Annotated in this window: 31 protein-coding genes and 2 pseudogenes; 17 read left to right on the forward strand and 16 right to left on the reverse strand. The window is 71.0% G+C overall.

Going from position 1 to position 45655, the window contains the following annotated elements; translation table 11 throughout:
• The 5 genes and pseudogenes from G3I40_RS29515 to G3I40_RS29535 all read left to right on the forward strand — a co-directional run.
• Positions 1-542 (forward strand): annotated as a pseudogene (locus tag G3I40_RS29515) (glutamyl-tRNA reductase); the annotation flags it as partial.
• Positions 539-1501: a hydroxymethylbilane synthase gene (gene hemC, locus G3I40_RS29520; protein WP_164305628.1), complete on the forward strand. Its 963-nt coding sequence runs from the start codon at positions 539-541 to the stop codon at positions 1499-1501. The pseudogene G3I40_RS29515 and the gene hemC, both read left to right, overlap by 4 nt.
• Complete coding sequence (locus tag G3I40_RS29525) at positions 1498-3174, forward strand: uroporphyrinogen-III synthase (protein WP_164305630.1); 1677 nt, start codon at positions 1498-1500, stop codon at positions 3172-3174. Before hemC ends, G3I40_RS29525 begins: the two co-directional genes overlap by 4 nt.
• A gap of 108 nt (positions 3175-3282) precedes the next feature.
• Entirely contained in the window at positions 3283-4272 is a 990-nt protein-coding gene (hemB, locus tag G3I40_RS29530; RefSeq protein ID WP_164305632.1) for a porphobilinogen synthase, read from the forward strand.
• Positions 4273-4306: 34 nt separating this feature from the next.
• Entirely contained in the window at positions 4307-5482 is a 1176-nt protein-coding gene (locus G3I40_RS29535; RefSeq protein WP_164305680.1) for a winged helix DNA-binding domain-containing protein, read from the forward strand.
• A gap of 3 nt (positions 5483-5485) precedes the next feature.
• Here G3I40_RS29535 and G3I40_RS29540 read toward each other — a convergent pair whose 3' ends face one another.
• From G3I40_RS29540 to G3I40_RS29555, 4 genes are all read right to left on the reverse strand, one after another.
• Positions 5486-6145, reverse strand: coding sequence for a DUF4232 domain-containing protein (locus G3I40_RS29540; protein ID WP_164305634.1), 660 nt, complete (start codon positions 6143-6145; stop codon positions 5486-5488).
• A gap of 572 nt (positions 6146-6717) precedes the next feature.
• Positions 6718-7716, reverse strand: a complete 999-nt coding sequence (locus G3I40_RS29545) for a hypothetical protein (RefSeq protein ID WP_203644993.1) — start codon at positions 7714-7716, stop codon at positions 6718-6720.
• Between the two features lie 1462 nt (positions 7717-9178).
• Complete coding sequence (locus G3I40_RS29550) at positions 9179-9355, reverse strand: sigma-like protein (RefSeq protein WP_164305636.1); 177 nt, start codon at positions 9353-9355, stop codon at positions 9179-9181.
• A 201-nt stretch (positions 9356-9556) separates the two neighbouring features.
• Complete coding sequence (locus G3I40_RS29555) at positions 9557-12562, reverse strand: BTAD domain-containing putative transcriptional regulator (protein ID WP_164305638.1); 3006 nt, start codon at positions 12560-12562, stop codon at positions 9557-9559.
• Positions 12563-12769: 207 nt separating this feature from the next.
• Here G3I40_RS29555 and G3I40_RS29560 point away from each other — a divergent pair, with 207 nt between their 5' ends.
• The 7 genes from G3I40_RS29560 to G3I40_RS29590 all read left to right on the forward strand — a co-directional run bounded on the left by G3I40_RS29560 (position 12770) and on the right by G3I40_RS29590 (position 22428).
• Complete coding sequence (locus tag G3I40_RS29560; RefSeq protein ID WP_164305639.1) at positions 12770-14035, forward strand: amidohydrolase family protein; 1266 nt, start codon at positions 12770-12772, stop codon at positions 14033-14035.
• A gap of 133 nt (positions 14036-14168) precedes the next feature.
• Positions 14169-15095 carry an LLM class F420-dependent oxidoreductase gene (locus G3I40_RS29565; RefSeq protein ID WP_239092011.1) on the forward strand — a complete coding sequence of 309 codons (927 nt, stop codon included), beginning with the start codon at positions 14169-14171 and terminating at the stop codon, positions 15093-15095.
• Positions 15096-15107: 12 nt separating this feature from the next.
• A complete protein-coding gene (locus tag G3I40_RS29570) occupies positions 15108-15890 on the forward strand; it encodes an SDR family NAD(P)-dependent oxidoreductase (protein WP_164305641.1) in 783 nt (260 codons plus the stop codon).
• 128 nt (positions 15891-16018) lie between these two features.
• Entirely contained in the window at positions 16019-17140 is a 1122-nt protein-coding gene (locus G3I40_RS29575) for an LLM class flavin-dependent oxidoreductase (RefSeq protein ID WP_164305643.1), read from the forward strand.
• A gap of 321 nt (positions 17141-17461) precedes the next feature.
• Positions 17462-19201: a D-aminoacylase gene (locus tag G3I40_RS29580; protein ID WP_164305644.1), complete on the forward strand. Its 1740-nt coding sequence runs from the start codon at positions 17462-17464 to the stop codon at positions 19199-19201.
• Positions 19198-20661 carry an aldehyde dehydrogenase family protein gene (locus G3I40_RS29585; RefSeq protein ID WP_164305646.1) on the forward strand — a complete coding sequence of 488 codons (1464 nt, stop codon included), beginning with the start codon at positions 19198-19200 and terminating at the stop codon, positions 20659-20661. Before G3I40_RS29580 ends, G3I40_RS29585 begins: the two co-directional genes overlap by 4 nt.
• Before the next feature lie 228 nt (positions 20662-20889).
• Complete coding sequence (locus G3I40_RS29590; protein WP_164305648.1) at positions 20890-22428, forward strand: APC family permease; 1539 nt, start codon at positions 20890-20892, stop codon at positions 22426-22428.
• On the opposite strand, the gene G3I40_RS29595 is transcribed toward G3I40_RS29590, so the two are convergent.
• The 3 genes from G3I40_RS29595 to G3I40_RS29605 form a co-directional block, all read right to left on the reverse strand.
• A complete protein-coding gene (locus G3I40_RS29595; RefSeq protein ID WP_164305650.1) occupies positions 22425-22853 on the reverse strand; it encodes a hypothetical protein in 429 nt (142 codons plus the stop codon). The two genes, G3I40_RS29590 and G3I40_RS29595, sit on opposite strands and share 4 nt — an antisense overlap.
• Positions 22854-22892: 39 nt before the next feature.
• On the reverse strand, positions 22893-24410 hold the full coding sequence (locus G3I40_RS29600) for a CehA/McbA family metallohydrolase (protein ID WP_164305652.1): 1518 nt from the start codon (positions 24408-24410) through the stop codon (positions 22893-22895).
• A gap of 100 nt (positions 24411-24510) precedes the next feature.
• Complete coding sequence (locus G3I40_RS29605; protein ID WP_164305654.1) at positions 24511-24840, reverse strand: hypothetical protein; 330 nt, start codon at positions 24838-24840, stop codon at positions 24511-24513.
• A 93-nt stretch (positions 24841-24933) separates the two neighbouring features.
• Here G3I40_RS29605 and G3I40_RS29610 point away from each other — a divergent pair, with 93 nt between their 5' ends.
• Complete coding sequence (locus G3I40_RS29610; RefSeq protein WP_164305656.1) at positions 24934-27537, forward strand: bifunctional FO biosynthesis protein CofGH; 2604 nt, start codon at positions 24934-24936, stop codon at positions 27535-27537.
• A gap of 121 nt (positions 27538-27658) precedes the next feature.
• Here G3I40_RS29610 and G3I40_RS29615 read toward each other — a convergent pair whose 3' ends face one another.
• Both G3I40_RS29615 and G3I40_RS29620 read right to left on the reverse strand, forming a co-directional pair.
• On the reverse strand, positions 27659-29083 hold the full coding sequence (locus G3I40_RS29615; protein WP_164305657.1) for an FG-GAP-like repeat-containing protein: 1425 nt from the start codon (positions 29081-29083) through the stop codon (positions 27659-27661).
• 197 nt (positions 29084-29280) lie between these two features.
• Positions 29281-30378 carry a tyrosine-protein phosphatase gene (locus G3I40_RS29620; protein ID WP_164305659.1) on the reverse strand — a complete coding sequence of 366 codons (1098 nt, stop codon included), beginning with the start codon at positions 30376-30378 and terminating at the stop codon, positions 29281-29283.
• Between the two features lie 268 nt (positions 30379-30646).
• On the opposite strand from G3I40_RS29620, the gene G3I40_RS29625 reads away from it, so the two are divergent.
• Positions 30647-31768: an ADP-ribosylglycohydrolase family protein gene (locus G3I40_RS29625; protein ID WP_164305661.1), complete on the forward strand. Its 1122-nt coding sequence runs from the start codon at positions 30647-30649 to the stop codon at positions 31766-31768.
• Between the two features lie 674 nt (positions 31769-32442).
• Here the strand turns inward: G3I40_RS29625 and G3I40_RS29630 are convergent.
• On the reverse strand, positions 32443-34008 hold the full coding sequence (locus tag G3I40_RS29630) for a sodium:solute symporter family protein (protein ID WP_164305663.1): 1566 nt from the start codon (positions 34006-34008) through the stop codon (positions 32443-32445).
• A 325-nt stretch (positions 34009-34333) separates the two neighbouring features.
• The gene (locus G3I40_RS29635; RefSeq protein WP_164305664.1) at positions 34334-35128 is read right to left on the reverse strand and encodes an SDR family oxidoreductase; all 795 of its coding nucleotides are present in this window, start codon (positions 35126-35128) and stop codon (positions 34334-34336) included.
• Between the two features lie 79 nt (positions 35129-35207).
• Between G3I40_RS29635 and G3I40_RS29640 the strand changes: the two genes are divergently transcribed.
• The gene (locus G3I40_RS29640; protein ID WP_239092012.1) at positions 35208-36044 is read left to right on the forward strand and encodes a hypothetical protein; all 837 of its coding nucleotides are present in this window, start codon (positions 35208-35210) and stop codon (positions 36042-36044) included.
• 183 nt (positions 36045-36227) lie between these two features.
• On the opposite strand, the gene G3I40_RS29645 is transcribed toward G3I40_RS29640, so the two are convergent.
• From G3I40_RS29645 to G3I40_RS29655, 3 genes are all read right to left on the reverse strand, one after another.
• A complete protein-coding gene (locus G3I40_RS29645) occupies positions 36228-36428 on the reverse strand; it encodes a DUF397 domain-containing protein (protein ID WP_164305668.1) in 201 nt (66 codons plus the stop codon).
• A gap of 270 nt (positions 36429-36698) precedes the next feature.
• Entirely contained in the window at positions 36699-37556 is an 858-nt protein-coding gene (locus tag G3I40_RS29650) for a helix-turn-helix transcriptional regulator (RefSeq protein ID WP_164305670.1), read from the reverse strand.
• A 339-nt stretch (positions 37557-37895) separates the two neighbouring features.
• Entirely contained in the window at positions 37896-38633 is a 738-nt protein-coding gene (locus G3I40_RS29655) for a GPP34 family phosphoprotein (protein WP_164305672.1), read from the reverse strand.
• 214 nt (positions 38634-38847) lie between these two features.
• Between G3I40_RS29655 and G3I40_RS47990 the strand changes: the two genes are divergently transcribed.
• Together G3I40_RS47990 and G3I40_RS29665 are read left to right on the forward strand one after the other, a co-directional pair.
• Positions 38848-41763 (forward strand): D-alanyl-D-alanine carboxypeptidase, encoded by a 2916-nt coding sequence (locus G3I40_RS47990; protein ID WP_164305674.1) that lies wholly within the window; start codon positions 38848-38850, stop codon positions 41761-41763.
• A gap of 135 nt (positions 41764-41898) precedes the next feature.
• A complete protein-coding gene (locus G3I40_RS29665) occupies positions 41899-43734 on the forward strand; it encodes an MFS transporter (RefSeq protein ID WP_164305676.1) in 1836 nt (611 codons plus the stop codon).
• A 20-nt stretch (positions 43735-43754) separates the two neighbouring features.
• Here the strand turns inward: G3I40_RS29665 and G3I40_RS29670 are convergent, their stop codons facing one another.
• Together G3I40_RS29670 and G3I40_RS29675 are read right to left on the reverse strand one after the other, a co-directional pair.
• Complete coding sequence (locus G3I40_RS29670) at positions 43755-45035, reverse strand: extracellular solute-binding protein (protein WP_164305678.1); 1281 nt, start codon at positions 45033-45035, stop codon at positions 43755-43757.
• Positions 45036-45118: 83 nt separating this feature from the next.
• Positions 45119-45655: pseudogene (locus G3I40_RS29675) on the reverse strand (hypothetical protein); the annotation flags it as partial.

Here is a 45655-nt window from a genome sequence, read left to right on the forward strand (position 1 = left end):
CCCTCCGCCCGGTGGCGCTCGCGCTCCTCGACCTGGCGATGCCGCGGGACATCGACGCGGCCGCGCACCGCATCGACGGGGTCCGCCTCGTCGACATCGAGTCCCTCGCCGACGCCTCCGCCGACGCCCCGATGGCCGCCGACGTGGACCAGGTGCGGGCGATCGTCGGCGAAGAGGTCGCCGCGTTCGGTGCCGCCCAGCGGGCCGCGCACATCACGCCGACCGTCGTCGCGCTGCGCACGATGGCCGCGGACGTGGTGGCAGGAGAGATCGCGCGCCTCGACGGCCGGCTGCCCGGCCTCGACGACAAGCAGCGCGCGGAGATCACCCAGACCGTGCGGCGCGTGGTGGACAAGCTGCTGCACGCGCCGACCGTACGGGTCAAGCAGTTGGCGGCCGAGCCCGGCGGTGCCGGGTACGCGGACGCGCTGCGGACCCTGTTCGACCTGGACCAGGAGACGGTCGCAGCCGTCTCCCGGGCCACCCCCCAAGACCGTGAATCCGCTACCGGCACGGCAGGCAAGAATCGAGGCCCGGCATGACCGCCGACAAAGCACTGAGGCTGGGGACCCGGCGCAGCAAGCTCGCCATGGCCCAGTCCGGGCATGTCGCCGAAGCCGTACGCCAGTTGACCGGCCGCGAGGTCGAGCTGGTGGAGATCACGACGTACGGGGACACCTCCCGTGAGCAGCTGGCGCAGATCGGCGGCACGGGCGTCTTCGTGACCGCTCTGCGGGACGCGCTGGTGCGGGGCGAGGTGGACTTCGCGGTGCACTCCCTCAAGGACCTGCCGACCGCGCAGCCCGAAGGGCTCGTGCTGGCCGCCGTGCCGCAGCGCGAGGACCCGCGCGACGTGCTGATCGCGCGCGACGGCCTGACGTTCACCGAGCTGCCCCCGGGCGCCCGGGTCGGCACTGGTTCGCCGCGCCGCATGGCCCAGCTCAACGCGTACGCGAAGAGCCACGGCCTCACCATCGAGACCGTGCCGATCCGCGGGAACATCGACACCCGCATCGGCTACGTACACAAGGGGGAGCTGGACGCCGTGGTCCTCGCGGCGGCCGGGCTCAACCGCCTCGGCCGGAGCGGCGAAGTCACCGACTTCCTCTCCACCGACATCGTCCTGCCCGCCCCCGGCCAGGGGGCACTGGCAGTCGAGTGCACCGCGAACAACGGTGAACTCGCCGCCGCGCTCGCCGAGTTGGACGACCCGTACACCAGGGTCGCCGTGACCGCCGAGCGAGCCCTGCTCGCCGCCCTGGAGGCCGGCTGCAGCGCACCTGTGGGTGCGCTGGCCGACCTGCTGGCCGACGGGCAGATTGTCAAGGAAATGCGCCTGCGCGGCGTCGTCGGTACCACCGACGGCTCCGAACTGGTGCAGCTGTCCACCACCGGTCCCGTGCCCTCGTCCGAGGACGAGGCGCTGGCTCTCGGGCGGGAACTCGCCGCCGAGATGCTGGCCAAGGGTGCGGCCGGTCTGATGGGGGAGCGAGCACGATGAGCCCCACCACCGCTGAATCGACCGCCTGCGCACTGGGGCACGTCACCTTCCTTGGTGCCGGTCCCGGTGACCCAGGACTGCTGACACTACGGGCCGTCGAGGCCCTGACCCGAGCGGATGTGCTGATCGCCGAGCCCGAAGTGCTCGACGTCGTACGGACGCACGCCAGGGCAGGCGTGACCGTGCTCGACGCGGGCACACCAGGACTCACGGCCGCCGCTGACGAGGCGTCAACTGCCGTCGCGGTCCCGGCTGTGAGGGACTGGGCCAATCTTGTCATGGAGGCCGCGCGGGGCGGCAAGCGGGTCGTGCGTGCGGTCACCGGGGACCCCGGGCTCGACACGTACGCGGCCGAGGAGATGCTCGTCTGCGCCTCCGAGGGCATCGACTTCGAGGTCGTACCCGGGATCGCCGCGGCCGTGGGCGTACCCGCCTACGCCGGTGTCCCGCTGCGTGACGCACAGGGCGCGGACGTCCGCTTCGTCGACGCCCGCACCGCCTCCGAGCGCTGCTGGACCGAGGTCGGCGCGTCCGACGGCACGGTCGTCGTGTCGACGACGCTCGACTCGGTGGCCGCGGCCGCGGGGGAACTGGTCGCGGCCGGCCGCAAGCCGGACACCCCGCTGTCCGTGACGGTCGCCGGGACGACGACCCGGCAGAAGACCTGGTCGGCGACGCTCGGCACGATCGCGCAGACGCTGAAGCAGGCGAAGGTGCTGCCGTCGCCGGAGGGCAACCGGCCGGTGATAGCCGTGGTCGGTGAGCGTTCCGCCGCCGCCCAGCGCGACCAGCTGTCGTGGTTCGAGTCCAAGCCGCTGTTCGGCTGGAAGGTGCTCGTGCCGCGCACGAAGGAGCAGGCGGCCTCGCTCTCCGACCAGCTCAGCTCCTACGGCGCCGTGCCGCACGAGGTCCCGACCATCGCCGTCGAGCCGCCGCGCACGCCGCAGCAGATGGAGCGCGCGGTCAAGGGCCTGGTCACCGGTCGCTACGAGTGGATCGCCTTCACCTCGGTCAACGCGGTCAAGGCCGTGCGCGAGAAGTTCGAGGAGTACGGGCTCGACGCCCGCGCCTTCGCCGGGATCAAGGTCGCGGCGGTCGGCGAGCAGACGGCCAACGCGCTGATCGCGTTCGGCGTCAAGCCGGACCTGGTGCCGAGCGGAGAGCAGAGCGCCGCCGGTCTCCTGGAGGACTGGCCGCCCTACGACCCGGTCTTCGACCCGATCGACCGCGTCTTCCTGCCGCGCGCCGACATCGCCACCGAGACCCTCGTCGCCGGGCTCATCGAACTGGGCTGGGAGGTCGACGACGTCACGGCCTACCGGACCGTACGGGCCTCGCCGCCGCCGGCGGACACCCGCGAGGCGATCAAGGGCGGCGGCTTCGACGCGGTGCTCTTCACGTCGTCGAGCACGGTGCGCAACCTGGTGGGCATCGCCGGGAAGCCGCACAACGTGACCGTGATCGCCTGTATCGGCCCGGCCACGGCGAAGACCGCCGAGGAGCACGGGCTGCGGGTCGACGTCATGGCCCCCGAACCGTCGGTGCACAAGCTGGCCGCGGCGCTGGCCGACTTCGGCGCGCAGCGGCGGGCAGCGGCCATCGAGGCAGGTGACCCGGTGACCCGGCCCAGCGAACGGCGGCCGGGAGCGCGGCGGCGTAGGGCCGCTCCGTAGGACAGTGGTGGGGCGGGTGCCCGGTTCCGGCCGGGCGTCCGCCCCGCTTCCTTTTCGCAGGTACGTGTAGATGCGTGCAAGCACATGTAGGTACGAGGTGACAGTGCAGTGACTCGGTACGGCTCTTTCCCCGGTTCGCGCCCCCGGCGGCTGCGGACGACTCCGACCATGCGGCGCATGGTCGCCGAGACCCGGCTGCATCCGGCGGACCTGATCCTGCCCGCGTTCGTGCGCGAGGGCATCGACTCCCCGGTGGAGATCAGCTCGATGCCGGGCGTCTTCCAGCACACCCGGGACTCCCTGAAGAAGGCGGCGGTCGAGGCCGTCGAGGCGGGCGTCTCCGGGATCATGCTGTTCGGCGTGCCGCTGGACGAGAAGAAGGACGGCGCGGGGACGGACGGCACCGACCCGGACGGCATCCTCCAGGTCGCGCTGCGCGACGTACGCGCCGAGGTCGGCGACGACCTGATCGTCATGTCCGACCTGTGCCTCGACGAGTTCACCGACCACGGGCACTGCGGCGTCCTCGACGGGCAGGGCCGCGTCGACAACGACGCGACCCTGGAGCGGTACGCCGAGATGGCGCAGGTGCAGGCGGACGCGGGCGCGCACGTGGTCGGCCCGAGCGGCATGATGGACGGTCAGATCGGCGTCGTACGCGACGCGTTGGACCAGATCGGCCGGGAGGACGTGGCGATCCTGGCGTACACCGCGAAGTACTCGTCGGCGTTCTACGGCCCGTTCCGCGAGGCCGTCGGCTCCTCGCTGCGCGGCGACCGCAAGACGTACCAGCAGGACCCGGCCAACTCCCGGGAATCCCTGCGGGAGTTGGCGCTCGACCTGGAGGAGGGCGCCGACATGGTCATGGTGAAGCCGGCCGGTCCCTACCTCGACATCCTGGCGAAGGTGGCCGAGTCGGTGGACGTGCCGGTGGCCGCGTACCAGATCAGCGGCGAGTACGCGATGGTCGAGGCGGCGGCGCAGCGCGGCTGGATCGAGCGGGACCGGGCGATCATGGAGACGCTGACCGGGATCAAGCGCGCGGGCGCGAACATGATCCTCACGTACTGGGCGACCGAGGCGGCACGCCAGTTGTAGTCCGTTGTCGTACGGTGAGGTCCGCCGGGTGAGAATGCCCGGCATGACGACGCTCACGGCACGCGCCCTCAACAGGTCCACTCTCGCCCGGCAGTTGCTGCTGCGGCGCGAGGCGATCGGGGTCGAGGACGCCATGAGGCGGGTTGTCGCGCTCCAGGCGCAGCAGCCCGCCTCGCCGTATGTGGCGCTGTGGAACCGGGTGGCGGGGTTCGAGGCGGACCAGTTGGACGCGCTCTTCGCGGACTTCCGGGTGGTCAGGTCGACGCTGATGCGGATCACGCTGCACGCCGTGCACGTCGACGACTACCCGGCGCTGCGCGCGGCGGTGGAGCCGACGGTGCGGGGTGCGCGGCTGCGGGACCCGCGCTTCCGGGCGTCGGGGCTGACGGAGACGGACGCGCACGGCCTGCTGCCCGAGCTGCTAGCGCGTACCCAAGTGCCGTGCACCGCAAAGGAGTTGGGGGAGTGGCTGGGGCAACGGGTCGGTGTGGAGGGCCCAGCGGCGGCCACGGCAGGGCGGATGCTGCGCCAGTACGCGCCGTTGTGGCACGCGCCGGTGGCGGGCACGACGTGGGGTTTCACCTCGGACGCCCGGCAGTGCTTCGTCGCGGCGGCCGAGGGGCGGCGCCCGGAGCTGACGGACCCGGAAGCGGTGGCGGAGGGGCTGCGCGTCCTGGTGCGCCGGTACTTGGAGGGGTTCGGCCCGGCGTCCGTGGCGGACATGGCGCAGTTCGGTCTCGTGCAGAAGGGCCGGGTGCGGGCGGCGCTGGGGGAGGACCTCGAGGAGTTCACGGGGCCGGACGGGAAGACGGTGCTGTACGACGTGCCGGGCGGCCCCCGCCCGTCCGGCGAGGAACCGGCGCCGCCGCGGCTGCTGGCGATGTGGGACAGCGTGCTGCTCGCGTACGCCGACCGCGGCCGGCTCCTGCCGCCCGAGTACCGCAAGCACGTGACCCGGGTGAACGGGGACGTGCTGCCGACGGTGCTGGTCGACGGGTACGTGGCCGGAGTGTGGCGGGTGGCGGACGACGGGGCCGGGATCGAGGTGGGCGCGTTCCGGCCGCTGCCGGCGCAGGTGTGGGAGGCGCTGGCGGAGGAGGCGCGGGGCTTGCTGGACCTGCTCACGGGGCGCGACGTGACGGCGTACCGGCGTTATGACCACTGGTGGGTGAAGGGGCTGCCGGTGGTGGAGACGCGGGCGTGGGGCTGACAGCTACTGCTTGCCGGTGCCGACGGGGTCGACGGTGACGCCCGCGTCGGTGGGGCTGGCGCTCGCCGGGAGGTTCAGGGTGATCGACAGGGTCTTGGAGTGGGTCCCGTTGGGCGGCGTGACGACGATCCGGTCGATGTTCACGCCGGAGCCGCCGGTGTCGTTGCGCGGGCTGTGGACGGTGAAGCGGGTCGTCTCGCCGTTCTTGAGGACGACGGTCGGGGTGGCGAGCCCGGTGCGCGTCGCGCTGATGGCGCCCGGGCCGCTGTCGACCTTGAGGTCGACGCCCGGGAAGCCCTTGAGGGAGCAGGCGTCGCTGGTGTTGCGGAGGCTGACGAGGAGGTCGCCCTCGCCCATGCCGTGGGTGACGCCGAAGGCGAGGTTCGCGGTCTTGCAGGGGCCGGTGTTTATCTGACCGCCGCCGCTGCCTTCGGCGGCCGAGTCGTTGCCGCCGGTGTCGCTGCTGGCGGTGGCCGTGGAGCCCTGCTCGGAGGCGTTGCTGCCGCTGGAGTCGGCGGAACCGGCGGACGAGGAAGAGGACGAGGGCGTCGAGGAACCGGAGTCGCTGCTGCCGGTGGCCGCGTCGTCGTTGCCCTGGCAGGCGGTGAGCGAGAGGCCGGCGACGAGGGCCAGGGCGGCGAGGGTGGTCTTCTGAGCGCGCATCGTGAGGCCTCTTCCAGGTGGGGGCGTTTGCCTTACTGATCAATAGGACTCGCTCGGCCCCGCGAGCCGTTCCGTCCAACTGCTTCCTTATACATGGCCGTTACATGAGATGGCATGGGCGGGGTGTGACGCGGCTGCCGGGTGTACGTCACCGAGGGCGGGGCGCGAGGTGGCTCTCGACCCCTGTTCAACCCCGGGAATTGGGGCTTGTGAGGGTGCGGGAGTGCGGAGCGGGGAGCGCGCCGGGGGACGTGGGGGAGCCGGTTTCCACGGCACGGCGGCACACTTGCGCGACCGTCCACCGCTGGGACAGTTCCGTGACAGGCCGGCTCTTGATCCCGTACGTCCTGCGCACCTGCGCACCTGCGCACCTACGTACCTACGCACCTACGCCGCAACGCCGGTCAACTCACGACAGTGCGACGGATCTTGGCCGCTCTTGCCGGTGAACGAATACCTGTGGCCGTAGCCGGAGGAGAAGCCGCCGCCGCGCGATGCGTCCACTGCCGGGGGTGGGGCGGTAATGGGTCGAGTGCTCCGGTGAAGATCGGGCCGAGGCGCGGCGTCTCACCCTAGGGGGAGGGAGGCGGCTGCCGAAATCCGGCGCCGCGGTGGAGGGCGGCGCGGATCTCGGCGACGAAGTGGGCGGGCCGGCGGAAGACGTCGAGTGCGGAGAAGCGCAGAAGGGACCGGACCTCGGGGCATCTCTGGATGCGGTTGAAGCGGTCGATGTCCCGTCGGTGGTGCTCGCGGGTGCCGTGGTACGCGTAACCCTCGACTTCGACGGCGAGCCCTTCGGCGCGGAAGAGGAAGTCGAGGCGCACCTGCCGCCCGTCGCCGGTGAACACCTCGGCCTGCGACTCGGGCCGCAACCCCGCGTCGGCCATGTGCAGCCGGGCCACGGTCTCGGCGGGGGAGCCCGACTTCGGGTCGACGAGGCTCAGCCATTCGCGGGTCCGGGCGGCGTGGCGATGGCGGGCAGGAAGCGCGGCGGTGACGTCGTGCAGGGCGAGGAGCGGAGCCCGGCGGTGACCACGGCCGACGGTCCGATAGGTGAGGGCGGATTCCACGGCTACGAGGGCGAGGTCGCGGGGACCGGACAGAAGGAGGTCGGCGAGGGTACGGGCCGGGGTGGTCACGCGTAAGCCCCGCACGTCCTGTACGTCGCTGGGGGCGAGACGCATGCGGTGTACGCGGCGGCGACTGCCATTGCTCCGCGTGCGGAGCGTCGGATCGATGAACTCCGGGGCAGGGCGGGCGATGTCGAGCGTCTCGATACGCCAGAGGGCGGCGGCCGCGAGGTGACTGACGACGAGCTGGGGGCACAGAAGCTGCTCGGCGAGGAGGCACGTACGAAGGTCGACGTCTGCGCCGGGGCCGGGTTCGGCCCATGCGCCGGCCCGCACTCGACGCCATCCTTCGCGTACCAACTGTCGGTGCAGTGGGCGCGGTTGCCATCCGGCGACGAGGGCGTGGGCGGTGAAGAGGATCCCGGAGCGGGCGAGGGTGCGGAGGCGCGGTGGGGGACCGGGGGTTCCCTGCGCCGACTTCGACGGGCTTCGCTGCTCCATGGGGGCAAGGGTGCCGGGGTGGGGGCGGGGGCGGGGCGGGCTGTGGATAACTCGGACGGTGTGGAAAGTGCCGGTAGGAGCGCGGAGACGCGGGTGCCGTGGTCCGCTCACGTTGCCGGGTGGGCCGGACGGTGGTGGGTGGTGGCCCGTCGCTTCGCGACGGTGGGGTGGTGACGGTGGTTCGAAGTCGCCGATCCGCCGGTGGGCGCCTTCTTCCTTGGATTACGTGGCCGTTCTCCGGTGGGTGGCTGAGCTACCTCCGTTCGTTGAGCGTTGTCTGACCCCCGCCTTGGGCTGGCTTTCGGTGGTTGCGGAGGACGGGTGGAAGGGCAGAGAGTCACCACTTCCCCAAAGGCCCTTCGGTCGCCACCGCCACTCGACGTGGCTGGTTGAGCGGCGCGTATGTGGGGTGGTCACGGTGGACAAGACAAAGACGCAGCAAGGGGGAGGGGGTGGTGGGGCCGGTCCGTCGTCTGCTGGTGTGTGAGTGGTCCTCAGAGGGGTGGTGGAGGGTTCAGGACATCCCATGGAATGCGGTGGGTGTCCCGAACCCTCCATCAATCGAACTGGAGGGTCGGATGCGCCACGTGTGACGCGTGTGACGACCACACCCCCCCACCAGCCGCACCCGACCCACGCCCCCCACCCCACCAGCCGCACCCGCCCCACGCCCCCACCAGCCGCACTCGATCCACGCTCCCCCCCCACCAGCCGCACCCGACCCACCACCCCCACCCACCCCTTCCTCTTGCTGCGTCTTTGTTGTCCACCGTCACCACCCCCATACGCGCACTCAACCCGCCACGTCGAGTGGCGGGTGCGACCGAAGGGCCTTTGGGGAAATGGTGACTCTCTCCCCTTCCACCCAGAGCCTCAGCCGACGAAAGCCAGCCCAAGGCGGGCGTCAGACGACACTCAACGAACGGAGGTAGCTCAGCCACCCACCGCACCCCAGCCACGCAATCCAAGGAAGGAGGCGCCCACCGGCGGAGAGGCGACTTCGAACCACCGTTACCACCCCACCGTCGCGAAGCGACGGACCCTGAGCCCCACCGTCCGGCCCACCCGGCGACGAGACCGGACCAGGGCATCCGAGATGCCGGACCTGGGCGCCGATCAGCATTCGCCCGCCCTTCGCTTCCGTCAGGGACGCATCGCCTCGCGGTCTGGGCGCTGTGATCGAGGAGTTCGGGCATCTGGGCGTGGGCAAGTCCCGTCGGTGGATCAGGATTCGTCCCGCGTGGCCCCGGAGCCCGGGGAGTCAGTCCGGCGAGTGAGACCGGGGAGTCCTCCGCATCGACACCTTTGCGTTGGCCGTGGCGTCCGAGGTCCGAGGTCCGAGGTATGACGGCCCGGGCGGGCGTCTTCCGCATAGGCGGGGGTGGGGTGGTGTGGGCATGACTCGGCCGCGGCGGCTTCCCCTCCGCGCCGCCGCGGCCGATCCCCGTCGGGAAAGAAGGTCTCAGGCGCCCGTGGCGGGGGGCGCGGGCATGTGGCTGTCCATCGTCACTATGGCGTCGTCGCTCGGCGGGGCCGGCATGTGGCTGTCCTGAGTGGTCACGGTGCCGTCGCTGGGCGGCGCGGGCATGTGACTGTCCTGAGTGGTGGCCTCTTCGTTCTTCTTCTTGGCATCGCTCATGGTGAGGACTCCTTGGATGACGGCCTGGCGCGATGGGAACGCCCGCTCGGCGACTCCCCCGAGGGTCTCCGAACGGGCGTTCCAGGGGCGCTCACTTTATCTGTGAGCCCCGCGGCAATCCGTCTGCCCCCCGACGCGACGGATCGACGAATTGAGAGTCGCAGGTGCCCATAAACGTTCGATGAACGCCTACCGCTGTCGTCACGCGGCGCTGACCGGACTGAGGAGGCGGCGCAGGTCCGTCGCCTCCCGGGCCCCGGTGAGCTCATGAATGACCAGGGCTTCCTGCCAGCAGGCCCGGGCGCGATCCGTCTGGCCCAGGGATGTGAGGGCGCGGCCCAGCAGCGTCAGAACGTTGGCGCGCATCCACTCCCCTCCGATGCAGCCGGTGGAGAGGGCCTGCTCGGCGTGTTGTGCCGCCTGGGCGGGCCGGCCGGCGTGGAGATGCACCCCGGCCATGCGGTAGTGCGTCGTGCCCTCCCACAGGCGCTGGCGGCTGTCGACGAACACCTTCAGTGCCGCGGAGAGCTGATCGAGGGCTTCCGCGTGCAGGCCGCTCTTGCTCAACGCGATACCGAGGGCGTACCGGGCGTTCGCCAGCCGGAACGTGAGCCCCAGGTCGTCGTAGATGTGCATGCCCTGCCGGACCAGCTCGATGGCGCGGGAGGTCTCTCCCATGTCGACGAGGACCCGGGAGAGGTTGCACAGCGCGCTCGCTTCTCCCGGCCGGTTGTCGTCGGCGCGGAAGGCCTCGATCGCGGCGAGCAGGTAGGTCTCGCTGAGGGCCGGCTGGTTCATCAGGTTCGTGATGATGCCCTGCTCATTCGGGGCGTTGCCGTTGGTCCAGGGGTCCCCGGACGTCCGTCCGAGCTCGATGGCTTGTTCGGCCTCGTGCCGAGCCTGCTCGAACTCGCCTGCCCTGGAAAGGACTTGGGCGAGGGTCGTGCGGGCGCGGCCTTCGGCGTGGGCCTCACCGGTCCGTGCCGCCGCGTCGCGCGCCGCTCGCGCGACCGCCTCGTAGCGAAGCGAGCTGACGCCGGACTCGGCGAGGTCCTTCGAGGCCATGAGGAGGTCGACGGCACGCCTCAGCGTGGGCGGCTCCAGGGACTGCTGCACGCAGGCCAGGATGCAGCCGGCCTCGGAATGGAGCCAGTCGAGTGCCTTGGCGTCATCGCCGAACGCCTGACCCGGGACGCCGGTCGCCTCCAGGTGATCCACGGTGCGGTCTCCCGGCCGCTCGATCGCGTAGACCCCCGCCGCCGTGGCCAGGTAGAAGTCCAGCAGTCGCGACATGGCCGTCGCCCGCTCCTGCGGCAGCGTCTCGTCCCGTTCCGCACACGCACGCGCGTAGAGCCGGACCAGGTCGTGGTACCGGTACCTGCCCGGCGCCGCCGACTCGACAAGGGACGTGTCCACCAAGGACTCCAGTACGTCCTCGGTCTCCTCGACGCCCAGGTCCAGGACCGCCGCGGCCGCCGCCAGCGAGATGTCCGGGCCGTCCGCCAGGCCCAGCAGGCGGAACGCCCGTGCCTGGCCCGGCTCCAACTGGCCGTAGCCCAGCTCGAAGGTGGCCTTCACGGCCAGGTCGCCGGCCTGGAGTTCGTCCAGGCGGCGGCGCTCGTCCGCGAGTTTCGCCGCCAGTACCGACACCGTCCACGTACGACGGGCCGACAGCCGCGACGCCGCGATGCGGATGGCCAGCGGCAGGAAGCCGCACGCCGCCACCACGTCCAGCGCCGCCTCGCGCTCCGCCGCGACCCGCTCCTCGCCCACGATGAGCGTGAAGAGCAGCAGTGCCTCCTCCGGCGACATCACGTCCAGGTCCACCAGGTGCGCACCCGCCAGGTCCACCATCCGCACCCGGCCCGTGATCAGCGCCGCGCACCCCTCCATCCCGGGCAGCAACGGTCTGACCTGGGCCGCGTCACGGGCGTTGTCCAGCAGTACGAGGACCCGGCGGCCGTCCAGGGTCGAGCGGTACAGCGCCGCCCGCTCCTCCAGGGAGTCCGGGATCGCCGAGTCGGGGGTGCCCAGCGCGCGCAGGAAGGAGCCCAGTACCGCCTCCGGTTCCGCCGCCCGCGAACCCGCGCCCTGCAGGTCCACGTACAACTGGCCGTCGGGGAACGAGGGCCGCGCGGCGTGCGCCACGTGCACCGCCAGCGTCGTCTTGCCCACGCCGCCGATGCCCGCCACCGCCGACACCGCCATCACCGAGCCGCCACCCGTGTCCGGGGACGCCGACGACAGGACCTCGCTCAGTTCCGTGACGAAGGCTGCGCGGCCCGTGAAGTCCGGCACCGTGGCCGGTAGTTGGGCCGGCCGGAGCGGGGCCTTGGCCACCTCCGTCGCCGGGGCCGAGGGCTCTGCCAGTGCCGGGTCCGCCCGCAGGATGCGCTGCTGGAGGTCCGACAGGCCGGGGCGAGGGTCCACTCCGAGTTCGTCCGCCAGCAGGCGGCGCGTGTCCGCGTAGACGGCGAGGGCTTCTGCCTGCCGCCCGCTCCGGTACAGGGCCAGCATCAGCAGTTCGCGCAGGCGCTCACGAAGCGGGTGCGCCGCCGTCAGGGCCGTCAGTTCCGAGACCGCCTCCGCGTGGCAGCCCTGCTCCAGGTCCATGTCCAGGCGGGATTCGACCAGTTGGAGGCGCCATTCCTGCAGGCGTGCGCGCTGCGTCTCCGCGTACGGGCCCGGCACGTTCGCCAGGGGTTCGCCGTCCCACAGGGCCAGCGCCTTGTTCACCAGCGCCCGCGCGTGGCACAGGTCGCCGCCCTGGCGGGCCTTCTCGGCATCCGACCAGAGGGACTCCGCCGCCGCCAGGTCCAGGGCGTCGGGGCTCAGCGCGCGGATCGCGTAGCCACCCGACTCGCTCACCAGGGCGCCGGCCGCTCCGGAGGCGCCGGGGTTCAGCACCTTCCTCAGGCGGGAGGCGTACGTGCGGATCGCCGCCAGGGCCTGCTGCGGGGCGGCCTCGCCCCAGACCGCGTCGATGAGTTCGCCGGCCGTCGCCGTGCGGCCGTCGCGCAGGAGCAGGGCCGCGAGCAGGGCCCGCTGCTGCGGTGAGCCCGGCGGCAGCAGTTCGCCGTCGCGCCATGCCCGGACCGGGCCGAGCACGCTGAAGCGCAGGCCGGAGCCGGTGGCCGGCGCCACTTCCGAGATGTCCTCGGGTGTGCCGGACCGCCGCTGCACCGGAACCCGCGGTCCACCGTCCATCGTCGCTGCCCCCTGCCGCCGCACCAGCACCAGTCACATCTCGTTCGCACGGAGTCCAAGCGGCGTGCCGCTTGGACAACTCCGCCAGTTTGCCTTGTTCATGGCAGATACGTCAGCTCCGGGAGACAGCCATCACAGACACCTCACGCACGCGAACCTCGACCCCTACTAGCTGACGGGTCGTCAGATCGGCGCTACCGTGAGCCCATGGAGACCACGGAGACCGGAAACACCCAAAGTGCCCTGAAATCCGACGACTTCCCCCTCATCATCTCCGTCGACGACCACACGGTCGAGCCGGCGACGGTCTGGTCCGACCGGCTGCCGAAGAAGTACCTCGACGTCGGGCCCCGGATCGTTCGCGCTCCCCTGAAGGAAATGACCTTCCTGGGCGGCAAGTTCGCGCCCGTCATGGGGGCGCCCGGTGACGACGGGCCCATCGGTGACTGGTGGGTCTACGAGGATCTGCACCGGCCGCTCACCCGGCTCGACACCGCCGTCGGCTACGACCGCGACGAGATCAAGCTGGAAGTCATCACGTACGAGCAGATGCGGCCGGGGTCCTTCGACGTTCCGGCCCGTCTTGCCGACATGGACGTCAACCACGTCCAGTCCGCGCTCTGCTTCCCGACCTTCCCGCGCTTTTGCGGGCAGACCTTCACCGAGGCCAAGGACCGTGAGCTCGGGCTGCTCGGCGTGCGCGCGTACAACGACTGGATGGTCGACGAGTGGTGCGGGCCCCAGGCGCAGGGGCGGCTCATACCGCTGACCCTCGTTCCGCTGTGGGACGCGGAGCTGGCGGCGGCGGAGGTGCGCAGGAACGCCGCCCGTGGCGTGCGCGCCGTCGCCTTCTCCGAGATTCCGCCGCACCTCGGGCTGCCCAGCATCCACGGCGACGAGTGGGACCCGTTCCTGGCCGCCTGCGCCGAGACCGGGACCGTCATCGCCATGCACATCGGGTCCAGCAGCAAGATGCCGTCGACGTCGGCGGATGCGCCGCCCGCCGTCGGGTCGACCATCACCTTCGCCAACTGCTGCTTCTCGATGGTGGATTGGCTCATGAGCGGGAAGTTCGAGCGGTTCCCGGAGCTCAGGATCATGTACGCCGAGGGGCAGATCGGGTGGATCCCCTACATCCTCGAGCGGGCCGACGTGGTGTGGGAGGAGAACCGCGGCTGGGGCGGCGTCGCCGACAAGGTGCGCAAGCCGCCGAGCGAGTACTTCGCCGACCACGTCTTCGGGTGCTTCTTCGACGACGCCTTCGGGCTGAAGAACCTCGACTCCATCGGGCTCGGCAACGTCCTGTACGAGACCGACTATCCGCACTCCGACTCCACCTGGCCCAAGTCCAAGGAGGTGGGGGAGGCGCAGATGGGGCACCTGGCGCCGGACGTCGTCGACCGTATCGTGCGGGGCAACGCCATCGATCTGCTGGGGCTGACCGCGGACGGGCTGTGGAGTCCGTCGGCCTGAGGCGGAGCGGCGTGTCGCAGGCGCGCCCCCGTGCCCGCATTCCCCGTACCCGCACTCCCCTTGTCTGACGGTACGTCAGGTACGAGTATGGGCTCCGTCCATAATTGACGGTCCGTCAGATGGGGTTACGGGTATGACGCGCCTCGCGTACGGGATGCAACTCCCGATCCAGTCCCAGAGCACCATGTACGCCGAACCCTGGGAGGCCGGCGCGGACGTCGGTGATCTCGCCGAGATCGCCCGCGCCGCCGACCGGGGCGGCTTCGACTACATCGCCTCCTGCGACCACGTCGCCATCCCGCGCCGGCTCGCCGAGGCCATGTCGACCACCTGGTACGACCCCGTCGCCACGCTGTCCTACCTCGCCGGGATCACCGAGCGCGTGCGGCTGCTCAGCCACGTCGCGATCGTCGGGCTGCGGCATCCGCTGCTGTCCGCCAAGCAGTACGCGACCGTGGACCACCTGAGCGGCGGGCGGCTGATCCTCGGGGTCGGCGCCGGGCACGTGCAGGAGGAGTTCGAGGCGCTGGGCGTCGACTTCGCGCGACGCGGGGCCGTGCTCGACGAGAGCGTGGACGCGCTGAGGGCCGCGCTCGGCCCGGATGAATTCCCCTCCTTCAAGGGGGAGTTGTACTCCTTCGAAGGGCTCGGGCAGCTGCCGCGTCCCGCGCAGAGCCGGGTGCCCGTGTGGGTCGGCGGGTCCTCCGCGCCGGCCATCCGGCGCGCCGCGCTCAAGGGCGACGGGTGGCTGCCGCAGGGGGACCCGCGCGACCGGCTCCCCGAGAAGATCGAGAAGTTGAAGCGGCTGCGCGCCGAGGCCGGCATCGAGGCGCCGCTCACCATCGGCACCATCACCGAGCCGCTGTACGTCGGCGCGCCCGCCTGGGAGGTCGGGCGGCGCACCCTCTCCGGCGACCCCGGGGCCATGGCCGAGTCGCTGCGCGCCTACGCCGCCATGGGCGTCCATCAGATCCAGGTCCGCTTCCGCAGCCGCGGGCGGGCCGAACTCGTCGACCAGATCTCGGCCTTCGCCGCCGACGTCGCACCCCAACTCAGCTGAGGAGCACCGGACATGGGCAAGCTCGACGGGCGTGTAGTGATCATCACCGGTGCTGCGCGCGGGCAGGGCGAGCAGGAGGCGCGGCTGTTCGCCGCGGAGGGGGCCAAGGTCGTCGTCGCCGACGTGCTCGACGACCAGGGCGAGGCGGTCGCCAAGGAGATCGGCAACGCCCTCTACGTACATCTCGACGTGAGCAAGGAAGAGGAGTGGGGGGCCGCCGTCGCGGCGGCCAAGGCCGCCTTCGGGAAGGTCGACGGGCTCGTCAACAACGCGGGGATCCTGCGGTTCAACGAGCTCGTCTCGACGCCGCTCGACGAGTTCATGCAGATCGTGAACGTCAATCAGGTGGGGGCGTTCCTCGGGATCAAGAACGTCGCTCCGGAGATAGCCGAGGCCGGGGGCGGGTCCATCGTGAACACCGCCTCCTACACGGGTGTCACGGGGATGGCGTACGTCGGCGCGTACGCCGCCACCAAGCACGCCATCGTGGGACTGACCAAGGTCGCCGCGCTCGAACTCGCCGCCAGGAACATCCGCGTCAACGCCGTCTGCCCCGGCGCCATCGACACCGCCATGAGCAACCCGGCGCAGCTCGACCCGAACGCGAACACCGAGGAGTCCGCCGCGGCCCTCGACGGGCTGTACCGCAAGCTCGTGCCGCTCGGGCGCGTGGGCAGGCCGGAAGAGGTCGCGCGCCTCGCGCTGTTCCTGACCGCGCAGGAGGACTCGGCGTACATCACCGGGCAGCCGTTCGTGATCGACGGGGGGTGGCTCGCGGGCGTGAGCGTCCTGTGAGCCAGGCCCCTGGCCGTACCCACCAGTCCTGACGATGCGTCAGGTATTGACGGTCCGCAGGCGCAGTGAAACAGTCGATCCATCCAATCTGACGATCCGTCAGAAACTGACGAGGACGGTGAACCTCCTTGGAATTCGGGCTCTTTGTACAGGGATATGTGGGCAAGCAGGCGCTGACGGACCCGACCGCCGAGCACCGCGCGCTCATGAACGAGACCGAGTACGTCATCCAGGCGGACAAGTCCGGCTTCAAGTACGCCTGGGCGTCCGAGCACCACTTCCTGGAGGAGTACTCGCATCTGTCGGCGAACGACGTCTTCCTCGGGTACCTGGCGCACGCGACGGACCGCATCCACCTCGGGTCGGGCATCTTCAACCCGCTCGCGCAGGTCAACCACCCCGTCAAGGTCGCCGAGAAGGTCGCCATGATGGACCACCTCAGCGAGGGGCGGTTCGAGTTCGGCAGCGGGCGCGGCGCCGGCAGCCACGAGATCCTCGGGTTCATACCTGGTGTGACGGACATGAACTACACCAAGGAGATCTGGGAAGAGACCATCGCCGAGTTCCCGAAGATGTGGCTCCAGGACGAGTACGTCGGGTTCCAGGGCAAGCACTGGTCGCTGCCGCCACGCAAGATCTTCCCCAAGCCGTACGGGAAGTCGCACCCCGCCATGTGGTACGCGGCCGGGTCCCCGCCCTCGTACGCGATGGCCGCCAGGAAGGGGCTGGGGGTGTTGGGGTTCAGCGTGCAGAAGGTATCCGACATGGAGTGGGTCCTGGAGCAGTACAAGACCGCCATCCAGGACGCGGAGCCCATCGGGGACTTCGTCAACGACAACGTCATGGTGACGTCGACCGCGATCTGCGCCGAGACGCACGACAAGGCGGTGGAGATCGCCGTGGGCGGTGGGCTCAACTACCTGCAGTCGTTGGTGTTCCGGTACCACGACACCTTCCCGCGGCCCGAGGGCATTCCGGAGTGGCCCGAGATCCTGCCCGAGTACTCCGCCGAGATCATCGAGCTGCTCATCGCCGAGGAGCTGATGATCTGTGGGGATCCGGACGAGGTGCTGCAGCAGTGCAAGCGGTGGGAGCAGGCGGGGGCCGACCAGTTGTCGTTCGGGTTGCCGATCGGGATCTCGCACGAGGACACGCTGAACTCGATCAGGCTGATCGGTGAGCATGTGATTCCGAAGATCGACACGGATCCGGTCCACCGGACTACCCGGTTCAGGTCTGCCGGGGTCTGATCGGACGGCTGCCCCGGCTCTCCTCCTCCCGGACAGGAGAGTCGGGGCCCTGATCTCGTCCCTGCCACGGGGCTCCGCCCCGGATCCCGCTCCTCGATCGCCGGAGGGGCTTGAAACACGGGGCTCCGCCCCGGACCCCGCTCCTCAATCGCCGGAGGGGCTTGGGGGTCGGAGGGGCTTGAAAGTGGGCTCCGCCCCGGACCCCGCTCCTCAATCGCCGGAGGGGCTTGAAGGTGGGCCCCGCTCCTCGATCGCCCAGAGGGGCTTGGGGGTCGGAGGGGCTTGTTCGGTTCGTCATTACGTCGGAGAGGCTCGAAGATTATGCTCGATCACCTCATCAAGGGCGCCACCGTCGTCGACGGGACCGGTGCCCCTTCTTATGTTGCCGATGTCGGGATCCGCGACGGGCGCATCGCCGTCGTCGCCGAGGCCGGTGCCGTCACCGAGGAGGCCCGTAGCTCCGAGGACGCCGCGGGGCTGGTGCTCGCGCCCGGGTTCGTCGATCCGCATACGCATTACGACGCGCAGCTGTTCTGGGACCCGTACGCGACGCCCTCGCTGAACCACGGGGTGACGACCGTCGCCGGGGGCAACTGCGGGTTCACGCTCGCCCCGTTGAACCCGGAGCGGCCCGAGGACGCCGACTACACGCGGCGGATGATGTCCAAGGTCGAGGGGATGTCGCTGGTCGCGCTGGAGGAGGGGGCGCCCTGGACGTGGAATTCGTTCGGGGAGTACCTGGCGGCCCTGGACGGGAGGATCGCCGTCAACGCCGGGTTCATGGTGGGGCATTGTGCGCTGCGGCGGTACGTGATGGGGGCGGACGCCATCGGTGGGCAGCCGAGCGAGGCGCAGATGGAGGCCATGCTCGGGCTCTTCCACGAGGCCATGGAGGCCGGGGCCTGGGGGCTGTCCACCACCCAGTCGTCCACGCACTCCGACGGGGACGGCAAACCGGTCGCCTCGCGGCATGCCGAGCCGGCCGAACTCATCGCTCTGAGCAAGGCGGTCGGGGAGCACGAAGGGACGCAGATCGAGGCCATCGTCGCCGGGTGCCTCGATCAGTTCAGTGACGACGAGATCGACCTGTTCGTGGAGATGAGCTCCGCCGCCGGGCGGCCGCTCAACTGGAACGTGCTGACCGTCGACGCCGCCGTGCCCGAGCGCGTACCGCGTCAGCTGGCCGCGAGTGAGCGGGCGCGGAAGGCCGGCGGGCGGATCGTCGCCCTGACCATGCCGATCCTGACGCCGATGAACATGTCGCTCGGGACCTTCTGCGCGCTCAATCTCATCCCCGGATGGGGCGAGATCCTCGGGCTGCCCGTCGACGAGCGGATCGCGAAACTGCGCGACCCCGACGTGCGCGCCGAGATGCTGCGCCGCGCCGACAGCAAGGAGGCCGGGGTCTTCCGGCGGCTCGCGGACTTCGGGCGGTACGTCATCGGGGACACGTACTCGCAGGCCAACGAGGGGCTGACCGGGCGCGTGGTGCGGGACATCGCCGCCGAGCGCGGGCAGGAGGCCTTCGAGTGCCTCGTCGAGATCTGCGCCAACGACCGGCTGCGGACCGTGCTGTGGCCGATGCCGACCGACAACGACCCGGACTCGTGGGCGCTGCGCTCCGAGACCTGGAACCACGAGGACGTCATGCTCGGCGGGTCCGACGCGGGCGCGCACCTGGACCGGATGTGCGGGGCCCCGTACACGACGCGCTTCCTCGGCGACTGTCTGCGCGGGCGCAAGCTGATGGGCCTGGAGGCGGCGGTGAAGATGCTGACCGACGACCCGGCCCAGCTGTTCGGGCTGCGCGAGCGGGGGCGGGTGCAGGAGGGCTGGCACGCGGACCTGGTGCTGTTCGACCCGGAGACGATCGACGCCGGCAAGGCCACCCTCGTGCACGACCTGCCCGGCGACAGCCCCCGGCTCGACTCGAAGGCCATCGGCGTGACCGCCGTGTGGGTCAACGGGGTCGAGGCCATGCGCGGCGACGTCGTCAGCGGCGCCGTGCCGGGCAAGGTGCTGCGCTCCGGCGCGGACACGCGGACGGTGAGCACCCGGTGAGCGAGGCGCAGAAGCTCTTCATCGGCGGGGAGTGGGTCGCGCCGGACGGCGGGCACTACGACGTCGTCGACCCGGCGAGCGAGGAGGTCGTCGGGCAGGCGCCCGAGGCGTCCCGGCAGCAGGTGTACGACGCCGCGCGCGCCGCCCGCGACGCCTTCGGGACGTGGTCGCGCACGACGCCGCGGGAGCGCTCCGCGATCCTCGACCGGGCCGCGGACCTCATGCAGCGGGACTTCGCCGCCAACGCCGAGCTGGCGCAGGCCGAGAGCGGGGCCACCAGCGGGACCGCGCGCGGCATGCAGGTGGCCGTGGGCGTCGCCCGCTTCCGGCGGTACGCGCAGGGCGCCCTGGAGCCGGTGGAGGAAGGGCTGCCGCCGCAGATCAGCGAGGCCGGGCCGATGGGGAAGGCGGGGGTGACGGGCGCGCTGGCCGTGCGCCAGCCCGTCGGGGTCGTCACCTGCATCACCTCGTACAACAACCCGTGGGCCAACCCGGCGGGCAAGGTCGCCCCGGCCCTCGCCATGGGCAACACGGTCGTCGTGAAGCCCGCGCCGCAGGACCCGCTGTCCGTGTACCGGATGGCGGCCGCCCTGGAGGAGGCGGGTGTGCCGCGCGGCGTCGTGAACGTCGTCAGTGGCGCCTCGGTGGCCGCCGGGGAGGCCGCCGTCGACTCGCCGGACGTCGACATGGTCAGCTTCACCGGGTCCACGGCCGTCGGGCAGCGCATCGGCGAGGTGTGCGGGCGGTCGATGAAGCGGCAGCTGATGGAGCTGGGCGGGAAGGGCGCCGCGATCGTCCTCGGCGACGCCGACCTGGACTCGGCGGTCGCCGGGATCGGGACGACGTACGCCTTCTACAGCGGGCAGATCTGCACGGCGCCGACGCGGGCGCTCGTGCACCGGTCCGTGTACGACGAGTTCGTCGCGAAGCTCACCGCGTACATCGGGTTCATGAAGGTCGGGGACCCGCGGGCGCAGGGGACCGTGGTCGGTCCCGTCATCTCCGCCGCGCACCGCGAGCGCGTCGAGTCGTACGTGGAGCTGGGCAGGAAGGAGGGCGCGACGGTCGTCGCGGGCGGGGAGCGGCCCGCCGGGACCGGCAAGGGGTTCTACGTCGCTCCGACCCTCCTCGCCGACTGCACCAACGACATGCGCGTCGTGCGGGAGGAGATCTTCGGCCCCGTGGTCGCCGTCGTGCCCTTCGACGGGGACGAGGACGAGGCCGTCGCGCTCGCCAACGACTCCGACTACGGGCTCATCGACTACGTGTGGTCGGGGGACGTCGCCCGCGCCTTCCGGGTCGCGCGGCGGCTGCGGGCCGGCGGCGTCGGCGTGAACACCATCGGGCGGAACATGGAGGCCCCGTTCGGCGGGTTCAAGAAGAGCGGGGTGGGGCGGGACGTCGGCTCGTACGCGCTGCACGCCTACAGCGAGCTGCAGTCCATCGTCTGGCCGGGGTGACGAAGTCCACGAGATCTGCACGGGAAATTTTTGAACCAGGGCAAATCGGACCCGGCTGCGATTACCGAATATCGGACGCCGGGCCGATCGCCTTGCAATAGGTGGATGGATTCTGCAATCTTCTGTGTAAGTCGAAAGTAGTTGCCCGAATTGCCCATGGATAGTTAAGCGGCGAAGTCCTGATGAATCCCGCCAGATGTGGAAACCGCAGGATTTAACGTCCTGTTCATGACTCAGCTGGACGTGCGGCCCCAGGAGGGCATCAGGGAGGGCAAGGGCCTCGGCGGCAACTCCGTCGGGCTGCTCGGCAGCGCCGTCATCGGTGTCTCCACTGTCGCGCCGGTGTACTGCCTGACCTCGACCCTGGGCTCCACCGCGGGCGAGGTCGGCCTGCAGATGCCCGCGGTGTTCCTGGCCGGGTTCCTGCCGATGCTCCTCGTCGCCTTCGCGTACCGGGAGCTCAACAAGGTCATGCCGGACTGCGGCACGTCGTTCACGTGGACCGTGAAGGCGTTCGGGCCGCGGGTCGGCTGGATGTGCGGCTGGGGCCTGGTGATCGCCACGATCATCGTCCTGTCCAACCTGGCCGGCGTCGCGACCTCGTACTTCTGGCTGCTCGCGGGCGAGATCACCGACAGCGACTCGGTGGCAGGCCTCGACGGCAACAAGGCCGTCCACATCGTGACCTGCCTCGTGCTCATCGCCGCGGCGACCGCGATCAGCTACCGCGGCATGACCGCGACGAAGGGCGTGCAGTACACGCTCGTCGGGCTCCAGCTGGTGGTGCTCGCCGTCTTCGTCGCGATGGCGGTGGCCAAGGCGGGCTCCGGGGACTTCGCGGGCACGTCGGTGGACTTCTCCTGGTCGTGGCTGAACCCGTTCTCCGTGAAGTCCTTCGGGGCGTTCACGGCCGGCCTGTCCCTGTCGATCTTCATGTACTGGGGCTGGGACACCTGCCTGACCGCCAACGAGGAGACCATCGGCAGCGACAAGACGCCCGGCCGCGCCGCGCTCATCGCGATGGTCGTGCTCGTCGGCTCGTACCTGGCCACGGGTGTCGCCGCGCAGATGGTCGTCGGCTCGGGGCAGCGGGGCCTCGGCCTCGCCAACCCGGAGACCTCCGACAACGTCTTCGCCGCGCTCGCCGGCCCCGTGATGGGCCCGACCCTCGGCATCCTGCTCTTCGTCGCGGTCCTGGCGTCGGCGGCGGCCAGCCTCCAGACCACCTTCATCCCGGTCGCCCGCACGGTCCTCGCCATGTCGACGTACGAAGCGCTCCCGGCCTCGTACGCCCGCGTCCACCCGCGCTTCAAGACGCCCGGCCGCGCCACGGTCACGGCGGGCGTGGCGACGGCCGTCTTCTACACGGCGATGACGCTGGTCTCCGAGCACGTCCTGGTCGACACGATCTACGCGCTCGGCCTCATGATCTGCTTCTACTACGCGCTGACGGCGTTCGCCTGCGCCTGGTACTTCCGCGGCGAACTCTTCGCATCCGTACGGGACTTCGCGTTCAAGGGACTGTTCCCGACACTCGGCGGCGTGCTCCTGTCGGCCGTCTTCACCAAGACGCTGGTCGACATGTGGAACCCGGCCTACGGCAGCGGCTCGTCCGTGTTCGGCGTCGGCTCGGTCTTCGTGATCGGGGTCGGCCTGCTGCTCGTGGGCGTCGTCATCATGCTGGTGATGGGCCGCCGCAGCCCGGCGTTCTTCCGCGGCGAGGTGCTCAACCGGGACACGGAGGTCCTGGTCGTCGCCGAGCCCTAGGGTCTGTCTTCGGCCCGGGCGCGGGGGACCACGACGATCTGGACGTCGTCCTCGTAGAGCACCCGGCCCGGGTCGGCCGAGCGCACCAGGCGGCAGTCGACGCCGTGCGCGGCCAGGATCTCCAGGTAGCCGGGGACCCGGTCGAGCAGGTGCGTGGCCGTTGGCTTGAACCAGGCCGCGGCGCCCGGGTTGACCTCCTCGTCGTAGACCGTGGGGTCGACGGTGGAGGGGTCCGTGTACGCGGCGTCGTACCAGGCGTTGTTCACGCGCCGGAAGGACTCCTGCTCGGCGGTGAGCCGCCCCTCCCTGGCCAGGTTGTTGACCAGCCCGAACAGGCCGGTGAACGTGCCCCGCCGGTTTCGGTGCGGCGACTGGAAGCGTACGTATCCGGTCGTGCCGTCATCGGCGGGGCCGCGCGTCGTCATGCCGTGGTCCTTCTTCTTCCGGGGGCGAAGGGCGTCAGGCTACGCGCTCTTTCCCAGGAAGATCGGGTTCGTGAACGCCGCCAGCGCTCCCGGCAGGCCGGTCGTCGCCGGGGCGTGGCGGACCTCCGCCCTCACGTACGCCGCGTACGACGCCGTCGTGCGCCAACTCGCGGTTCCCGTACCGGAGTCCGGCAGCGGCGCCGACGTGAACAACGTGCCCTGGTCCGTGACGATGTGGAGCGTGCAGCCGGGGGCGCCCTTCACCTCCAGGTCGACGGTGACCGGGGCGTCGGGGGACACCTCCAGGCGTGCGCCGAGGGCCGCCACCTCGCCCTTGCCGCCGGTCGCCGTGAACGCCACGGACACCTCGGACGACTCGGCGACGTACGAGCGGCCCGCCCGGATGCCGTCCTGGATGGCGTCGCGGGTCAGGTCGTCGGCCAGGACCACCGTCTGGGGGCCGCCGATGCGGTCCGGGTCGCGGTGCGCGTCGCTGTTGCCCATCGCCGGGATCCACGACCCCTTGCCCCGCGAACGCGCGTACGCCACAAGGGTGTTGTCCCAGTCCTGCAGGGAGACCTCGTCGTCCGGGGTGTACGGGCCGTTCCACACCTCGACCGCGTCCGCCTCGCCGAAGCCGAACTTCCAGCCGCAGCCGATGCACGTGGCGTGCGGGTGCGCCGGGACGACCAGGCCGCCCGCCCGGCGGATCTCCTGCGCGTACTTCGCCCAGCGGTTGTCGCGGGCCCGGTAGCGCCAGTCGATGAAGGTGCCCGGGTCCGTGCCGAGGGCGACGACGTGCCCGTTGCGCGTGGTGACCTCCTCGCCGATCAGGACCAGCAGGTCGTCACCCGCCACGTCCGACCAATGCGCCTGCGAGGAGTGCGTGTTGTGGTCGGAGGTGTTGATGAAGTCCAGTCCGGCCGCACGGGCGAGCGCACCGACCTCGGCCGGGGTGCGGCGGCCGTCCGAGTACCAGGTGTGGATGTGGCAGTCGCCGCGGTACCAGGCGCGGCCCCGGCCGCGGGCCCGGGACGGCGGGTACACGGGCTTCGGCGTGGTGCCGGACGCGCCGTGGGTGAGCGTCACCGTCACCTCGTACGGCAGGCCGTCCGGCGCCACCGTGTACGGGCCGAGCGCGATGTGCCACGTGCCCGCCCGGACCGGGCCGGGCACGTAGCCGGGCGTCGCGTCGTCGGCCCGCAGGAAGAACTCGGTGCGCGCCCCGCCCGACCAGCCCCGGAAGCCCTTGCCGCCGAGCGCCGTGCCGCGCTCGTCGAAGATGCCGATGTCGAGCGCGTTGTTCTGGGTGCCGGCCGGGACGGTGGCCTTCGTGTACGTGTAGGAGACCTTGATCTCCCGCACTCCGCGCGGCACTTCCACCGGCAGGTACACGTAGTCCGGTGCGCCCGGCGGCAGCGTGCCCTTGAGCGTCTTGGTGGACTGCGAGCCGTCGGCGGCGCTGGCGAAGCTCATGGTGCCGAGCGTAAGCGCCGTCGCCGCCCCGGTCACGAGCAACGTCCGTCTGCCGATGCCGTGTTCGTCATCCGTGCACATGCTGAGCTCCCCAGGGGTCGGGTGTGACGTGTGCGACCCTGGCATTGAGCCGTGAACGGCCCCTGAAGGGAAGGGGCTCGGCGGATGACGTGCGGCCGGGCTACGAGCGGCGGCGCCTGCGGAACAGGACCGCGACGACCAGGATCACGAGCACGACCAGCACGATCAGGATCCAGCCGAGCGCCCCCAGCGACCCGCCCTTCTTCTTTTTCTTCTTCTTGATCCTGCTCTTCTTGCCGCTGCTGTGGGACTTCGAGACCTTCGTGGCCGACTTCGCCACCGAGTGGTGCGGCTTCGCGGCCGACCGCTCCTGCTGTGCGGCCGCCGCCGCGGTCGTGTGCGCCGCCGCGGACGCCGTCGCCGGTACGCCAGCGAAGAGCAGCGCCCCCAGCAACAGCAGCACGGTCGTGGGCCGTGTACGCATGAACATGATGAACTCCCCCGTCGGTCAAGGCTCGCCGAGACTATTACCGCGCGGGGCCTCCCGGAACCCCTGCCGGGGCCGCGCTCGTATGCTCGGTTCATGAGTGATCCGGACGCCGTACCCCAGACGCAGCAGGCCGACCGTCCCACCGCCAACGCCATGCGCCGTGCGCTCAAACGGGCCAGGGACGGTGTGGCCCTCGACGTCACCGAGGCCGCCGTACTGCTCCAGGCACGCGGCGACGACCTGGCGGACCTCACCGCGTCGGCCGCCCGGGTGCGCGACGCGGGCCTGGCGGCCGCGGGCCGGCCGGGCGTCATCACGTACTCCAAGAGCGTCTTCGTCCCGCTGACCCGGCTGTGCCGCGACAAGTGCCACTACTGCACGTTCGTGACCGTCCCCGGCAAGCTGCGCCGCGAGGGCCACGGGATGTTCATGTCGCCGGACGAGGTCCTCGACGTCGCCCGCAAGGGCGCCGAACTCGGCTGCAAGGAAGCCCTGATCACCCTCGGCGACAAGCCGGAGGAGCGGTGGCCCGAGGCCCGCGAGTGGCTGGACGCGCACGGGTACGACGACACGATCGCGTACGTGCGGGCCATATCGATCCGCATCCTGGAGGAGACGGGGCTGCTGCCGCACCTCAACCCGGGCGTGCTGTCCTGGACCGACTTCCAGCGGCTCAAGCCCGTCGCCCCCAGCATGGGCATGATGCTGGAGACCACCGCCGAGCGCCTCTGGTCCGAGCCCGGCATGCCGCACTACGGCTCCCCGGACAAGGAGCCGGCCGTGCGGCTGCGGGTGCTGGAGGACGCGGGCCGCTCCTCCGTGCCCTTCACCAGCGGGCTGCTCATCGGGATCGGCGAGACGTACGAGGAGCGCGCCGACTCGCTGTTCGCACTGCGCCGCGTCGCGCGCTCGTACCACGGCATCCAGGAACTGATCATCCAGAACTTCCGCGCCAAGCCGGACACGGCGATGCGCGGCATGCCCGACGCCGAACTCGACGAGCTCGTCGCGACGGTCGCCGTGGCCCGGCACATCATGGGCCCCTCCGGCAATCTGCAGGCCCCGCCGAACCTCGTCGACGGCGAGTACGCGCGGCTCATCGGCGCGGGCATCGACGACTGGGGCGGCGTCTCCCCGGTGACCATCGACCACGTGAACCCGGAGAAGCCGTGGCCGCGCCTGGAGGAGCTGGCCGGTCAGTCGCAGCTCGCCGGCTTCACGTTGCGTGAACGCCTGTGCGTGTACCCGGAGTTCGTGACGCGCGGCGAGCCCTGGCTCGACCCGCGACTGCTCCCGCACGTCCGCGCCCTCGCCGACCCCGGCACCGGCCTGGCCGTCGCGGACGCGCCCGTCGTCGGCCGCCCCTGGCAGGAGCCGGACGAGGAGTTCACCAGCAGCGGCCGCACCGATCTGCACCGCACCATCGACACCGAGGGCCGCACGTCCGACCGGCGCGACGACTTCGACGAGGTGTACGGCGACTGGGAGGCGCTGCGCGAACAGGCCGCGCCCGGCATGGTGCCCTCGCGCATCGACGGCGACGTGCGCGAGGCGCTGGCGGTGGCCGCCGACGACCCGACGCGGCTCACCGACGACCAGGCCCTCGCCCTGCTGCACGCGGACGGCCCGGCGCTCGACGCGCTGTGCGGCATCGCCGACGACATCCGCAGGACGGTGGTCGGCGACGACGTCACGTACATCGTCACCAGGAACATCAACTTCACGAACGTCTGCTACACCGGCTGCCGCTTCTGCGCCTTCGCCCAGCGCCGCACGGACGCCGACGCGTACACCCTCTCCCTCGACCAGGTCGCCGACCGTGCCCAGCAGGCCTGGGACGTGGGCGCGGTCGAGGTCTGCATGCAGGGCGGCATCCACCCGGACCTGCCCGGCACGGCGTACTTCGACATCGCGAAGGCCGTGAAGGAGCGCGTGCCCGGCATGCACGTCCACGCCTTCTCGCCGATGGAGGTCGTGAACGGCGCGACCAGGACCGGGATGTCCGTCCGGGAGTGGCTGACGGCGGCCAAGGAGGCCGGCCTCGACTCGATCCCCGGCACGGCCGCCGAGATCCTCGACGACGAGGTGCGCTGGGTGCTGACCAAGGGCAAGCTGCCCGCCGCCACCTGGATCGAGGTCGTCAAGACGGCCCACGAGCTCGGCCTGCGGTCCTCGTCGACGATGATGTACGGGCACGTGGACCAGCCGCGGCACTGGCTCGGCCACTTCCGCACGCTGGCCGCGATCCAGCAGGAGACCGGCGGCTTCACGGAGTTCGTGACCCTGCCGTTCATCCACACGAACGCGCCGGTGTACCTGGCGGGCATCGCCCGCCCCGGCCCGACCGCCCGCGACAACAGGGCGGTCACCGCCATGGCCCGCGTCCTGCTCCACCCGCACATCCCCAACATCCAGACCAGCTGGGTGAAGCTGGGGTCGCAGGGCGCCGCCGAGATGCTGCGCTCCGGTGCCAACGACCTGGGCGGCACCCTCATGGAGGAGACCATCTCCCGGATGGCGGGCTCGTCGTACGGCTCGTACAAGTCGGTCAAGGACCTGATCGCGGTCGCCGAGGCGGCGGGCCGTCCGGCCAAGCCGCGCACGACGCTGTACGGGACGGTCCCGCAGGAGCGGGTCCGCTCGGCCATGGCGTCGGACGGGCACCTGCCGGAACTGCTGCCGGTGGTGGACAACTAGAGAGTGTCCGACGTGAGTCCCGTCGTTCGCCCGAAGGGCAGGCGGGACGTCCGCCACACGCCCCGGGGCCCGTCTTCAGTGCGAGGACGGGCCCCGGGGCGTGGCGCGATGAGCGGGGTGTTCAGCGGCCCAGGTCCCGGCCCAACTGGGCGTTCTTCTCAGGCACGTTGACGGCTGCGGGCCCGAAGGACGCGATGCTCTTGACGGTGAGGCCCGACGCGGCGCCGCGCAGCACCCAGGCCGCACCCGAGTCCTGGTACGTGCCGTCCTCCAGCGGAGCGGCGGCGGTCAGGTCGGCGAAGCCGTCGTGGTTCACGTCCGACAGGAGGACCTGGAGGCCGAACTGGTCGCCCTTCTCGCTCGCGCCGGGCACGCCCGCCGTCGACTGGTGGAAGGCCTGCGCGCCGGTGCCGCTCAGTCCGCCCTTGCCGCCCTTGAGGAGGACGACGGCGCCCGCGTCCTTGACGGTGCCGATGGCCTCCCCGGGGACGCCGACGGCGATGTCCGCGTAGCCGTCGCCGTTCACGTCACCGGCGGCGATGTCGGTGCCGAACTGGTCGCCGCTCTCGCCCGCGCCCGGCACACCGCTCGTCTCCTGGGTGATCGTCTTCGTACGGGTGGTGGACGGCCCGGCGGCGGTCCCGTACAGCACGCGGACGGTCCCCTTCTCGTAGGCGATGTCCTCGTAGTTGTCGCCGATGTCGTGCACGACGAGGTCGCCGTAGCCGTCCCCGTCGACGTCGGCGACGGCCCCGGCGAGGCTGGAGGTGAGCGCGGTGGAGGTGTGGCTCACGCCGTCCTTGCCGCCCTTCCAGAACTTGCTCTGGTAGGCCGACTCCTCGAAGCCGTGGCTCGTGACGATGTCGTCGGCGCCGTCGCCCGTGACGTCACCGACGACGAAGTCGCCCGGCCCGAACGTCTGGCTGGTCACGATGGGGTCCGTGCGGGCGGCCGCGCCGCTCGCACGGTCGAACGGCCCGTAGGAGACGGTCATCCCGGCATCGTCGTCGTCCGGGTCGTCGCTGCGCGGGTAGTCGTCGGTGACCAGGTCGCGATGGCCGTCGCCGTTGAAGTCGCCGACGGAGAAGAGCCCGGAGCCGCCGGGCAGACTGACGCTCCCGGCCCCGCTCAGGCCGGCGGCGGACCCCCACAGCACCACGGGGTGGGAGCCGTTGACCGTGCCGACGACGAGATCGGTGAAGCCGTCGCCGTCGAGGTCGCCGACGGAGACGCGCTCGCCGAAGTACTCCCCGGCGGTCGCGTCCCCCGGCACCCCGGCGGTGGCCCGGCTGAGCGCCTGTCCGTGCGCGAGGTCCGCCCCGCCCTTGCTCCCGTACACGACCGAGACGGCCCCGGCCGACTCCTTCCCGCCCACCGTGCTGCCCGGCGCACCGAGCGCGAGGTCCGCGTACCCGTCGTGGTTGAAGTCGGTGACGGGGGTGCGGGGCGGGACGGGCACGGCGGCCGCGGCCGGGCCGGCCGTCAGGGCCGCGGCGACGGTGAGGGAGGCGGTGAGGGTCAGGGCGGTGGTGAGAGTGCGACGCACGTGGGCTCCCGGGTGTGCGGTGGGGGAAGTTCAGATTACGTAGACGTGCACAAGGGGAGACGTGCGAGTGGCGCGAAGCGTTGTACGGAGCCGCCGAACGGCCCCACTTCGGGCCCGCCCAGCGGGCGGTGGCCTGGGGGTGCCGGCCTGCGGGTGGTGGTCGGCAGTGCCGCCTTGTGGGTGGCGGTCGTGCCCGGTCAGACCAGCAGGTCGTGCTGCAGGCGGGCGAGGTCTCGGGCGTCCAGGCCCAGCGCCTGCCGCTCGTACGCACCGAACGAGCCGTACTTGTCCTTGACCTCGTCGAAGCCGGAGTTCAGGTACTCGGCGCGTACGTCGAGCATCGGCTTGTAGGCCTTGGCCTGGTCGGCGGGCATCGCGGCGAGCGCCGCCGCGTTGGCCTCGGCGCGGTAGTCGTTCGAGGCCAGGTAGTCGGCCGTCACCGTCTCGCGCGGGACGCCGAGCGCCGTGAGGAGCGTGGCGTTGGCCCAGCCCGTGCGGTCCTTGCCGGCAGAGCAGTGGAACAGGTCGCCGCCGCCCTGCACGATGCCCGCCATGACCGAGCGGTAGGCCGCCTTGGCCGTGTCCGAGCTGACCATGGACTTCTCGCCCTGGATCATCATCTCGGCCGCCGCGGCCTCGGTGGCCGGCATGGTGAAGATCGGGCTGTCGTCGCCGATGACGTTCGCGACCACGTACGACGTGCCGGCCGGGACCTTGTCGGGCGCGGCGGTGCGCTCCGCGGTGGTGCGCAGGTCGTAGTCCGTGCCGATGCCGAGGCGCTTCAGCCTGGCCAGGTCGGCGGAGGTCAGGTTGTTCAGAGCGTCCGCGCGGTAGACCTTGCCCATCTTCACCCAGTGGCCGTCGGCCGTGCGGTAGCCGCCCGCGTCACGGAAGTTGACGGTGCCGTCGAGCTTGATGAGGCGGTCCGCGAGGTGCAGGCCCTTGCCGTGGTCGGGGACCAGGTCGAACCACTGGCGGTCGGCGTGCGCCGGGAGGCGGGTGACGGTGACCTTGCCGGACGCGCCGCCGCGCGCCACCGTGCGGGTGCCCGCCTTGATGGTGACGTGGTGGGTGCCGGGGGCCTGCCAGGAGATCTCGTACGTTCCCGCGGTCGCCTTCGCCGTCACGGTGGCCCGTGTGAACGGTATGCGGGCGGTGGCGGCGGGGTTGTCGTGGTGCTGGTTCCTGTGGTGGTGGTTCTCGTGGGCCGAGGCCGCGGGGGCGGTGAGGCCCGTGAGGAGGGCTGCGGCCGAGAGGGCGTAAGCGGTGGTCCTGACACGCGTCATGTGGCTCATGGGGCGGATGTTTCGGGGCGTCGGGAAGCGGGGGGCGTCCTGGTGGTGAACGGGAGGGGAAGGGCGGAGGAGGAGGTGGGGCCCGGGCTCGTGGTTCGGGTGGGTGGGCGTGTTCTGCGTACACCTTCGCCAATTGGGCAAATCCTGTCCGAAGCGACCTCAAGGGCGTCTCCCCGCATACCAGTTGAGGTCGCATGAGTCGCGCAAGCGAACGTTCCCGGTCGGGCCCGGTCGATTACAGTGCTGCCAGTCGGAAGAGAGGGTCTCCATGGGGTCACCGGTCGCCGCCGCGCCCGTCTGGGGCCGCGTCGAGCAGCAGGACTTTCGCAGCCGTGTGCGCGGCACGCTGCTCGGCTCCGCACTCGGCGACACCCTCGGCGCCCCGCTCGCCGACCTCACCCTCGACGCGATCCGGGACGCGCACGGCGCCGACGGGCTCACCCAGCTCGCACCCGCGTACGGCCGTACGGGAGCGGTGACCGCGGCGACGCAGCTCGCGCTGTTCACCGTGGACGGGCTGATCCGTGCGCAGGTGCGCCGCGACACCGGTGCCTGGCATCCGCCGACCGATGTGCACCGGGCCTATCTGCGGTGGGCGGCGACCCAGCGCGACTGGGGGCCCGACGAGCGCCGCAAGGAGGACGGCTGGCTGGCGCGCGAGGAGTGGCTGTACTCGCGGCGCGGCGCGTCCCAGGCGGTGCTGCTCGGGCTCGGCAACGACGTCATGGGCACCCTGGACAAGCCCAAGAATCCGGGCGCGAGCGGTGCGGAGGCGGTGACGCGCTCGGCGCCGTTCGGGCTGCTCGTCGGCTGGGAGCCGCAGCTCGTGCTCCAACTGGCCGTCGAATGCGCCGTCCACACGCACGGCTCGCCGCAGGCGTACCTCGCCGCGGGCGCGTACGCCGTGATCGTGCACGCCCTGGCGCGCGGCGACTCCCTGGACGCGGCCGTGCAGCGCACGCTCGTGCTGCTCGCCGCGCGGCCCGGGCATCCGCCGGTCGTGGACGCGCTCAAGCACGCGGTCGGCGCGGTGCGGCAGGGGATGCCGAGTCCGGCGCGGGTGGGGGAACTGGTCGGGGACGGCGGTGCGGTGGGGGTGCTCGCGGCCGCCGTGTACTGCGCGCTCGTGGGTGAGGACATCCGGCACGGGCTCGGGCTCGCCGTGCACCACGACGGGCCGTCGGCCGAGGTCGGGGCGGTGTGCGGGGGGTTGCTCGGGGCCTTGCATGGTGAGACGGCGTTGCCGCCGGCGTGGGTGGCGGAGTTGGAGGGGCGGGCGACGGTGCTGGAACTCGCGGACGACTTCGCCATGGAGATGACTCAGGGTGCGGCGTTGCACGGGCCTGCCACGTCGTCGCCGGGGTGGCTGGTTCGGTATCCGCGGGCCTGAGCGCGGTCGGCTCCGCCGGGGTTGATTTTGCTCGGTCCGTCTTCGGTACGCCGGTTGTCCAGTTCTGCTGGGGGGGGGTGTGGGCCGACCGTGCGGTTCTGCTGGGGTGGTGTGCGCTTTCCGTAGGGTGCGGGTGAGGTGGGGTGGCGTCTTCAGGTGGGCTGGTGTGCGCCTTCCGTACGGTGCCGGTGAGGCGGGGTGGCGTCTTCTGCTGGGCTGGTGTGCGCCTTCCGTATGGCGCGGGGTGCGGGGCCGCGCCGGGGTACCTCCTCGGCCGGATTGTTCGCCTTGTTCCCTGGGCGCCTACGGCGCGGCATCCGGCGCTGCGTTCCTGCGGTGTCCTGCGGGGGCACCCCGACACGGCCCCTCCCGTCGTCTAGCGACCAACCCCCGGTGGGGCTTCCGGATCGGCTCTCCCCCCGGTGGAACTTCCCGACCGGCTCACCCTCCGGTGGAGCGTTCCGCTTTGTCACCCGGTTCGCTCGGATCGCTCGGTTCGCTCTGTGGGTGGTGTGGGGTGGGGTCTCGTACGCGGCTGAACGTTGGTGGGGCTTCTGGATCGGCTCACCCCCTCCGGTGCGGCGGGCGGCTGCGTGTGGGTCGGCTCATGCGGTGTACGGAAGCGGGCCCGTAGCCGGGGTTCGGCTGCGGGCCCGCTGGGTGGGGTCGGGGCGTTACAGGCGTTGTACGTCGTCCTGCGCGGTGGCCGGGGCCGGGACCGCGGCCGCGCCGGTCGTGTCGGGGCCGTCGGTGTTGATGCGCTCGATGATCGCGTCCCGCTCCGGGGTGTCCTCCGGCTTGATGAAGCCGATGACGATGTAGAGGACGAGGGAGACGGCCAGCGGGATCGACACCTGGTACTGCAGTGGTACGCCGCCCTCGACGTTCCAGCTGATCGGGTAGTTGACCAGCCAGAACGCGAGCAGGCCCATCGCCCAGCTGGTGAGCGCCGCGGTCGGTCCGGACTTGCGGAACTGGCGGAGCAGGCCCAGCATCATCGGGATCGCGATCGGACCCATGAGGCCCGCGACCCACTTGATGACGACGGTGATGATGTCCTTGAACGTCGGCGAGTTGACCTGGGTGGCCACGCCCATCGAGAGGGCGAGGAAGATCACCGTGGTCAGCCGGGCCGCGATCAGGCCGGTGCGCGAGTTCCAGCCGCGGGCCCGCTTCGACATCGCCGGCATCACGTCACGCGTGAAGACGGCCGCGATGGCGTTGGCGTCGGACGAGCACATCGCCATCGTGTGGGAGAAGAAGCCGACGATGACGAGGCCCAACAGGCCGTGTGGTAGCAGCTGTTCGGTCATGAGGCCGTAGCTGTCGGAGCCGTCCGGCTTCGCCGCCTTGACGAGCAGCGGCGACATCCACATGGGGAAGAACAGGACGACCGGCCACACCAGCCACAGGATGGCCGACAGCCGCGCGGAGCGCTTGGCCTCCTGGGCGCTGCCCGTCGCCATGTAGCGCTGGGCCTGGTTGAGCATGCCGCCGTTGTACTCGAAGAGCTTGATGAACAAGAACGCGAGCAGGAACACCGCGCCGTACTCGCCGACCAACGGCTTGTCGTGGCCCTGGAGTTCGGGTCGGTTCCAGGCGTCGAAGAAGCCGATGTTCTTGTCGTTGAGCTTGACCACGACGGCGATGAACATCGAGACGCCGGCCAGCAGCTGGATGATGAACTGGCCCAGCTCCGTGAGGGCGTCGGCCCACAGGCCGCCGATGGTGCAGTAGACGGCCGTGATGGCGCCGGTGATGAAGATGCCCTGGTTCAGGGAGATGCCCGTGAACACCGAGAGCAGGGTGGCGATGGCGGCCCACTTCGCGGCGACGTCCACGATCTTCAGCAGCATGCCGGACCAGGCGAGCGCCTGCTGCGTGCCGAGGTTGTAGCGGTTCTTCAGGTATTCGAGGGGTGATGCCACGTGCAGCCGGGAGCGCAGGCGGTTGATGCGCGGTGCGAACAGGTTCGCGCCGATCGCGATGCCGAGTGCGATCGGGAACGACCACGTGACGAAGGACGTCACGCCGTAGGTGTACGCGATGCCGGCGTAACCGGTGAACATCACCGCGCTGTAGCCGGACATGTGGTGCGAGATGCCGGAAAGCCACCAGGGCATCTTTCCGCCGGCCGTGAAGAAGTCGGAGACGTCGTCCACACGTTTGTGGGACCAGACGCCGATCGCGACCATGATGCCGAAGTAGCCGATGAGCACGACCCAGTCGAGACTGTTCATGTGCCCCCTCCAGGGGTCCGCCTTGTGAACGTTGCGGCTCTTCGTCAGTACGTCCGTGTCAGCGGGCGCCCCCGTGCGGGAGTGGGGACTTCCGGGATTGAACCGTCTGTTCGGTGGACCGGTCAAGGCCTTCAAGGGTCACGGATGTGAACCGAGATCAGGAAGCCGAACGATTTTGCATTTTCGTTACCGGGAGGGGAGTTGTCGTGAACGTGACCTCGGACACACGATGAGCGGGCACTTCGTCAGTAGCCGCACATACGCGAACGACCGCACGGGATGCGGGTCCCGTGCGGTCGCGCGAAGGGAGTGATCGCTTCGTATTTCAGTGCATCAACTCGCCTGCGTTCACCAGGAGTTGCTGGCCCGTGATCGCACGGGCCCGGTCCGAGGCGAGGAAGACCGCCGCGTTCGCCACGTCGCCGTCGGTGGCCAGTTCCGGCAGCGCCATCCGTTCGGTGAGCCTGCCCAGGACCTCGTCCTGCGGTACTCCCTCGCTCTGCGCGGTGAACTGCACGTAGGCCTGCACCGGCGGGCCCCACATCCAGCCCGGCAGCACCGTGTTGACCCTGATCCGGTCGGGGCCGAGCTCCCGGGCCATCGAGTACATCGCGCTCGTCAGCGCACCCTTCGACGCCGCGTACGCCGCCTGCCACACCTGTGAGGGCGCGGCCACGGCCGACTGCGTGCCGATGATGACGACCGAGCCGCCGCGCTCCTTGAGGGCGGGCAGACAGGCCCGGGTCATCCGCAGCGTGCCGAGCAGGTTGACGTCGATGACCTGGCGCCAGGTGTCGAAGTCGGCGTCCTGCAGGCCCCCGAAGTAGCTGTCCCACGCGGCCACGTGGACCACCGCGTCGACGCCGCCGAAGCGGTCGCGGGCGAGTGCCGCCAGCGCCTCGCACTGCGCCTCGTCGCCGATGTCGGTCGGCAGGTACGCGGTCCGGGCGCCCTGGGGGTCCAACTCGGCGGCGCACTTGGCGAGATTGGCCTCGGTGCGCGCCCCGAGCACCGCGTTGCCGCCGTCGCGCACCACGGCGGCCGCCACCTGATGGCCGAGGCCGGCGCCGACCCCCGAGACGATCACGGTCCTTCCGGCGAGCAGCTCTCCGTCGCTCATTGGGCGCCTCCCGACTCTGGCCATCTATCTGACGGGGCGTCAGAGTATGTGCGTCGGTTGGTGGATGGAAGGGGCCGGTATGGATACGCACAGCGAGACGTACGCGGAACTGGCGGCCGTGGGGCCGTACGGGGTGCGCCCGGGGCACGCGCTGATCACCATGGTCGAACCCCACCCGGGACACGAGTACGCGTACAACCGCTGGTACGAGGACGACCACTACTACGCCGGTGCGATGGCCATGCCGTGGATGTACGCGGGACGCCGCTGGGTCGCCACGCGCGACCTGCAGGAGCTGCGCCTCCCGGAGAAGTCGGCCGTCGCCGAGCCGGTCACCGCGGGCTGCTACCTCTCTACGTACTGGGTCACCGAAGGGCGCTACGACGACCACATGAAGTGGACCGTCGGTATCAACAAGCGGCTGAACCGGGACGGGCGGGTGTACCAGGACCGCACCCACGTGTTCACCGCGTTCCAGGACCACGAGGCGACCGTCTACCGGGACGGGGCCGCCGGGCCCCGCGACTACCACGCCCTCGACCACCCGTACGCGGGGCTGGTGCTGGAGGTCATCGACGTCGAACGCGGCGAGCAGCGGGCCGGCCTGCTGGAGTGGCTGCGCGCGCGCCATCTGCCGAAGGTCCTCGCCGGGTCGCCGGCCGCCATGGTCACGATCTTCCGGCCGACGCCGCTGCCCGGCGACAAGATGACGTACGTGAAGCAGGTCGAGGGCGTCGACACCCGGCTGACGCTGCTGTGGTTCCTGGAGGAGGACCCGCGCGAGTGCTGGCAGGAGCACTTCGCGGGGCTCGGCGACCAGGTGGCGGGGGCGGGGCTCGGGGCGCGGGTGGAACTCATGGCGCCGTTCGTGCCGACGGTGCCGGGGACGGACCGGTACGTGGACCAGCTCCGGTGAGGGCGCTGACCACTGGCTGAAGACGCAGCCGAGCCCTCTCGGCCAGGACGGCGGGCCAGTCGAGAGGGCTCCTACGTGGTGCTGATGGTGCGGGTAATGCCGATGGTGCTGGTGATGCGCGTGGTGCTTGTCGTGCTGAGTGGTGCTCGATCATGCATATGTGGTTGTTGTGCCGTTCTCCGCTCAGAACGAGCCCGTGCTCACCTCGTACACGAACGCGTTCCAGGTCTCCGGGTCGAAACCGATGGTGGGGCCCTGGGTCACCTTCGAGTCGCGTACCGCGATCGCGTGCAGCTCGGGGGACTTGACCTCTACACATGCGCCGTTACCCGTGGAATACGAGGACTTGATCCAGGATTCCGTGGCGCCTTGCTGGATTGCCATGTTTGCTCCGGTTTAGCCAGTGTCGAATTACATCCCCGCTCGGAGGTCCAGAGCGGTTCGCGCCAACGATGTTGTCTTGATGGCGTGATCGACGCTACTCGCCAACTTGAGTGCGTGAAGCGGCCATTCACCCGACCGGATGGCATATTCCATTGGGGTCTTCCATTCCGCCGAGGCGAAGGTGTACCGTGCGGCGCCTTTGCCTCGCAGGCACGAAAAACGGGCCGGGGCGCGCGGAATCCAGCCTTCCGGAGATCGCCCCTCGCCACGTCAGCGCGCGTACTCCTTGGCGATCTCGGAGATGAACTGTCGGGATTGCTCCACATTCAGCGCCTGTGCCCGCAAATGCTCGTACATGACGCTGTACTTCTGCACGTCGTTGGCTTTCTCCAGGTAAAGGTCACTGGTGACGCCCTCGATGTAGACCACGCTGGAATCCGCCGCGTCAGGGAACTCCAGGATCGCGTACTGGCCGTTCAGCCCGGGGTGCGCGCCCATCTCGAACGGGATCACCTGCACGGTCACGTGCGGCAGTTGGGACTGCTCGACCAAGTGCTCCAACTGCTCCCGCATGATGTTCTTGCCGCCGACCCCGCGGCGCAGCGCCGCCTCGTCGAGGACGGTCCACAGGCGCAGCGGGACCTCCGGGGCCTGGATGCGCTCCTGGCGGCGCATGCGGACCTGGACGCGCTTCTCGATGTCCTGGGGCGTCGTCTCCGGCAGCGCGCCGTTGATGAGTGCCTCCGCGTAGCCCCGCGTCTGCAGCAGACCGGGCACGACCTGCGGATCGTAGACACGCAGGCTGGCGGCGTCGGTCTCCAGGCCGATGTAGACGCTGTACGGGATGTCGCCGAAGGAGTGCCACCAGCCCTGCTGGCGCGAGTCCTTGGCCATTTGCATCAGCGAGTCCACGATCCGGTGGTCCTCGACCTCGTACACCCCGCACAGGTCACGGACGTCGCGCTGGCTGATGCTGCGCCGCCCGTTCTCCAGGCGGCTGATCTTCGACTGCGAGACCAGCAGGCGCTCGGCGACTTCCTCGGCGGTCATGCCCTTGAGCTCGCGGAGCCGACGCAGCTCCTGGCCCAACCGGCGCCGCCTGACAGTGGGATTGACGTTGGACGCCACGGGACGTGCACCTCCGGCTACGTGCCTTTATTTGTTCTGCGTAATTCGTTCTGCGTACGTTGCGTATCTGCTGTTGAGCAGATTGCCACCACGGGGCTTCACGCCGCTGGGAAACGGCGGACTTCCCCTCGGTACGCAGCGCAAACGCGACCGCGCGGGGCGGTGGCCGGGGACCGTATTTGATGTACGGACGTCCGGTCCATCGCCCCGCGCGGTACAGCGGCTCCCGAACCGGGTCTTGGGGACTGCGGTGCGGCGCTGTTGCGGGTGTTCTACGGGTGCTGCTTGTGGTGCGGGTGCTGCGAGTACCGCCTGTGGTGCGGGTGTTGCCGGTCTCGCCTAGTGGGCCACGGCGCGCGCCATGGGGTCACGGCGCGGCTGCATCGGAACGCCCCTGGCGGGCTCCGGTGCACCCCTGCCCGCCGGGGTGGCGGGCGAACGGCGTGGCTGAGCGGCCACCCCGTTCTGGACGTCCATCACGGCGTGCGCCACGAGGCCGCCCATCGGGTCGTGCCTGATCAGGTCCCGTAGCCGGGAGCGCGAGGACCGTCCCTCGTTGCCCGGATACAAGTGCTTGCCGAGTCCGACCGCATGGGCCAGCGCGGCGAGCGCCGCGGTCCGCGGGTCCGGCGGGACGCCGGTGCGGATCGCCGAGTCCAGCCGGGACCTGATCTCCCTGCTGATTGCCGTGTCCGTCGCCTGGTAGCGAGTCGTCGGCAGTACCCCGCACATCTGGCCGGCCACGGCATGCACCATGCCGCACCGCTCCAGGTGCGAGAGGTAGGTCTGGCGCAGCCCTAGACGCGGCCCGCCAATCCAGTGGACCGCCCGCACAGGAGCGCCACGCCTTCGCAGCAACTCCAACGCGCAGTCCAGAGTCGGATCTCCGGTCGGCCGTGGTGCCACCACGGCGATACGATCCCCGTCTGGGGCTATCCGTCCGGCCAGCGCCAGCTCTACTAGCTGTGCTCCGGCCAGACCTAGGTCGAGCGACTGCGGCTGTGCGGTGGTGCCCGTGGCCGGGTCCAGCGCCAGCAGCAGAAGCTCCTCCGGAAGTGTTCTGCGGCTCCTGCCCATCCATGCCTCCCCGCGTGGATGAATGACAGGGTGACCCCTCTCACATTGGTCTGTCGAGAGTGCGTGGGGGCTTTGGACGGGAACCAGTAGGTATGTCGTTCTCGTCTACCACGGGGGTTAAGCCCCCACACAGGACACTGGTACATGGTTCGGACAGGGTCAGACAGGCACGGCCTGTCCGACGCTCAGTGGTTTAGCGGTCGAGGAGGCATCGGTGGCGGGGACCCCCGACAGGTCGGGCGAAGAGCAGAAGGCGTCGGGTGGCCCGACTCCGGACGAGAAGGACCCGCGCCTCGCGGTGGCGCGGGAGACTCCGTCGTCGCCGGGAGTGGATCAGGCGACGGCGGTGTTCTCGGTCCGTGACGTCGCCGAGGCGGACACCGGTTCCGCGTCCGCGTCCGCATCCGGGTCTTCGGCCTCGGGCGCGGACGCGGGCGACGACGCCGGTGACGCGCGGCTGAGGGCCGCGGTGGCGGCCTGGGTGTCGGGCGGGTCCTCCGAGGACGATGCGCCGGCTGGTACGAGTACGGGCGCGGGTACGAGTGCGCCTGTGAGTGCAAGTGCAAACGCGGAGCGGGAAGGGGCGGCCGCCGACGCCGGCCCGGATGACGCGGCCGACACGGACGCGACGGCGCAGGCCGAGCCGGGCGCGGAGTCGAACGCCGGTACCGGGGCCGTTCACGACGGTGCGGAGCCGGAGGGCGACGCGTCGTCGGAAAGCGATGCTGGTGTGGGTACCGAGCCTCAGTCCGGATCGCGGGCTGAGGCTCAGCCGGAGGCCGGAGCCGAGCCGGTGCCGGACGCCTCGTCCGACGCCGAGCCGGGCGCGGGCACCCCGTCCGGGGCCAAGCCGGAGGCGAGAGCCGGAGCCAAGCCTGGAGCCGGCTCCGGAGTCGACGCCGGGCTGGAAGCGGGAGCTGCAGCCACGCCCGTGGCGGATGCCGTGCCCGACGCCGAGCCGGGCGAGGACGCCCGGTCCGGGGCCAAGCCCGCGGCCGACGCCAAGTCGGAAGCCGGGGCCGAGCCCGATGCTGCCCTCGGCGGCAAGCCGGAAGCCGGTGCCAAGCCGGTAGCCGAGGGCAAGCCCGACGCCGACGCCAAGCCCACCACCCCGGGCGGTAAGCCGGGCGCCGAGGCCACGTCCGACGCCGGGGCCAAGCCGGACGCCGACGCCGAGCCGGAAGCCGGGGCCGAGCCCGAGGCTGGAGACACGCCCGCCCCGGGCGGTAAGCCGGATGCCGGAGCCAAGCCCGACGCCGACGCCAAGTCGGATGCCGGAGCCAAGCCCACCCCGGACGCCAAGCCCGAGGCCGGTGCCAAGTCCGGCACCGCCCCCAGCGACAAGTCCACCCCCGCTCCCGCCCCCGCCCCCGGCGCCAAGCCGGAAACCGGCGCCGAGCCCACCCCGGACGCCACTCCCGGCGCCAAGCCGGAAGCCGACGCCAAGCCCGACGCCGGTACTGGCGCCAAGCCCGGCACCGCCCCCGGCGCCAAGTCGGAAGCCGGTGCCAAGCCCACCCCGGACACCACCCCCGGTGCCAAGCCCGGCACCGCCCCCGGCGGCAAGAAGGTCCCGGCCCCCGGCGATGAGCCCGTCGACCAGCCCACCGCCATGTTCAAGGCGGTGAAGCCGCCGGTCGATCAGCCGACCACCATGCTGAAGGTGCCGTCCGCCGGGAAGGGCAAGGCCGAGGCCGAGCCCGAGGCGGAGGTCGAGCGGACCAGTAAGTTCGTGCCGCTGAAGCCGCTCGACGACAAGCAGCCCGAGGCCAAGGCGCCGGTGGAGCCGCCCGCCCCGGAGCGGACCACGCAGCAGCCGCTGCCGCCGAAGCCGCCCATCGATCTGCTGGCCGAGCTGACCAACACCCCGCCGCCGCCCGAGACCCGCGTCCGCACCACCGTGCGCCGGGTCAAGGTGTGGACCCCGCTGGTCCTGCTCCTGGTGATCGTCTTTGCGGTCGTACAGGCCGTGCGTCCGCTGCCGACGCCCACGCTGGACCTCACCGCCCGGGAGACCGTCTCCTTCGAGGGCGACAAGCCGTCCGTGCCGTGGCCCGGCCAGGGCCAGGCGGCCATGGACGTGAACGGCATCGGCACGTTCGGCACGTCCGGCGCCCAGAAGCCCGTACCGATCGCGAGCATCGCGAAGGTCATGACCGTGTACCTGATCCTGCGCGACCACCCGCTGAAGACCGGTGCGAAGGGGCCGAATATCCCCGTCGACGCCGCCGCGCAGAAGCACTACGAGACGGGCAAGGCCGAGAACGAGTCGGTCGTGAAGGTCACCGAGGGCCAGCAGATCCCCGAGTACGAGGCGCTGCAGGCGGTCATGCTGCCGTCCGCGAACAACGTGGCCAAGCTGCTCGCCCGCTGGGACACCCACAGCAGCTCCGAGGACGAGTTCGTCGCGAAGATGAACAAGACCGCCAAGGAGCTGGGGATGACGAACACCCACTACACGGACCCCAGCGGCCTCGACAAGACGACCGTCTCCACCGCCCAGGACCTGGTGAAGCTCGGCCGCGCCGCGATGGTGAACCCGGTCTTCAAGGAGATCTCCAAGCAGCCCAGCTACGTCGACATGAACGGCGACAAGCAGAACAACTTCTTCGGGCTCGTCCCGACCGTCGCCATCGGCATCAAGACCGGCACCACCACCGCGGCGGGCGGCAACATCCTCTTCGCCGCGGAGAAGACGGTCGGCGGCAAGACCCAGACGATCATCGGCGCTGCCCTCGGCCAGTACGGGCGCAACGGCACCGCCAACATCGACGAGGTCACCGGCGTCGTGCGGAAGCTGATCGAGTCGGGCCAGGGCGCGCTCACCGACAAGAAGATCGTGAAGAAGGGCGATGTCGTCGGCCAGGTCGACGACGGGCTCGGCGGCACCACCCCGGTCGTCGCCACGAAGGACGTCTCCGCCGTCGGCTGGGCGGGTCTGACCGTCAAGCTGGAGCTGAACGGTCCGAAGGGCACGTCCGTCCCGCACTCGGCGAAGGCCGGAACCGTGGTCGGTGCGCTGAGCGTCGGTGACGGCAAGAACGACGCCGACGCCGTCGAGGTCCCGGTCGCGCTCCAGAAGGACCTCGCAGAGCCGGGCTTCGGCGCGAAAATCACGCGCGTCGGGTGACGCTGCCGCGGGAGGCTGGTGGGTACCGGCCTCCCGCGGCGCCCGTACCGTGCCCCCGTGCTAGCGTCGCGAGACCGGGGCGGGACCGGGACGTTCCCTCGGTCGTTCGAATCGGTACGTACGGGAGTGTCAGCAGTGACCACAGCGGAGCCGACGCGTGCCGACGACGCCGAGCCGGGGGCGGGGCACGTACGAATACGACCTCCTGCCGAGCAGCCGCGCGGCCGGGAGCCGGCCGTCGCGCGCGCGGAGTCCTGGCGGGCCCGCGCGGAGCGGCATCCCGTGCTCGTCGTCACCGCCGTTGCCGCGGTGCTGCACCTCATCTGGTTCTTCACGTTCGCGAACAGTGGGGGTGACCTCGCGGCGCAGGACGCCTGGGCCGAGTTCGTGGGCCGGCACCCCGATTCCGCGTACAACCTCGCCTGGTACGGCGGCATGCACCCGGTCTCGTACAGCGTGGTGTCGCCGTACTTGATGTCCGTGCTGGGCGTGCGGACGACGATGATGATCGCCGGCACGCTGTCGGCCGCCCTGCTGACCTTGCTCCTCATCCGTACGCGCGTCGTGGCCAGGCCGCTGTGGCCGGCGCTCGCCGGTGTCTTCGCGCTGCTGTGCAACGCCGCGTCGGGCCGTGTCACGTTCGGGCTCGGCATGATGTTCGGGCTCGCGGCGGTCGCGGCCGTCTTCTGCTGGCCCGTTCGCTGGCGGCACAGGCGGTGGGCGAAGGCCGCCGTCGCCGCGCCGATGGCCGCGATCGCGACGGCCGGTTCGCCGGTGGCGGGTCTGTTCGTCGGGCTGGTCGCCGTCGCGCTCTTCCTCCAGAAGCGGCGGCCGGGCGCGTACGCGCTGGGGATCGCGCCCGCCGTCGTGGTCGGGCTCTCGGCGGTGCTGTTCCCGTTCTCGGGGACCCAGCCGATGTCGTTCTGGTCGGCGCTGCTGCCGGTCGTCTACGGCGTCTTCGTCGTCGTCCTCGTCCCCAAGGAGTGGGTGACGGTGCGGATCACCGCCGCCGTCTACACCCTGGCCGTGATCCTCGTGTGGCTGATCAGCTCGCAGATCGGCACGAACATCAGCCGGCTCCCGATGCTGTTCGCGGGCGTCGCGCTGCTCGCCGCGCTGCCGTTCACCGTGCCGCGCTCGCGCAAGTGGTACGTCACCGTCATCGCGTTCGTCGGGATGAACGTGTGGGTCGGCTTCAAGTCCGTCGACGACATCGTGCACACGACCCCGGCCGCCTCCTGGGCCCGCGAACTCGCGCCGCTCGTCAATGAACTCCAGGGGGTCAAGGCCGAGCGCGGCCGCGTCGAGGTCGTCCCCGCCCGCTCGCACCGCGAGGCGTCCGCGCTCGCCCCGTACGTGAACCTGGCGCGCGGCTGGACCCGGCAGGCCGACATGGAGCGCAACCCGCTCTTCTACGACGACACGCTCAACTCGGCGAACTACCACGAGTGGCTCAAGCGCTGGGCCGTGCACTACGTCGTGCTGCCCAAGGGGGCGCCGGACGGTGCGGGCGGCGAGCGCGAGCGGGATCTGCTGCAGCGCGGGCTGCCCTACCTCAAGCAGGTGTGGGGCGACGCCAACTGGCAGCTGTTCGCGGTCGTCGACCCGACGCCGATGGCCGAGCCGAACGCCGTCGTGGACGCCGCCGAGCAGGCCGAGCTGACCATCGAGGTGACCCGGCCGGGCCGCGTCGTGATCCGGGTCCCGTACTCGCCGTGGCTGTCCATCGTCGACGCCGACGGCAAGAGCCTCGACGCGCCGCGCGAGACGGAGGCGTCGAAGCGGGACCGGGACAGCGACGACAGTCTGCCGAAGCGGTACGAGAACGTGCACGGGTGCCTGACGGAGACCGAGGAGGACGCCTCCGGGGACAAGTGGACCGTGCTGCTCGCTCCGCAGGTCGGCACGTATCACCTCGCGGCGCCTTACAAGTGGTCGCGGGGCACGCCCTGTCCGGACGAGTTGAAGTAGGCCCGTCGCGGGGCCGGGGCTCATCGGCAGATGTCCGTGGGCGCGCGCATGTCCCCCGGGGTCTGTGACCCGGCGATCTGGGTGCGGACCGTCTCCAGCTGGTTCAGCAGTTTCGTCAGCGTGGGCCCGTCGGGGGAGCGGAAGTACTCCAGGACCGCGCGGTAGAACGCGTCGCGCAGCACCGGCGGCATCACGTCCGACGCGTCGAAGCACAGGGTGCTCTTCTCGTCGACGAGGTAGCGGGCGATCTCCTCGGCCGCCGGGTTGTCGGCGGGCTGCGGGTCGGAGCGGTCCGGGAAGAAGGGGCGCAGGTGCGGGCGGGCCGCCCCCGACCACTGTTCGCGGCCGTCCTCACTGGTCAGCCGCTTCACCAGCTGTTGTGCGCCGGGGTTGTCGGTGAGTACGGCGGCCATGTCGCCTGACACCTCGAAGGCGCTGCGGTACGCGGCCGAACCCTTGAGGAAGCGGGCCGCGGGCTCGACGCGGACGTCGCTGCGGGGCGCGTACACGTACCGGATGAAGGAGCCCTGGTGCTCGTGCGTGCAGTCCGGCAGTGAGCTGCCGAGCAGCCCTCGCGGATCGCCGCCGGGGTGGCCGGGGGCGGGTGTGCCCCAGAACGACATCGTCAGGGCGCGCTCCACGTTGCGCGGGCCGCCGGCCCTGAGCAGTTGCGCCCAGGTGGTGAACGCCCGCCGCACCTCGGGCGACTTGGCCCAGTCGAGCTGTCCCGTGGCCCATTGCGTGTACGTGTGCGGGCCTGCCTGGTGCAGCAGGATGTCCTCGACCCAGTCGGTGCCGGGCCAGCCGGACGTGGCCTGCGCCGCCATGCCGACGCACCACCGGGGATCGGTGCTGGAGGACCCGGTCCTGCTCCACACCAGGCTCTTCAGGTCGACCTTGAGCGGCACCCAGTACTTGATGCTCCGGCCGTCGGCCATGAGCGTGGGGGTCCAGGGCGGGTAGCCGCGTTCGGCGGTGGACGGGTCGAGGGGCTTGAGCTTGTGCTGGGCTGCGTACTCGGTGAGTTCGCCGATGCTGTTGAGGATGGCGACGTCGGGCGGGGCGTCGGCGGCGAGCTGGGCGACGAGGGTCTCGCGCAGGGAGCGGGTGCCCTGGTAGACGTAGCGGTGTCCGGAGCCGCGGGACAGTTCGCGCAGGACGCTCTCGAAGGCGGCGCCCTCGGGCCCGGTCCACGGTCCGAGGACGACGACCTGGGAGCCCTGCCCGGACGAACAGCCACCGGACAGCGCGGCGAGGCCCAGCAGGCTCGCGGCGAGCAGAAGCCGCAGGGCGCGCCTCATGGGCCGCCTCCGCCCCGGCCGGCGGCCGGGGGCGCGTACAGCACCAAATTGCCGGTAGTGCCCGGGTGTTGCTGGTCCGCGTCTCATCGGCCGCCTCCGCCCCGGCCGACCACCAGGTACTCGCGGCGGTACGCGTGCAGTGCCCCGCCCATGACGCCGCCGACGACCAGGCCTGCCGGTGCCACCCAGTCGGCGATGGCCCCTACGCCGCCGAACTGCCCCTGCCGCACGGTCTGTTCCATGTGCGCGGTCGCCGGGCGGATGGCCGTCGGGCCCGGCGGCGTCGACGGGTCGTTGTCCAGGGCGACCTCCGTGTCGGGCGTCGCCTGCTCCGCCAGTACCTGGGCGTACGGCTCGGCGTCCTGCTGCGCCACCCACGCCCGCACCCCGTCGGCCACCGCCCACGGCACGACGAGCAGCGGCAGCGCGGCGGCGAGCAGCGGCACGCTCGCCCTGATCCGCATCCGGCGGCGCAGGAAGAAGAACGTGCGCCACAGGCCCACCCCCAGGAGGGTGAAGGAGACGGCGGCGACGGCGACGGCCGCGAGGACGCCCGGGCCGAGCGCGGTGCGTGCCGCGAGGCGGCGGTGCAGATCGCGCTCCAGGGCCGCGATGCGGTC

The sequence above is a fragment of the Streptomyces sp. SID14478 genome, assembly GCF_010548525.1.
Lineage (GTDB): Bacteria > Actinomycetota > Actinomycetes > Streptomycetales > Streptomycetaceae > Streptomyces.

Bases quoted from the DNA above. Each gene is read 5' to 3' on its own strand.
- hemC (WP_164305628.1), top strand. From the start codon at position 539: ATGACCGCCGACAAAGCACTGAGGCTGGGGACCCGGCGCAGCAAGCTC.
- G3I40_RS29525 (WP_164305630.1), top strand. From the start codon at position 1,498: ATGAGCCCCACCACCGCTGAATCGACCGCCTGCGCACTGGGGCACGTC.
- G3I40_RS29535 (WP_164305680.1), top strand. From the start codon at position 4,307: ATGCCCGGCATGACGACGCTCACGGCACGCGCCCTCAACAGGTCCACT.
- G3I40_RS29540 (WP_164305634.1), bottom strand. From the start codon at position 6,145: ATGCGCGCTCAGAAGACCACCCTCGCCGCCCTGGCCCTCGTCGCCGGC.
- G3I40_RS29545 (WP_203644993.1), bottom strand. From the start codon at position 7,716: ATGGAGCAGCGAAGCCCGTCGAAGTCGGCGCAGGGAACCCCCGGTCCC.
- G3I40_RS29550 (WP_164305636.1), bottom strand. From the start codon at position 9,355: ATGAGCGATGCCAAGAAGAAGAACGAAGAGGCCACCACTCAGGACAGT.
- G3I40_RS29555 (WP_164305638.1), bottom strand. From the start codon at position 12,562: ATGGACGGTGGACCGCGGGTTCCGGTGCAGCGGCGGTCCGGCACACCC.
- G3I40_RS29560 (WP_164305639.1), top strand. From the start codon at position 12,770: ATGGAGACCACGGAGACCGGAAACACCCAAAGTGCCCTGAAATCCGAC.
- G3I40_RS29565 (WP_239092011.1), top strand. From the start codon at position 14,169: ATGACGCGCCTCGCGTACGGGATGCAACTCCCGATCCAGTCCCAGAGC.
- G3I40_RS29570 (WP_164305641.1), top strand. From the start codon at position 15,108: ATGGGCAAGCTCGACGGGCGTGTAGTGATCATCACCGGTGCTGCGCGC.
- G3I40_RS29580 (WP_164305644.1), top strand. From the start codon at position 17,462: ATGCTCGATCACCTCATCAAGGGCGCCACCGTCGTCGACGGGACCGGT.
- G3I40_RS29590 (WP_164305648.1), top strand. From the start codon at position 20,890: ATGACTCAGCTGGACGTGCGGCCCCAGGAGGGCATCAGGGAGGGCAAG.
- G3I40_RS29595 (WP_164305650.1), bottom strand. From the start codon at position 22,853: ATGACGACGCGCGGCCCCGCCGATGACGGCACGACCGGATACGTACGC.
- G3I40_RS29600 (WP_164305652.1), bottom strand. From the start codon at position 24,410: ATGTGCACGGATGACGAACACGGCATCGGCAGACGGACGTTGCTCGTG.
- G3I40_RS29605 (WP_164305654.1), bottom strand. From the start codon at position 24,840: ATGTTCATGCGTACACGGCCCACGACCGTGCTGCTGTTGCTGGGGGCG.
- G3I40_RS29610 (WP_164305656.1), top strand. From the start codon at position 24,934: ATGAGTGATCCGGACGCCGTACCCCAGACGCAGCAGGCCGACCGTCCC.
- G3I40_RS29620 (WP_164305659.1), bottom strand. From the start codon at position 30,378: ATGAGCCACATGACGCGTGTCAGGACCACCGCTTACGCCCTCTCGGCC.
- G3I40_RS29625 (WP_164305661.1), top strand. From the start codon at position 30,647: ATGGGGTCACCGGTCGCCGCCGCGCCCGTCTGGGGCCGCGTCGAGCAG.
- G3I40_RS29630 (WP_164305663.1), bottom strand. From the start codon at position 34,008: ATGAACAGTCTCGACTGGGTCGTGCTCATCGGCTACTTCGGCATCATG.
- G3I40_RS29635 (WP_164305664.1), bottom strand. From the start codon at position 35,128: ATGAGCGACGGAGAGCTGCTCGCCGGAAGGACCGTGATCGTCTCGGGG.
- G3I40_RS29640 (WP_239092012.1), top strand. From the start codon at position 35,208: ATGGATACGCACAGCGAGACGTACGCGGAACTGGCGGCCGTGGGGCCG.
- G3I40_RS29645 (WP_164305668.1), bottom strand. From the start codon at position 36,428: ATGGCAATCCAGCAAGGCGCCACGGAATCCTGGATCAAGTCCTCGTAT.
- G3I40_RS29655 (WP_164305672.1), bottom strand. From the start codon at position 38,633: ATGGGCAGGAGCCGCAGAACACTTCCGGAGGAGCTTCTGCTGCTGGCG.
- G3I40_RS29670 (WP_164305678.1), bottom strand. From the start codon at position 45,035: ATGAGGCGCGCCCTGCGGCTTCTGCTCGCCGCGAGCCTGCTGGGCCTC.